Source organism: Clostridioides sp. LIBA-7602 (assembly GCF_056688945.1).
In genome coordinates this window covers 634,384-692,054 of record NZ_CP196991.1, presented here as the reverse complement: position 1 = coordinate 692,054, position 57,671 = coordinate 634,384, and the positions used below count along the sequence as shown (strand labels likewise).

At 27.8% G+C, this 57,671-nt stretch carries 56 protein-coding genes (2 of these 56 only partly in view); 30 read left to right on the top strand and 26 right to left on the bottom strand.

Going from position 1 to position 57,671, the window contains the following annotated elements; genetic code table 11:
* On the top strand, positions 1-819 hold the 3' portion of the coding sequence (locus ACTG45_RS03530) for an MATE family efflux transporter (protein ID WP_479919833.1). It extends 546 nt beyond the left edge of the window; 819 of the gene's 1,365 nt are visible here — the last part of the coding sequence; its start codon lies off the left edge, out of view; its stop codon occupies positions 817-819.
* 733 nt (positions 820-1,552) lie between these two features.
* The gene (locus tag ACTG45_RS03525) at positions 1,553-2,149 is read left to right on the top strand and encodes a Crp/Fnr family transcriptional regulator (RefSeq protein WP_479919832.1); all 597 of its coding nucleotides are present in this window, start codon (positions 1,553-1,555) and stop codon (positions 2,147-2,149) included.
* A gap of 379 nt (positions 2,150-2,528) precedes the next feature.
* Here the strand turns inward: ACTG45_RS03525 and ACTG45_RS03520 are convergent, their stop codons facing one another.
* The 3 genes from ACTG45_RS03520 to ACTG45_RS03510 are packed head-to-tail and all read right to left on the bottom strand — an operon-like array spanning position 2,529 to position 4,877.
* On the bottom strand, positions 2,529-3,443 hold the full coding sequence (locus ACTG45_RS03520; protein WP_479919831.1) for a type 2 periplasmic-binding domain-containing protein: 915 nt from the start codon (positions 3,441-3,443) through the stop codon (positions 2,529-2,531).
* Positions 3,430-4,185: an ATP-binding cassette domain-containing protein gene (locus ACTG45_RS03515; protein ID WP_479919830.1), complete on the bottom strand. Its 756-nt coding sequence runs from the start codon at positions 4,183-4,185 to the stop codon at positions 3,430-3,432. Before ACTG45_RS03515 ends, ACTG45_RS03520 begins: the two co-directional genes overlap by 14 nt.
* Positions 4,185-4,877 (bottom strand): GTP-binding protein, encoded by a 693-nt coding sequence (locus ACTG45_RS03510; protein WP_479919829.1) that lies wholly within the window; start codon positions 4,875-4,877, stop codon positions 4,185-4,187. Before ACTG45_RS03510 ends, ACTG45_RS03515 begins: the two co-directional genes overlap by 1 nt.
* Before the next feature lie 190 nt (positions 4,878-5,067).
* On the opposite strand from ACTG45_RS03510, the gene ACTG45_RS03505 reads away from it, so the two are divergent.
* The 4 genes from ACTG45_RS03505 to ACTG45_RS03490 are packed head-to-tail and all read left to right on the top strand — an operon-like array spanning position 5,068 to position 8,107.
* Positions 5,068-5,718 carry a Crp/Fnr family transcriptional regulator gene (locus tag ACTG45_RS03505; protein WP_479919828.1) on the top strand — a complete coding sequence of 217 codons (651 nt, stop codon included), beginning with the start codon at positions 5,068-5,070 and terminating at the stop codon, positions 5,716-5,718.
* Between the two features lie 26 nt (positions 5,719-5,744).
* Complete coding sequence (locus ACTG45_RS03500) at positions 5,745-6,752, top strand: ABC transporter substrate-binding protein (protein WP_479919827.1); 1,008 nt, start codon at positions 5,745-5,747, stop codon at positions 6,750-6,752.
* Positions 6,721-7,488, top strand: a complete 768-nt coding sequence (locus ACTG45_RS03495) for an ABC transporter permease (RefSeq protein ID WP_479919826.1) — start codon at positions 6,721-6,723, stop codon at positions 7,486-7,488. Before ACTG45_RS03500 ends, ACTG45_RS03495 begins: the two co-directional genes overlap by 32 nt.
* Positions 7,489-7,513: 25 nt before the next feature.
* Positions 7,514-8,107 carry an ATP-binding cassette domain-containing protein gene (locus ACTG45_RS03490; RefSeq protein WP_479918152.1) on the top strand — a complete coding sequence of 198 codons (594 nt, stop codon included), beginning with the start codon at positions 7,514-7,516 and terminating at the stop codon, positions 8,105-8,107.
* A gap of 133 nt (positions 8,108-8,240) precedes the next feature.
* Here the strand turns inward: ACTG45_RS03490 and ACTG45_RS03485 are convergent, their stop codons facing one another.
* From ACTG45_RS03485 to ACTG45_RS03450, 8 genes are all read right to left on the bottom strand, one after another.
* On the bottom strand, positions 8,241-9,926 hold the full coding sequence (locus ACTG45_RS03485) for an ABC transporter ATP-binding protein (protein WP_479918151.1): 1,686 nt from the start codon (positions 9,924-9,926) through the stop codon (positions 8,241-8,243).
* Positions 9,927-10,655: 729 nt separating this feature from the next.
* Entirely contained in the window at positions 10,656-10,811 is a 156-nt protein-coding gene (locus ACTG45_RS03480) for a hypothetical protein (protein WP_479918150.1), read from the bottom strand.
* Between the two features lie 199 nt (positions 10,812-11,010).
* On the bottom strand, positions 11,011-11,592 hold the full coding sequence (locus ACTG45_RS03475) for a 4Fe-4S binding protein (protein ID WP_021383294.1): 582 nt from the start codon (positions 11,590-11,592) through the stop codon (positions 11,011-11,013).
* Positions 11,585-11,815: a 4Fe-4S dicluster domain-containing protein gene (locus tag ACTG45_RS03470; RefSeq protein ID WP_167640312.1), complete on the bottom strand. Its 231-nt coding sequence runs from the start codon at positions 11,813-11,815 to the stop codon at positions 11,585-11,587. Before ACTG45_RS03470 ends, ACTG45_RS03475 begins: the two co-directional genes overlap by 8 nt.
* A gap of 843 nt (positions 11,816-12,658) precedes the next feature.
* Complete coding sequence (locus tag ACTG45_RS03465; RefSeq protein WP_021383291.1) at positions 12,659-12,934, bottom strand: Mor transcription activator family protein; 276 nt, start codon at positions 12,932-12,934, stop codon at positions 12,659-12,661.
* A 75-nt stretch (positions 12,935-13,009) separates the two neighbouring features.
* Positions 13,010-14,311, bottom strand: a complete 1,302-nt coding sequence (locus tag ACTG45_RS03460; RefSeq protein WP_021383295.1) for a replicative DNA helicase — start codon at positions 14,309-14,311, stop codon at positions 13,010-13,012.
* A gap of 700 nt (positions 14,312-15,011) precedes the next feature.
* Complete coding sequence (locus tag ACTG45_RS03455; RefSeq protein ID WP_479919825.1) at positions 15,012-16,265, bottom strand: conserved phage C-terminal domain-containing protein; 1,254 nt, start codon at positions 16,263-16,265, stop codon at positions 15,012-15,014.
* A 452-nt stretch (positions 16,266-16,717) separates the two neighbouring features.
* Complete coding sequence (locus ACTG45_RS03450) at positions 16,718-16,975, bottom strand: Mor transcription activator family protein (RefSeq protein ID WP_021383279.1); 258 nt, start codon at positions 16,973-16,975, stop codon at positions 16,718-16,720.
* A gap of 471 nt (positions 16,976-17,446) precedes the next feature.
* Here ACTG45_RS03450 and ACTG45_RS03445 point away from each other — a divergent pair, with 471 nt between their 5' ends.
* The 16 genes from ACTG45_RS03445 to ACTG45_RS03370 all read left to right on the top strand — a co-directional run bounded on the left by ACTG45_RS03445 (position 17,447) and on the right by ACTG45_RS03370 (position 33,211).
* The gene (locus ACTG45_RS03445; protein WP_021383264.1) at positions 17,447-17,668 is read left to right on the top strand and encodes a DUF1659 domain-containing protein; all 222 of its coding nucleotides are present in this window, start codon (positions 17,447-17,449) and stop codon (positions 17,666-17,668) included.
* Positions 17,669-17,943: 275 nt separating this feature from the next.
* Positions 17,944-18,174 carry a DUF2922 domain-containing protein gene (locus ACTG45_RS03440; RefSeq protein ID WP_021383274.1) on the top strand — a complete coding sequence of 77 codons (231 nt, stop codon included), beginning with the start codon at positions 17,944-17,946 and terminating at the stop codon, positions 18,172-18,174.
* 12 nt (positions 18,175-18,186) lie between these two features.
* On the top strand, positions 18,187-18,336 hold the full coding sequence (locus ACTG45_RS03435; RefSeq protein WP_044212660.1) for a YvrJ family protein: 150 nt from the start codon (positions 18,187-18,189) through the stop codon (positions 18,334-18,336).
* Positions 18,337-18,592: 256 nt separating this feature from the next.
* Complete coding sequence (locus tag ACTG45_RS03430) at positions 18,593-19,030, top strand: LytTR family DNA-binding domain-containing protein (protein WP_021383283.1); 438 nt, start codon at positions 18,593-18,595, stop codon at positions 19,028-19,030.
* 242 nt (positions 19,031-19,272) lie between these two features.
* The gene (locus ACTG45_RS03425) at positions 19,273-20,166 is read left to right on the top strand and encodes a CPBP family intramembrane glutamic endopeptidase (protein WP_479919824.1); all 894 of its coding nucleotides are present in this window, start codon (positions 19,273-19,275) and stop codon (positions 20,164-20,166) included.
* Positions 20,167-20,372: 206 nt separating this feature from the next.
* Complete coding sequence (locus ACTG45_RS03420; protein ID WP_479919823.1) at positions 20,373-21,200, top strand: MerR family transcriptional regulator; 828 nt, start codon at positions 20,373-20,375, stop codon at positions 21,198-21,200.
* Between the two features lie 121 nt (positions 21,201-21,321).
* On the top strand, positions 21,322-21,903 hold the full coding sequence (locus tag ACTG45_RS03415; protein ID WP_021383265.1) for a TetR/AcrR family transcriptional regulator: 582 nt from the start codon (positions 21,322-21,324) through the stop codon (positions 21,901-21,903).
* Between the two features lie 94 nt (positions 21,904-21,997).
* A complete protein-coding gene (locus ACTG45_RS03410; protein ID WP_021383287.1) occupies positions 21,998-22,174 on the top strand; it encodes a hypothetical protein in 177 nt (58 codons plus the stop codon).
* A gap of 1,100 nt (positions 22,175-23,274) precedes the next feature.
* Positions 23,275-24,027: an ABC transporter ATP-binding protein gene (locus tag ACTG45_RS03405; protein WP_479919822.1), complete on the top strand. Its 753-nt coding sequence runs from the start codon at positions 23,275-23,277 to the stop codon at positions 24,025-24,027.
* Positions 24,017-26,137 (top strand): FtsX-like permease family protein, encoded by a 2,121-nt coding sequence (locus ACTG45_RS03400; RefSeq protein ID WP_479919821.1) that lies wholly within the window; start codon positions 24,017-24,019, stop codon positions 26,135-26,137. The genes ACTG45_RS03405 and ACTG45_RS03400 overlap by 11 nt, the downstream gene beginning before the upstream one ends.
* A gap of 201 nt (positions 26,138-26,338) precedes the next feature.
* Positions 26,339-27,049 (top strand): LytR/AlgR family response regulator transcription factor, encoded by a 711-nt coding sequence (locus ACTG45_RS03395; RefSeq protein ID WP_479919820.1) that lies wholly within the window; start codon positions 26,339-26,341, stop codon positions 27,047-27,049.
* 599 nt (positions 27,050-27,648) lie between these two features.
* Entirely contained in the window at positions 27,649-28,485 is an 837-nt protein-coding gene (locus tag ACTG45_RS03390) for a sensor histidine kinase (RefSeq protein WP_234781090.1), read from the top strand.
* A gap of 780 nt (positions 28,486-29,265) precedes the next feature.
* Positions 29,266-29,640 (top strand): BlaI/MecI/CopY family transcriptional regulator, encoded by a 375-nt coding sequence (locus tag ACTG45_RS03385; RefSeq protein ID WP_021383268.1) that lies wholly within the window; start codon positions 29,266-29,268, stop codon positions 29,638-29,640.
* A complete protein-coding gene (locus tag ACTG45_RS03380) occupies positions 29,641-31,362 on the top strand; it encodes a M56 family metallopeptidase (protein WP_479918140.1) in 1,722 nt (573 codons plus the stop codon).
* Between the two features lie 668 nt (positions 31,363-32,030).
* A complete protein-coding gene (locus tag ACTG45_RS03375; RefSeq protein WP_479918139.1) occupies positions 32,031-32,660 on the top strand; it encodes a class I SAM-dependent methyltransferase in 630 nt (209 codons plus the stop codon).
* A 23-nt stretch (positions 32,661-32,683) separates the two neighbouring features.
* Positions 32,684-33,211 (top strand): ECF transporter S component, encoded by a 528-nt coding sequence (locus tag ACTG45_RS03370; protein WP_021383263.1) that lies wholly within the window; start codon positions 32,684-32,686, stop codon positions 33,209-33,211.
* 641 nt (positions 33,212-33,852) lie between these two features.
* Here the strand turns inward: ACTG45_RS03370 and ACTG45_RS03365 are convergent.
* The 11 genes from ACTG45_RS03365 to ACTG45_RS03315 form a co-directional block, all read right to left on the bottom strand.
* On the bottom strand, positions 33,853-35,094 hold the full coding sequence (locus ACTG45_RS03365; protein WP_479919819.1) for a M56 family metallopeptidase: 1,242 nt from the start codon (positions 35,092-35,094) through the stop codon (positions 33,853-33,855).
* A 12-nt stretch (positions 35,095-35,106) separates the two neighbouring features.
* Complete coding sequence (locus ACTG45_RS03360) at positions 35,107-35,484, bottom strand: BlaI/MecI/CopY family transcriptional regulator (protein WP_479919818.1); 378 nt, start codon at positions 35,482-35,484, stop codon at positions 35,107-35,109.
* Positions 35,485-35,997: 513 nt separating this feature from the next.
* On the bottom strand, positions 35,998-36,567 hold the full coding sequence (locus ACTG45_RS03355; protein ID WP_479919817.1) for a GrpB family protein: 570 nt from the start codon (positions 36,565-36,567) through the stop codon (positions 35,998-36,000).
* A 298-nt stretch (positions 36,568-36,865) separates the two neighbouring features.
* Positions 36,866-37,873 carry a M56 family metallopeptidase gene (locus ACTG45_RS03350; RefSeq protein WP_479918136.1) on the bottom strand — a complete coding sequence of 336 codons (1,008 nt, stop codon included), beginning with the start codon at positions 37,871-37,873 and terminating at the stop codon, positions 36,866-36,868.
* Positions 37,874-38,347: 474 nt separating this feature from the next.
* Positions 38,348-39,097 (bottom strand): GNAT family N-acetyltransferase, encoded by a 750-nt coding sequence (locus tag ACTG45_RS03345; RefSeq protein ID WP_479918135.1) that lies wholly within the window; start codon positions 39,095-39,097, stop codon positions 38,348-38,350.
* Positions 39,098-39,318: 221 nt separating this feature from the next.
* On the bottom strand, positions 39,319-40,896 hold the full coding sequence (locus ACTG45_RS03340; protein WP_479918134.1) for a ClC family H(+)/Cl(-) exchange transporter: 1,578 nt from the start codon (positions 40,894-40,896) through the stop codon (positions 39,319-39,321).
* Positions 40,897-41,721: 825 nt separating this feature from the next.
* Positions 41,722-42,294, bottom strand: coding sequence for a manganese catalase family protein (locus ACTG45_RS03335; RefSeq protein WP_021383276.1), 573 nt, complete (start codon positions 42,292-42,294; stop codon positions 41,722-41,724).
* Positions 42,295-42,353: 59 nt separating this feature from the next.
* Entirely contained in the window at positions 42,354-42,617 is a 264-nt protein-coding gene (locus tag ACTG45_RS03330) for a spore coat protein CotJB (protein WP_021383284.1), read from the bottom strand.
* Positions 42,617-42,838 (bottom strand): spore coat associated protein CotJA, encoded by a 222-nt coding sequence (locus tag ACTG45_RS03325; protein WP_479919816.1) that lies wholly within the window; start codon positions 42,836-42,838, stop codon positions 42,617-42,619. The genes ACTG45_RS03330 and ACTG45_RS03325 overlap by 1 nt, the downstream gene beginning before the upstream one ends.
* A 593-nt stretch (positions 42,839-43,431) precedes the next feature.
* Complete coding sequence (locus ACTG45_RS03320) at positions 43,432-43,968, bottom strand: IbrB-like domain-containing protein (RefSeq protein ID WP_021383256.1); 537 nt, start codon at positions 43,966-43,968, stop codon at positions 43,432-43,434.
* Positions 43,965-45,299: a phosphoadenosine phosphosulfate reductase gene (locus ACTG45_RS03315; RefSeq protein ID WP_479919815.1), complete on the bottom strand. Its 1,335-nt coding sequence runs from the start codon at positions 45,297-45,299 to the stop codon at positions 43,965-43,967. The genes ACTG45_RS03320 and ACTG45_RS03315 overlap by 4 nt, the downstream gene beginning before the upstream one ends.
* A gap of 770 nt (positions 45,300-46,069) precedes the next feature.
* On the opposite strand from ACTG45_RS03315, the gene ACTG45_RS03310 reads away from it, so the two are divergent.
* Positions 46,070-46,510, top strand: a complete 441-nt coding sequence (locus tag ACTG45_RS03310) for a DUF3788 domain-containing protein (protein ID WP_479919814.1) — start codon at positions 46,070-46,072, stop codon at positions 46,508-46,510.
* Positions 46,511-47,082: 572 nt separating this feature from the next.
* Here ACTG45_RS03310 and ACTG45_RS03305 read toward each other — a convergent pair.
* The 3 genes from ACTG45_RS03305 to ACTG45_RS03295 all read right to left on the bottom strand — a co-directional run bounded on the left by ACTG45_RS03305 (position 47,083) and on the right by ACTG45_RS03295 (position 49,750).
* Positions 47,083-47,526 carry a GNAT family N-acetyltransferase gene (locus ACTG45_RS03305; protein WP_021383260.1) on the bottom strand — a complete coding sequence of 148 codons (444 nt, stop codon included), beginning with the start codon at positions 47,524-47,526 and terminating at the stop codon, positions 47,083-47,085.
* Positions 47,527-48,347: 821 nt separating this feature from the next.
* Positions 48,348-48,839 carry a GNAT family N-acetyltransferase gene (locus ACTG45_RS03300; RefSeq protein WP_479919813.1) on the bottom strand — a complete coding sequence of 164 codons (492 nt, stop codon included), beginning with the start codon at positions 48,837-48,839 and terminating at the stop codon, positions 48,348-48,350.
* 446 nt (positions 48,840-49,285) lie between these two features.
* On the bottom strand, positions 49,286-49,750 hold the full coding sequence (locus ACTG45_RS03295; RefSeq protein WP_021383255.1) for a GyrI-like domain-containing protein: 465 nt from the start codon (positions 49,748-49,750) through the stop codon (positions 49,286-49,288).
* 190 nt (positions 49,751-49,940) lie between these two features.
* Here ACTG45_RS03295 and ACTG45_RS03290 point away from each other — a divergent pair, with 190 nt between their 5' ends.
* The 4 genes from ACTG45_RS03290 (at position 49,941) to ACTG45_RS03275 (ending at position 52,273) form a co-directional block, all read left to right on the top strand.
* Positions 49,941-50,084: a hypothetical protein gene (locus ACTG45_RS03290; RefSeq protein WP_479919812.1), complete on the top strand. Its 144-nt coding sequence runs from the start codon at positions 49,941-49,943 to the stop codon at positions 50,082-50,084.
* A 276-nt stretch (positions 50,085-50,360) separates the two neighbouring features.
* Complete coding sequence (locus ACTG45_RS03285) at positions 50,361-50,747, top strand: VOC family protein (protein WP_479919811.1); 387 nt, start codon at positions 50,361-50,363, stop codon at positions 50,745-50,747.
* 421 nt (positions 50,748-51,168) lie between these two features.
* Positions 51,169-51,909, top strand: a complete 741-nt coding sequence (locus tag ACTG45_RS03280; RefSeq protein ID WP_479919810.1) for a CPBP family intramembrane glutamic endopeptidase — start codon at positions 51,169-51,171, stop codon at positions 51,907-51,909.
* A gap of 208 nt (positions 51,910-52,117) precedes the next feature.
* Complete coding sequence (locus ACTG45_RS03275) at positions 52,118-52,273, top strand: hypothetical protein (RefSeq protein ID WP_021383241.1); 156 nt, start codon at positions 52,118-52,120, stop codon at positions 52,271-52,273.
* Between the two features lie 312 nt (positions 52,274-52,585).
* Here the strand turns inward: ACTG45_RS03275 and ACTG45_RS03270 are convergent, their stop codons facing one another.
* A complete protein-coding gene (locus tag ACTG45_RS03270) occupies positions 52,586-53,200 on the bottom strand; it encodes a TetR/AcrR family transcriptional regulator (RefSeq protein WP_479919809.1) in 615 nt (204 codons plus the stop codon).
* Between the two features lie 380 nt (positions 53,201-53,580).
* Here ACTG45_RS03270 and ACTG45_RS03265 point away from each other — a divergent pair, with 380 nt between their 5' ends.
* From ACTG45_RS03265 to ACTG45_RS03255, 3 genes are all read left to right on the top strand, one after another.
* Positions 53,581-54,183, top strand: a complete 603-nt coding sequence (locus ACTG45_RS03265) for a nitroreductase family protein (RefSeq protein WP_479919808.1) — start codon at positions 53,581-53,583, stop codon at positions 54,181-54,183.
* Positions 54,184-54,775: 592 nt separating this feature from the next.
* Complete coding sequence (locus ACTG45_RS03260) at positions 54,776-55,174, top strand: DUF6110 family protein (protein WP_479918117.1); 399 nt, start codon at positions 54,776-54,778, stop codon at positions 55,172-55,174.
* A gap of 535 nt (positions 55,175-55,709) precedes the next feature.
* A protein-coding gene (locus ACTG45_RS03255) for a heavy metal translocating P-type ATPase (protein ID WP_479919807.1) crosses the window boundary here: on the top strand, positions 55,710-57,671 show its 5' portion. Its footprint extends 138 nt past the window's final position; 1,962 of the gene's 2,100 nt are visible here — the first part of the coding sequence; its start codon is at positions 55,710-55,712; its stop codon lies off the right edge, out of view.

Below are 57,671 nucleotides of genomic sequence, written 5' to 3'. Positions count from 1 at the left end.
TTAGACCCGATATTCATTTATACTTTTGGTATGGGTGTAAAGGGGGCTGCCATTGCAACAGCTATCTCACAGATAATTTCAACACTTGTCTATATAAGATATATTTTCAGCAAGAAAAGTATGTTTAGTTTTAGAATTAGTGAATATTGTTTCTCAAAAGATGTTGTCTCAGAAATTTTAAAGATTGGTGTGCCTACTTTGATATTTCAATTATTAACTAGTCTTGCTATCACATTAACTAATATGGAAGCTGGAAAATATGGTGATTTTGCTATAGCTGGTATGGGTGCAGTGACACGAATAATGTCTCTGGGTAGTCTTATAGTATTTGGCTTTATAAAGGGATTCCAACCAATTGCTGGGTATAATTTTGGTTCAAAAAACTACGATAGATTGCATAGTGCAATAAAAACATCCATACTATGGACTACAATGTTTTGTGTGGTACTTGGTCTTGTGATGGTGTTCTTCCCAAAAGCTATAATCTCACAATTTACAAATGGTGATATGCTATTGATTGAATGTGGAAGTAAATCACTTAGGGCAAATGGACTTTCATTTATGCTATTTGGTTTTTATACAGTGTATTCTACATTATTCCTTGCACTAGGAAAAGCAAAGGAAGGTGGGTTTTTGGGTATGTGTAGACAGGGTGTATGTTTTATCCCTATAATTTTGATTTTTCCTGTATTTTATGGATTAAATGGTATTTTATATGCACAACCAATAGCTGATTTGGTAGCTGCAATAATTGCAGGTTTTATGTCAATAAAACTACATAAAGAACTTACACTTTTAAAAATAGATTCTATCTTTTAAAATATAAATAAATTTTAAAAGATATATTAACTGTTAAATCTATTGTATAGATTCTTCATATATATACTTTCATTCAATATCTATTATGTAGATTCTTCATATATATGCTTTCATTCAACATCTATTATGGAGATTCTTCATATATATGCTTTCATTCAATATCTATTATGTAGATTCCTCATATATATGCTTTCATTCAATATCTATTATGTAGATTCCTCATATATATACTTTCATTCAATATCTATTATGGAGATTCTTCATATATATGCTTTCATTCAACATCTATTGTATAGATTCTTCATATATATTTTTATTCAATAAGTAAAACTATTGTATATCTTTCATAAGCTCAAAGAATTATATGGTAAGTACACTATCATATAGTTCTTTCTGCTTACTAGATATACCTAAATTCATGTATTTCTTACTTCATATAATAACTGCAATCTATAATTATATTAATATATAAACCACTCACCTATTTATATAATTTACTCATTAATAGGCAAGAATATAGGTATTGTCATATTTTTTCCATACAAATCATACTATTAATATCCACTTAAACAATCATACTAATAAACTACTTGTTATTTTATCCATTCACTTGTATCATGGGATTATAAGATTTTAAGAAAGGAGCCATTACATGATTTCACAAAATGATATTGATATACTTACATACAGTTTGCCGTTTTGGGATAAACTCACTGATTTACAAAAAGAGTTATTGATTACTTCAGCAAACATCTCCCATTATAAAAAAGGAACTCCCATACATTGTGGTGATAGCGACTGTATTGGCGTTTTAATTATAAAGTCTGGAACAATACGTACATACATACTTTCAGATGAAGGTCGTGAGGTTACACTCTTCCGTCTTGATAATGGTGATGTATGTATTTTATCGGCTTCATGTATTTTAAAAACAATAACTTTTGATGTATATGTAGATGCAGAAACAGACTGCGATATTATACAGATTAGTTCATCTGTTTTTTCAAAATTATCTACTGAAAATATCCATGCAGAATTATTTTCACATAAATTAGCTACTGAACGTTTTTCTGATGTTATGTGGGCAATGCAACAAATTCTCTTTATGAGTTTTGATAAACGTTTGGCATCTTTTTTAATTGATGAAATAGTTAAGAACAACAGCAACACTATAAATCTAACTCATGAGCAAATTGCTAAGTATATGGGTAGTGCCAGAGAAGTTGTATCTAGAATGTTAAAGTATTTTGCTAGTGAAGGTATTGTGTCTTTATCTCGTGGCGGGATAAAAGTATTGGATAAGGATAAACTTCGTTCTTTGACATTATAAGCACAAGAGATTCTATCTTAGAATGTCTTGTGCTTATTTGATATTTACATTTAACTTTATACTATATTTTATTTATATTTAATTTTATACTTTCTCAATATTTGTATTTAACTTTATACTATATCTTCTCAATATTTGTATTTAACTTTATACTATATCTTCTCTATATTTAATTTTATACTTTCTCGATATTTGTATTTAACTTTATACTATATCTTCTCTATATTTAACCTTATACTACATTTTTTTGATATTTGTATTTAACTTTACTTTTATATAGTTTTATATTTTACTATTGTTCAAATATACTTCTATGTCAATAATACTAATATAAGTCACTTATCCCAATAACATTGAAAATACACATAGATTTACACAACTATATATACATATTATAAACCTCAAAAAATTCCTCAGATGTAATCGTGTCTAACCACTCTTTAGAAGGATATAGAAACTTATATTGATTGTTTTTAACAAGACTATAATCTACAGTATCATAAATACAAGATAATAAGGATGCAGACTTCACAAAAGAATTACAAAACTCTTTAGATAAAATTGCGTCCAATACTTCTATCATGGTTTTCTCATCTAAAGACTTATTTGCAGCAATGTAAGATGGTAACGCTATAGCTCCATCATCAGGATACGACATAAACAAATCTTTATCATTAGCACGTTTTGCATATATGCTAGGAGTTATAGCTAACCTATCAGAACCATTTTTTACATCATTAAATGATTGTATTGGCATATCTAATATAGTTGAATTAGATAAAAATCTTTCAACATACTCTTTTCCATACTTACTCCATATGGCTTTAACAATAGATTTTGCACCAGAATTGTTTATCCCACCAATGACAGTTTTTGTATTAGTATCAATTACAGTCTTTATAGAATCTGCTAAACCCTTATAGTTATTGTTATAAGAAAATACTAATGGTATAACTAAAAATGGAAGCAATCTCTCATCAAAATATATAGGTGATGATTTAATCTCACTTTTAATATTAAAATAATTTGACAATGGATATAATTCACTTGAAAACTTTGAATATATACTGTTATCTTCATATATTTCCAAATCTGTAGAAACTATAATATCAGGAATTACAGAGTCTGGCTTTTTCAGATACTCATTTAATTTATAAGGATAGCCTATACCAAAATACGTTACCTCTAGATTAATACCTTTTTCTTTTAAAGATACAATTAAGTTATCTAAATAGTTTTTCTCATATTTATGAAGTATACAAATGTTACTCCAATACAGTTTAACATTTCTCATAAAGAGTTTCTCCTTTTCTTAATTTATATTGACATTCTAGTTGAAATTCATATATATCTTTGAGTTTATCTAATATTTCTCTTTCTTCTTTAGTTTTATTGATTACCTTAAAGATTGAACCATTTTTCATTATTATCCTTTTTTCTCCAATCAATGCTGTATGTGGGTCATGTGTAACTATAAATATTAGCTTATCATTCTTCAATAAAATGTCTAAAGCAACATTTTTATTTATTCCAGCATTCTCTATTTCATCTATTAAAATAATAGGATTATTTGAAATAAGAGCAACATCTGCAATCATTAATGCACGAGTCTGTCCACCACTCAATGATGTAAGTTCCTGAGATAATGAAATAGGTTCTGCCGTTATTGAATTTGCTACATCCAACACTTCTTTTATTGAAACAGAAGTATTATTTTTACACTCTTTATGAATAACTAAAAACTCCTCAACCGTAGAATCAAGGACAAATCTCATATTTTGACTAAGATGAGAAATGAGCTTTGTAGAAAATTTATTGCGTTCTTCAATAGGGACTTCCATATTATCAATAACCACTTTTCTATTAGTTAAAGAATCTTTATTTACAAACTGCTCTATGTCTTTGATTAGCCTACTCTTACCAGAGCCTGTATTCCCCACAATAGAATAAATATGACCTCTGTAAAAAGTTAGAGATTCAAAGTCCTCTGTATCCCCAAACTTATTCTTTCCAGGATATATGGTTATACTTTTCATTAAAATTCACCCCTAAAATTCATTTTAGAAACTACCCCTTGTTGGAATTCATCACCAATCCTACACTCTCCAATGCAATAAGAACATACCCCACTTGGCATTGTGTGTCTTAATAAATGTTCGTCATTATTTGTAAGATTAGCATTTTTTATATAGTTTGAAATCAGCTCTACACCAAAACCAACTAACCCATCAATAAAAAATATATTCGAGTTAGGATTTATTTTTTTTATATTAAATGATATTATCTCTCTTTCTGCTTGTGATACCATATCTATTTTACTTAAGACTATAGCATCACTTTCACTCAACATAGGTCCTAGTTTTTGAGGAGTACTAAAACTAGATGTACAATCACAGACACATATATGTAGTGTTTTGTTGGTTGCAGGTGAACATCTATTGCAAAGTCCAGCAGTTTCTATTAGCAAAATATCACTATCTTTATTTTTAGCCCAAAGTATAAGTTCATTTATATTTGAAATAAGAAAATGGTCTGGACATATATCCTTACTAAGTCCAACAATATAAGGTATATTCAATTTTTTATATATTAAATCATCATCAGTGGCTAAGCAATCAATCTTGCAGATTGAAGGTTTAAGTCCAGTAGCTTTTAAATACGGAATTAAGTGCTTTATTAAAGCAGTCTTCCCTACAGAAGATGAACCAGAAATTAGTATTGTTTTCATGGTTTATATAAAATCTCCTTTCATATTTTGTTAAGAGATATAATAGCATTAGATACATATAAAAACTGTATCAAATGAGACAATTAATAAATAAACTCTATTGAAAATAATTATCAATATTGTTGTAATTTGATAAATACTATGATATTATTTCAATCAAAGTGAATATTTATCAGAAAAGGTGATGACTTTGAGTGAAAAAGAAGTATTAATAAATAGTAAATTATTTTCTGAAAGATACATTATAGAAGATAAGATAAAGACAAAACATTATAAGAAAGGTCAATTTATAAGCGATTTTTTTGATAAAGAGTACTATGTAGGTGTGATTAAAACAGGACAAGTATCTATATATTGTATATCAAGTGATGGAAGTGAAGTTAACATGTCTATTATACAGGAAGGCGATGTTTTTGGAATTTCCAATATATTTGATGAGGAATCTTTAGATACTGTACTAAAATGCAAAAGTAATGTTTCTGTAGTTTTTTATCCCAAAAAACACTTTATAGAAATGATGAAGTCTGATACTACTGTCGCTTTAGAATATTCAAGATACTGTAATAGAAAGATACAATTTTTACTGAGAAAGATAGAATTTTTAAATATACAATCTAGTAAAAAGAAGATTATCGAATACTTGCTAGAAAAAAACGGTAAAAATGGCATTGTTTTATTAGAATGTTCTAAAGAGGAATTAAGTAAAAGACTTCATGTCAGTCGAGCATCTTTATATAGGGAGTTGCAGTCATTACAAAGTGAAAATTGCTTAGAATTTAATAAAAGGAGTATAAAAATATTGAATAAAGAAAAATTAACACAGATTCTATATGAAATATAATATTAAATAATAAGGAGGAAAGTTTTATGAAAAAGAAATTATCAATATTATTACTAGTATCATTAATAACTGTTTCGTTGGCAGGATGTGCGTCAAAACCACAAGAGACACAGGAAAAAAAAGAACCTGAGGTGGTTGCTAAAGTAACAGCACTAAAGGGACCTACAGGAATGGGAATGGTTAAAATGATTAGTGACGAAAATGATAAAAAAGAAAATGGTTATGAATTTACAATAGCAAATTCTGTTGATGAAATTACACCTAAACTCATTAACAAGGAAATAGATATTGCTGCTATTCCAGCAAATCTATCATCTGTTTTGTATAATAATAGTAAAGGTGAAGTAGAAACTCTAGCAATTAACACATTAGGAGTCTTATACATAATTGAAAATGGAAATTCTATAAACAATGTAAATGATTTAAAAGGAAAAACGATTTACGCTAGTGGTAAGGGGTCAACTCCTGAGTATGCTTTGAATTACATATTGAAAGAAAATGGAATTAATCCATCTGAAGATGTCAACATAGAGTATAAATCAGAACATACAGAGTGTCTGGCAGCATTATTAAATAACAAAGATGGAATAGCGTTGCTCCCAGAACCATTTGTAACAACAGCATTGACTAAGAGCGACAACTTAAGAGTAGCTTTAGATTTGACAAAAGAATGGGATAATTTAAATAAAGATAAAGATATTGAAAGTGCTTTAACAACAGGAGTTGTTGTTGCACGAAAAGAGTTTGTTGAGAAATACCCAGAAAAAGTTAAGAGCTTCTTGGAAGAATACAAAAAGTCAGTTGATTTTACAAATAACAATATAGATGAAGCTTCAAAACTTATTGAGAAAAATGAAATAGTACCAGCAGAAGTAGCAAAAAAAGCAATACCAAAATGCAATATAACATTTATAGATGGTACTACAATGAAAACTACACTAAACAATTACTTAAAAGTACTTTATGAAGCTAATCCAGAGTCAATAGGAGGAAAGATGCCAGGTGAAGATTTCTACTACATCCAAGAAAATTAGTAAAGCCCATATACTAGCAATAATCTTTTGGCTTACAGTTTGGCAAATAGGTAGTATGATAATTGGTCAGGAGATACTTTTAGTATCTCCTTTTTCAGCTTTAAAAAGATTATTAGAATTATCTACAAGCTTTGAGTTTTGGGAATCCATACTCTTTTCTTTTATGAAAATAACAACAGGATTTATACTAGCTTTTATTGTAGGGATAATAGTTGCAATAATAGCATCGAGTAAAAAAAATTTTAGGATACTTGTTGAACCATTGATACTTACAATACAATCTATACCCGTAGCTTCATTTATAATACTCTCTCTAATATGGATATCTTCAAAGAACTTGTCCATTTTTATATCTTTCTTGATGGTGTTGCCAGTAGTATATAGTAATATTCTAAATGGGATAAATAGTATATCTAGAGAGCTAAATGATATGGCAAAAGTATTTAAAGTGAGTAAAATAAAAAAAGTAAGGTACATATATTTATCTGAGGTAGCGCCCTACATAAGAGCGGCATGTAGTGTTTCTTTAGGGTTATGTTGGAAATCCGGGATAGCAGCAGAGATAATAGGTATGCCAGCTAATTCTATAGGTGAAAAACTATATAAGGCTAAGGTATATTTGAATACTCCAGATTTATTTGCATGGACTATAGTTATAATTATAATAAGTATTTGCTTTCAAAAGGGATTTTTGTCATTGATAGACTATTTATTAAAAAGATTAGAGATAAACTAGATTAAAAAGATTGGAGATAAGCTAGATGGATATAGTAATTGAGAATCTAAGCAAAAAATATAATGATAAAATTATTTTAAATAACTTTAGTAATACTTTTAAAGATAATTCTATAACTTTTATAACTGGAACATCTGGAGTTGGCAAAACAACATTAATAAGAATATTGATGGGTCTAGAGAAAGCAGATAGTGGAAAAATTACAGGTATCAGTCATAAAAAGATTAGTGCAGTATTTCAAGATGATAGTTTATGTGAAAATCTAAGTGTGTTGTTAAATATAAAGTTAGTTTGTGAGAATTTGGGGAATTTAGAAATTGAAAATGCTTTAGAAGTATTGGATTTGAAGGGTTGTATCAATAAAAGGGTCAGAGAGTTAAGTGGAGGTATGAAAAGAAGGATAGCAATATTAAGAGCTTTGTTGTATGATTTTGACTTGCTTATAATGGATGAGCCTTTTAAAGGACTGGATATGGAAACTAAGTATAAGGTTATGGATTTTGTTATAGGTAGGCTGGAAAATAAAAGTGCTATAATAATTACTCATGATATGGATGATATAAAATATTTTAGAAGTCATAAGGAATCAATAATTGATTTTAAGATGCCTTCAATATAAATACTTTTTTCATTTTAAAACCCTTAAATATTTTATATAAACATTATTTCAAACCTACTAATTTCATATACTAAAAAGGCTGTAGGTAAATTTATTTTTACACAAATCTACTTACAGCTCTTCTACATAATAATTATGATATTGTATAGTATAACTCTCTAAAATATGAATTATCATTTAATAATTCTTTAAAACTTCCACTTCCTATTATACTACCATCTTTAAGAACAATTATATTTTCAAAACTCTTAATTGAATTTAATCTATGAGCAACCATAATAGTTGTTTTATCTTTTAAAAACTCCATAACATTTAACATAACCTTTTCTTCTGTAATATTATCTAAAGCTGATGTAGCTTCATCTAATATAATTATCTTAGCATCTGAAAACCAAATTCTTGCTAATGCTAGTCTCTGTTTTTCTCCACCCGACAATGTAGTTCCCTTTTCTCCCAATTTAGTATCCAAACCATATTCTAATTTTAAATATAATTTTTTTAAACCTACTTTTTCTAATACATCAATAATATCATTACTTTTTATAGGTTTTCCAAATACAATATTCTCACGTAAGGTTCCATCAAATATGGGTGAATCTTGTGATATATATGTAATATACTTATAGTAGTTATTTAAATTCATCTCAAGCAGATTGTAATTATCAATAAATATAGTTCCTTCATTTGGCTTTAATAACCCAATTAAAAGTTTAATTAAAGTAGATTTACCAGAACCACTTTCTCCAACAATTACTACCTTCTCTCCACTTTTAATACTTAAAGTAAGTCCATTGAATATCTTTCTTTTATTATCGTACAAAAATCTAATATTATTAAAATCAATGTTCCCATGCGTTAAATCAACTTTTTTACCAGACAACAATTGACTATCATTATTAAGTTCTAAAATATCAGTATAACGTTTATATGCTGCTTTATCTAGTTTAAATTGAATATACAATACATTAAAAATAGCTATAGGAGTATATGCATTATCTAGTAATGTTATCAAGGCAATTATAGAACCTATACTTATTGTTTTAGTTTTCCAGCCATAAACTATTATTAATATTTTTATAAAAGTCACTATTAATGAAAAAATCGTGAAGAAAGCTTCATGAATCAGTGTCATTTTAACCTTAGAATCAATGATTTCCTTTTTTGCAGATTTTGACTGACAAATTTCATACTTAAATCTTTTGTTTACTCGAAATACAATCATTTCTATAAATCCACGAACTAAAAAATGATTCATCTTCTCTTCATTAATTAATATATGCTCTTTAATTTGATACAGAGCTTTGATTAATAAATTTGTAATAATAAAAACTATAAAATATCCAATTAATATAGTAAACATAACTTTTTTATCAATCCTACAAATAAAAACCATACTGAATAAAATTGATGGAATTATTTTTCTAATAACAGCTAATAAAAAGTCAAAAAATATATTTCTACCCGCATTAACTCCATTTTCAATTTTTTGAATCAATTTTCCTGTACCTAACTTTTGATATTCTAAGTAATCTATTTTACTCATTTTTTCCAAAGCTTTTAATTTCAAATCTAAAAAAAAGGTATGCTCTAGTTTCCTACCTGGATATTCATCAATATACCTTAAAAGAGACAAGGTAATTAATACAGCACCATAAATAAAAATTATTTGAAAATTTATAGTCCCATTATTAAATCTATCTATTAGATTCTGATAATAATTGGCACTAAAACTATTTAAAAGTTCTATACTTATTCCCAATGCTAAATATATAAAAACTAATAACCTCTCTTGTTTTGCTATCTCTAGTAAATATTTCATAACTGTACACCTATCCTTATTTATTTTACTTGTTAACTTAGAATAAATTTTATATATAAAATGTTTCTTTATTTTTAAAATTTAGTGTGATTATTAATCACTTTAAGTTAACAAAATCTAAAATTTTTAGCAGTACAGTTCTATTTGTTAGCAATTTAATATTTTACTCAGTACATTATGCTAACATATAATCTAACTGTACTGAGTAAATATCTCGTTTTATCATATAAATCCCCTTTTTATAGTCTAATATTTATAGTTAAACTTTAAAGTGTACTATATAAAATGATTATACAATATTTACATAGATATATTAAGATAGAAAAAATTTATATCAAAATTTATTATTAATACACTCCAATACTTTATTTACTAATGGTTGTCCATACTCATTTGGACTTGGTGACTTATTTTTAAGCACCTTATTAATTGCTTTTAGAACTTATTTTTTTGAGAGTTGTCTAACTTTAATAAATCTTTCTTTAAATCCTTTGTATAAAATATACATTCTATAACATTACTCAAAATCTACCTCAATATTTTCAAGGTATTTTTCGCTGATATTCAAATCTTCCACAAGTTTATAAGTTCATTTCTTGATATTCAAATCTTACATAAGTTCATAAGTTCATTTCTTGATATTCAAATCTTACACAAGTTCATAAGTTCATTTCTTGATATTCAAATCTTACATAAGTTCATAAGTTCATTTCTTGATATTCAAATCTTCTACAAGTTCATAAGTTCATTTCGTGGTATCAATTCTGATTCTGTTAGACTCTTCATTCTATTTTCTGTCTCAAGTAGAAGCTTATAATCAAATCTAGATTTTTGAACTATTGTATTAAGCATATTAGCCATTAGTAACTCTCTATTGTTTAACATATTATACCTCCTTAAGTCTATCTATGTATATTATAGGGTCTTACTAAATCAAAAAGAAGCATAAACAAGTTTGTTTTATACAAACTCTATCTATGCTCCCTACACTTATACACTCATCACATCTATTCAAAGCTATCACTCATCTTACACATATTCAACTTTAAACATTAAACCTCTTAAGTCTTCACAAAAACTCTTTCTATACAGACTTACTCTTCGCCTTACATACCATCTGAGTCATAGTACCCATAGGACAATAAACGCACCATGAACGAGGCTTAAACAATACCATCGTAATCAAACCAAGGACAGTTGACGTAAGCATAACACTATAAAAACCGAAAGCAAACTGCACCACCCAAGGTGAAACCAAAGTCCCATGGTACGCCCACTGCCAAGGCATCTTTATAGTCCACAACAGAGTCACTACCTCTTTAAGATTTCTACTCCCTTCAAATACTAAATAAGTTGAAAAAAGCATATTAATAAACATCACCATAAAAAATGTCAAAAATCCATATCTAAACCACTTACTTCTAATAAATTTAGGAATATCTTTATTTCTTGACAGCTTTAATTTATTTCCAAGTAAATTAAACAATTGTCCTCTTCCACAATACTTATTACAATACGCTTTATTTCCTTTAACAATAGAAATAATTAGTGGCACAAAGAAACAAATTAGTCCAATCCAAGCGAAAATAATATTTACAAATCCCAATATCAAATATATTGAAGAAAAAATCCATAAATAATCATACCAATGTTTTTTATTATTCATGACACTTACCTTCTTCCTCTTTTAATATTGTTATAATCTCAATCACAGATGCTGGACATGTCTTTTCACAGATACCACACCCAACACATAAGTCTCTATCAATTTTTGCACTAATACCATGTGGAACTGATATAGCACCTCTTGGACATACTTTTATACAGCTTCCACAAGCTACGCACTCATTTTCTAAAATATTTGCATACTTCTTTTTTTTATTAGACATAATAACCTCCCTATATTATTAATCTATAAGAATTATATCAATATGTTTGCTTTTTATCTGTGACTTAATCACATAAAATGCCAATATTAAAGATTGCATCCTAGTTATAGAAGAACTTTAAATGAAAAAACGATATGAATTTATCTAATTTAACTTCATATCGCTTCTTCTTCTGTTTATTTATATAAATATTTATTATATAATCTTTGACATAGTTATAATATTTTCTTATATGTTTCTATAACTTTATACACAATCTTATCCTATTAATTACAGTCTAAATCTCTCTATTAGTTCTAACCTTACACACATTTTTACTCTATTACCCACAGTTTAACCTATCTATAAGATATAACTTTATACACAATCCTACTATATTATTCACAGTTTAAACCTGTCTATACTCGTAACTTTATACACATATTACTTCATAAATCACACATCATATTCTTATATAAACTTTCACTACAAACGCTACTTTACCTTATTAATATAGTTTAATATCTTAAAATATTACATATTCTTAACTATCCATCCCACTTTACCTTACTAATCAAATCCTTCTCTTTTACATACTCATAATCTTATACACAACTTTGCCTTGTTGACCATACATTTAACTCACATATAACTCCAACTTTATTCACAAAATCATGATATTAATCACACTTAGATTCATCTATAACCTTAAACTTATACACAATTTTAATCTGTTAATCACAATTTCACCCCAACTATATTAGCCTATATTTTATGAAATATCTGAAGCTCCCATGAATAAAGTCACAGGGTTCCTGCTTTATAAAATTTTGCATAATCAAAATTGCCTTCTCCAAATCAACTCTATTTTTTTCTTACAATATACCTGACATTAATAACGCTCATATCAAACATTCTCGCTAATTCCATATAATTTTTTCCATTAAACAACTTAATCATAAGCTCATTTCTAGCATTTTTTAAAGCACCTTCCATTGTCTTAATATAAAAATATGTTCCCCCACTTTGTTGACACAACTTAAGATACTCCAGCAAATTATACTTATGTAATTCTTTTGGAATACTCACTTCTATCTTGTGTTCTTCAAGTAATTCTATAATCTTCTCTAATTCTAGCATATTTTCACCTCATATTTTATATTATGTTTCATGTTCCTCGACTTTCAATAAGCTTATTATCGCTATCCTATCGACCTAATACTTTAGCTCCTGAAAATGTAACTTATCCCCAAAGTAACAAAAATGCTTATGCTTCGTCTGTCCATCTCTACACTTTGCAACTATTAAATCAACCATCTTGATTCCCCTGTATTCTGACTCCCTGACTGCTTCCTCACTTTCTCCTATATCCTTAACTGCTTCTTCATAATCACTCCCTTTTAATTGATGTATATAAACCACATTGTTGCTATCGTGGTAGATAGCTTTACTATCCCTCATGGGTCTATCCCCATAAGGTCTTGAATCTTTCATTTCATCATTTAACTGACTTAATTGAATTATTGGTATATCAAAATCCAAAGTCATATTTTTAAGCTCTCTAGAAAATGTAGCTACTTCTCTTTCCCTTTTATCCATACTTTTCTGAGATGTAAGGAGTTGCACGTAATCCACTATTAATAAATCTGGCTTTACCTGCCTTATCCTCTTTCTAATTGAACTAATTGTATCTATCTTGTCATTTATATAAATTAAGTTATTCTCACTCAAATCCCCTATTGCATGTACAATAAGCTTCCAATCATTTTCATTTATCTCCTTAGATTTCATATCCCTTGTACTTACACCTGTTACCCTACATATATTTCTCATAAATACTTGCTCACTAGTCATCTCTCTACTTATAAACAAAGTCTTTTTTCCTTGCTTAAATGAATTTAGCATTATTTGAAGTGCTAAAGCAGTCTTTCCAACTCCAGATTTAGCTGCTATAGTAGTTAATTCCCCTTTAAAAAGCCCACCTATAGTAGCATCAAGTAATTTTATACCAAATTTAAAACCAACTTCTTTATCATTTTCCAAGAAATCTAGTACCTTTTCTGCAATACTATGTACATCGTCATTTTCATGGGTATCTTTATCTAAAATTTCTTTCATATTATTTTCAAACTTGTATATACAGGTATCTATGTTTTCTCCAAGGTTTAGACTATGCAAAAGGTTTTGACAGTTTTGATTTATACTTCTTCTTGCCAAGTTTTCTTTTAAAATCTTAATATGACTATCAAGCCCAAAACTCTTCCCCCAAGTGATTAGATTAGTTAAGTCACTTGTTTTTATTGCTAGAGATTTTTTATCTATCTTAGATTTTACAGTAGCCACATCAATCACTATATTTTCTTTTTTAAGCTCTTTCATAATTTTAAATATCTCAAGACATATATTTTCCATAAACATGTCCTCACTTAATTCATCTAGCTTATAGTTTAATTTATTATCTAAAAGAATTGTGCCTAAAATAGACTGTTCTATTTCAACATCTTTTGATTTACCCATATAAATTAATCTCACTTTCTTCATAAGTTTTTATATTTTAATTTTTAAGTACATTATCAGTTATAAATACATTATTCATTATGATATGATACGCTGTTTGTCATGAATATATGGTTAGTTATAATACTATTGTTAGTTATGAATACATTATTAGAATAAAAATACATTGCTAGTTATAAATACATTGCTAGTTATAAATACATTATTCATTATGATATGATACGCTGTTTGTTATGAATATATTGTTAGTTACAATACTATTGTTAGTTATGAATACATTATTAGAATAAAAATACATTGCTAGTTATAAATACATTGCTAGTTATAAATACATTATTCATTATGATATGATACGCTGTTTGTTATGAATATATTGTTAGTTACAATACTATTGTTAGTTATGAATACATTATTAGAATAAAAATACATTTCTAGTTATAGATACATTATTCATTATGATATGATACGCTGTTTGTTATGAATATATTGTTAGTTACAATACTATTGTTAGTTATGAATACATCATTAGAATAAAAATACATTGCTAGTTATAGATATATTATTCATTATGATATGATACGCTGTTTGTTATGAATATATTGTTAGTTACAATACTATTAGTTATGAATACATTATTAGAATAAAGATACATTACTAGTTATAAATATATCAATTAACTACGAATACATTATTAGACTAATTAAATTTCACATATAGGATTCCAGTATCTTACATTTTCATGTTTTTTCCTCTCACGACTACTGTTATCATAAGTTGTATAATTAGAATATCCATAACTCCAATTGTCATGATTACTGCCTTCTTTACACTGATAAATATTGTTTTGACTTTTTATAGATATGTTTTCATTCACATATGATTCAAACTTATAGCTAAATAAAGTTTCTGGTCTTATATACATTTCCATTATGGTATTTTTCCACTTAGCTACTTTTACCTCAATAACTCTGTAGAAATCTTCTAAGACATAACCTTCTTTTAGCCTTTCATTGATAAGTTTTATGCTTGTTGGAGAATTGAATTTAAAGTTCTTTCCTGATTTTTTATTTAGCATATTTATAATGCTTTGCTGTATATTTTTTTTATTAAATTTATTTAAAGACTCTTTTTTATTTGTTACAGATTTAGTTTCTTTTTGTATATCATGAGTGTTATTAAAGGAATTGTTTTTACTCATCATACCTACATCACTGGAAACTTTACTATTACTAGGTTTTATAACATTTTTATTCTGATTATTTCCTGTAGTATTACCAATTCTTTTACATGTGTCATTGTATGTATCATTAAGGTCTAGATTTATTGACTCTGATAGTGGGTTAGAATTTTTCCCTTTTGATTTTTTTATATTAGAATGTTCATTGATATAATTTTTGATAGTGTTAATATTAGAAATGGATTTATTAATTATAGTATCTTTGTTATGGAAATTATTATGACTATATTCTGTATTGCCAGTATCATTAGACAAATCCTTATTATTGTTATACTCAAGCCCTACATTCACATCACTGTTAAACTCATCATTAAACTCATCACATCTTACATCACAATCAAATTCTATATTACTGTCAACAAAATCGCCATTAACATTACTATCTATGTCATTGCCCTCAGATAGGTTTCCATCAAATTCTATACTGATATAGCTATATATAGAATGAGATTTACCTTTTACACCTTTAGATACCAACTTTATTATTCCTAAATCCAAAAACTCTCTTACAAGCCTACTTATGGTAGAAATAGAAAGGTGTAAATCTGTAGCAGTTCTTCTCACTGTCATATAAAATTGACCCATTGGTAAAGTACCTTGAAGCCTTTGTATATTTTCCTTTCTCATTATATAATGATTGAATCTTATTTTGTTAATATCATTCTTTATATCAAAACCCAATACCACTGAATTCAATTTGTAAAATCCATTACTCATCTCTGTTTCCCCCATTTCTATTAATAAGTGCTTGTGATATGATAATTATTATTTTATATAAATAACATAATATTTTAAATATAAATATATATTTATTTTAATATTTTTTTAATTACACAATTAATTCCTTAAAATATCTATTTATATCCTTAAATATACAATATATTATGTCATATTAATTTATATTTTTTTATTTATATAGCTTATTTATTGTTTTTTCCCCTTTGTACAAGCAATTGTATCATTTTATCTATTTTTTAGCCAACAAATATTTTCGACTATTTTCTTTATATTCTCAATATATCTCCAGTATCTAACAAATTCTTTTACAGAATATACAATGTATTTAAATTAAAAAGTAATAAATTTGCTTAATTTGTCTAAAAAAAACTTTGCAAAATGTCTTTTCTATCTTTTACCCTTAGACTTTATAAGACACTTTGTATTATATTTTATATACCATTTTCATTCAGTATTCGCTTAATATTACCTACACACATATTATACTTAGCAGCCAATTCATTGTAATTTACTCCATTAAACTGTCTTACTATCTCCCTATCTCTTGCATATCTAAAAATCCCTTTGCATGTAGGTATATAGGTATTTGTCCCTCCATACAGCTTAGTAATCTCTATAAACTTATCAATTCCAACTATTTCTATCATTGCATGGAACTGAACTGGTATATCTTCCAATTTTACTTTCATAAACTACACTCCCCTTTAAAATGTTTTTGTAGCCTTAACAAAGTTTAGTACTTTTAACAAAATTTTTCATAATCTAATAACTTTGCTGGCTTTAATAAAGATTTTACTGGTTTAAAGGTAAAATGTTAATATTGGACTTTTAACTTTTTTATTTAAAGATTAAATTTAATAATTTTTTTAACATAATATCTAACCCTTATTACTTAACTTTAAACACCTAGAATTTTATACAATAATAGCTCAACCCATAGAAAAATACACAAATTCTATATCAAAACCATTAAAAACTTATCTCCAAACATAACATATAAATTAACCAAATATACATATATCAAAAATTTTCCAATAAAAATTTACACAAATAATCTTAAGAAATTACTGTTTAACTCCGATATTATCTTAGATGATAGTATTATAGTTACCAAAGAAAGTCGACAAATCTTTGAAATTAAATTTTTAGGAGGTAATTTTATGGCAGTTGTTTCAACAAAAAATTTATCTAGTATAAAATTAAAATTGGATGCTGGTTTTGATGATAAGGGTAAGGCGGTTATTAAAAGCAAGTCATTTGCAAACGTAAAAGCACAAGCATTAGATGATGATGTTTATGCTGTTGCAGAAGCAATAGCAAGTCTTCAGGAAAATCCTATTGTAGATATTTTAAAATTAGACAGTACATCACTATCTAAATAATATTTTTTAAATATAATCTAATTCGCAAATTAAAACACCGAAACTTTATAAAATGATAAATTATATGATGCACTCAATGTTCTATATATTTTGTAGGTTGTATCTTTAATCTATTTATACTTTAAAGATTAATATATTAAACATGTTAACTATTTTTAAATGTTTTCGCGATTCAATTTAAGTAATACCAAAACATTTTCTATACTAGCAAAAATTAAAATCAACCATTAATATTAACAATTAAAAATATAAATTATTATAACGGAGGTAACTGTATGGAGATTAAGAAAAAATTAGTCATGAGTTTTAAAAATGTAAAGGATAAACAAGTTTCTTTTTCTATAGAAAACCCAAAAGATAGCTTAACTGAAGAAAACATAAAATCTGTTATGGATTTGATAATATCTAAAAATATTTTTTTAGTTGGAGGATTTGACCTTGCTTCTGCTGTTGAAGCTAAGGTTGTAGAAACAAATACCACTCCTTATGACTTAGTTATAGAGTAGGAGGATGATTTCATGGACGATAGTTTGCAACTGTTAATAACCAATGTTGGTTTCCCTATAGCTCTATCCATGTATTTATTGGTTAGAATTGAGGGTAAATTAAATGCTTTATCAAACAGTATTGATACGCTATCTAAAAACATTTTGGTATTTAAGAAGTAATTTTGACAATATATTAAATCATAAAATAGGTCTATTTGTAAAATAATTAGATATATTCTATGAAAAATACTATGATATTTGGAAATTTATTCCAAATATCTATAGTATTTTTTTGAATTTTACCACCTCAAATTTGAATTTCACTATTTTATTTTTGAATTTTACCATACTCAATTTGAAATTTAGAACGCATCTAGTTGGACTAAATAAAATATAATGCTATTCTAATGACAGTAATAAAATGAGGTGATGATTAATGAAAATCCATGTCGAACAAGCTACTAATTGTGATGATATTGAAATAACTATAAAATGCTCTACATTAGATAATAACATCGAAAAAATAATTTCATTATTAAGTACACCACTACTTGATATAAAAGGAAAAAAGTCAGGAGAAATTTATAAACTTAATGTCTGTGACATTTTATATTTTGAGACAGTTGGAAACAAGACATTTGCTTATTATAAAGATGATGTGTTTGAAGTTGATTTGAAAATATATAAACTATCAAAACTATTAGTTAATACATCTTTCTCACGTATATCTAAATCCATGATTTTAAATATGGACTACATAGAGAGCACAAAAATAATATCGCATAATCGTATGCAAGCTACTTTAACAAATAATGAAAAAGTTATTATCAATCGCCGTTACATAAAAAATATTAGAGAAAAGCTAAATATTTAAATAAAATCTAAAATACTTTATTAATATCACTAATCGTATATTTATTGACCTATTTTGTAATCAAAATAATACAATATATTTAGTATTAAATACTAACTGATTGTATTTAGTGTAGAAATAATTAGCCAAAATATAAGAAATAATATATTATCATAACTGAGATATACTATTAAATTACATTTTAGTATATAAAAAAACAAATAAATTAAAACACTATTATAAAACGAAAGGATAGTGAAAAAATGCAAATATATAATACCCCCTTTAATACAAATAAACACTTAACCTATTTCTTTACACTTACTTTATTATTAAATTGGATATTCAGTCTTACACCTGTATTATTTGGAATTACAGACACGATACTTGGAGAAATCATTTTTTATCTTGGATATACGTCACCAGCTATTGTAGGTCTATTTTTTATCTCTACAATATATCCAGATAACGCAAAAAAAGATTTCATTTATAGATGTTTTAGCTTAAAAAAAATGAGTATAAAATGGCCCTTATTGACAATATTATTCTTTGCTTTAATGTTTATTGTTTCTTTAATAATCGGAAATTACTTTAATGTGAAGACTTCTAATATAAATTGGAAATACATAGCAATATATGAACCTTCTAAAATAACATTTATGCTATTATCAAGCTTTATATTAAGCATACTTAGTCAAGAAGCAGGATGGAGAGGATATGCTATTGACAAACTATTGGTCAGATTTGGATTTACAACCTCTTCAATTATTTTAGGTATTATTTGTGGAATTTGGTATCTAGGGTCGTACTTTACTCCTGGTCAAATGCCATATACTCTAGCACAATCTTCTTTATTTGATGCAGTTTTATTTATACCAAATATTATACTTTTAACCTTTATAATTAATTTTGTATATATAAATACAAATAGAAGTATTCTAGCTGCTGGACTTGTTCATATGATGAACAATTTCTTTAATGTTCAATTACTACTACATTGCCCTATTAAATTGTGTGCAATATCTCAATATGTACAAATACTATTTGAGCTAATATTTGTTGTATATATAGTTTCTTCTAATAAGTTTAAACAGAAAGTAGATTCTGAAATTGAACAAATAAAATCAGATGATTTTGAATTTGAGCTAGATTGGTAATTTTAATATTAACTATAAAATATTAGCTATAAAATATTAACCATAAAGTGTAAGATAACTTGTAATTTGATATAACTATAATCCAATGGTGTTTTACTCCATGTAATTATACCTAAAACTGTAAAATAAATGTATTTCCCTAAACGCTTGAAGTATATAAAAACAAAATATATACTAATTATAAGTGAAAAGGAGGTCATATTTTCATGTTTAAAATTGGAGAAGTTTCAAAATTAACACAGGTATCTATTCGTATGTTACGTTATTATGATGAGCTTGGTATTCTAAAACCAGCAAAAATAGATAAATATACAGGTTATCGCCTCTACTCAGTTGAACAGATTTCAACTTTACAAAAAATAGTCTTATTAAGAGATTCAAAATTTAGTGTTGCAGAAATATCAAATATAGTACATAACTGGGACGATGAATTCGTAATTAAAGAATTAAATCGAAAAAAGAATGAAATAAAAAATGAAATAAAACAAGAGCAACAGAGAATAAATAAAATTGATAGGTTTATAGATGCTATAAACCATGATAAAGATGAGATTCATCACAATGTTGTCTTTAAGGAAATTCCAAGCTATAAAATCATATCGCTTAGAGAAATAATACCAGACTACTACTATGAAGGTATTCTCTGGAAGAAGTTATACGATTTTATTAAGGAAGAACATATAGAAGTATCACGTCAATCCGACAATAATATAGCATTTTATCACGATGAAGAACTTACAGGTAATGGTGTAGATGTCGAGGTTGGAATGGTCGTAAAGAAATTTGGTAAGAATAAGTCTGAATTTACATATCGTGAGACAGAAGAAGTTAATACAATGGCATGCACTATGGTGTATGGTCCATATGAAAACATAGCTGGTGCATATGAGTCCTTTTGTTATTGGTTGGACAAAAATAGTGATTATAAAATGTCAGGTATAAATAGACAAATTGGTCATAAAGGTGAGCATAATGAATCAAATCCTGAGAATTATCTTACAGAAGTTCAAATCCCACTTATAAAAGTCTATTAGATTTGCACTTAAACACATAAGCACTAGGCACCATTGACATCCCAAAATTTTCATGATAGTATCTAAACGTGTATTAAACACGTTTAATTTTTTTTATAGGGAAATTTTTGAGGGGAAAATTATGAAAATAGATTCGACAAAAGAACAGCTAATTAATGCTACAATTCAGTTACTATCTTTGAATAGAGATATTTCAAGCATTACAGCTAGAGAAATTGTAACTAAGGCAAATGTCAATTTAGCTATGATTAACTATTATTTTAAATCTAAAGAAGCATTAGTTAATACTGCTATTAAAAAAATTTTAAAACATCATATGGATGAATATAAAGATACACATGATACTAAAAATTTAGTACCTAAACAGCAATTAAGAGAAATACTAATTACATTTTTTGACTTTATAGGTGCGCATAGTCAATTTATAAAGGTTTCTGTACCCTACATATTGATACAAGAAGAAATTATTTATCCATTTGAGATACTTCCTTTAGTTAAGGTTCATTATGAAAGCCAGAACAATAAAAAAACTGAAGCTGAATACAGAACTATTGCATATCAAATAACTTCATTTATTCAGTTGCTTTGTCTTCGTTATGATGCTTTTTATAAATATAGTGGTATTGATATTATGAATGTTGAACAAAGAAATAGTCTAATAGACTTTCAATTAGATTTACTTCTAGTAGATATTATAAAATAATGATATATTAGCTTTTTAATTTATAATTCTGGTGATGGTTGAAAATATTCTCATTGACTAAAAGATACTTACATTAAATAGGGAGGAAGTTTTAATGTTTTTTACATTTATAGGAGTAATCTCAGCAGTTTTATTATTGTGTACAATTGTATATGGTTTATGGATAAAGCTTAATAACCGTAATAATGACTCAAATTCTCACTTTACTTTTTCGATACTTTCAATTGTTTTTTCGTTGTTGATTGTAGTAGCTTTTTTAGTAAGAAATTAATGTCTTTATTATATGATATGTTTATTAGATGGTATATTTATTATGATAGTTACTTTACTATGATAGCATTTTTATTAAATAGTTCATTTATTTGATAGTTACTTTACTATGATAGTATTTTTATTAAATAGTGCCTTTATTTGATAGTATATTTACTATGATAGTATTTTTATTAAATAGTTCATTTGTTAGATAGTATTTTTATTATAATAGCATTTTTATTAAATAGTTCATTTATTTGATAATCTATTTACTATTATAGTATTTTTATTAAATGGCTCATTTGTTAGATAGTATATTTACTATGGTAGCATTTTTATTAAATAGTTAACTTGTTAGATGCTATATTTACTATAATAGTATTTTTATTAAATAGTTCACTTGTTAGATGCTATATTTACTATAATAGCATTTTTATTAAATAGTGCCTTTATTTGATGGTATATTTACTATGATAGTTACTTTACTATGATGAGGTCTTTGTTATAATGATTTGCTATGATACAGAAATATTTGACTGACTTAAAATTATTTCTACAGCTTTTTACAATATCTTTAAATCTCTACTTATATTTTTATAAGATTCTTTATTGTTTTTGTACTACTAGTATTTTTATACTTTTAACTACAAACTTCAAATTCTTTTTAACGATTTATTTGGTTTAATACTACGATATACTTTTTCAATTCTATTGAATTTATATTTTTAAAATCCTTTTTCTATTACTTTATAATTCTTTTCAATAATATAACCTTACTATTTTAATATAACCTTACTATTTTATAACTTTTTTACTTTTACTTTATACATTTTTTCTTTAATCTAACTTCACTATTCCATAACTTCTTATTCTACATTACTGTTCTAAATACTGCCCAACTACTCTGTAACTTTTTTATTTATGCTCTACACCTTTAAGCTTTTCAACTATCACTATTCAATATAATCCATTTCGCTATGCTAATCTCTCATACTATCAATAATATATTTTCAAGTCTTACAAAAAAACACCCAATTCTTACAATAGAGCTAGTACTCCTCTAACCCCTTCAAATGCTATCATTGACTTACAAGATAAATGAAAGCGAGGATGATATATATGCTTAAAGTAAACAACTTATATAAATCGTACAAAACAGGTAATAAAACATATCCAGTATTAAAAAATATTTCTTTTGAAATCAATAAAGGGGAATTTGTAGCAATTATGGGTTCATCAGGAAGCGGAAAAACCACTCTCCTAAACTGTATCTCATGCTTTATCCCAATTGATGATGGTGAAATAACTCTTGGAAACAATAATATAAAAAATTTGCAGGAAAAAGAACTTTCTGAAGTCAGAAACCAACAATTAGGATTTGTATTCCAAGACTTCATGCTATTTGATGGGCTTAGCGTCTTTGAAAATATCTGCGTTCCACAAATTATCAAAGGTGGTCAAGTCTTACAAATGGAAAACCGTGCTGGCAGTCTATGTGAACTGTTTGGTATTGAACATATTAAGAAAAAATACCCTGCTGAAATATCTGGTGGAGAAAAACAACGTACAGCTGTGGCAAGAGCACTTATGAACAATCCAGATTTAATATTAGCAGATGAACCAACTGGTAACCTTGATAGTAAGTCTTGTCGTACAGTCATTGATTCATTTCTAAAGGCAAAGCAGGAGTTAGATGCTACTATACTTATGGTTACACATGATAGCTTTGCAGCAAGCTTCTGTGACCGAGTTATCGTACTTAAAGATGGAATAGTTTATAAGGAGGTTGTAAAATCAAGTTCAAGACGCGAATTCCTAGATGAATTACTAGAACTTTTAAAAGAAATGGGAGGCGGTCAAGATGACAATTAATAAATTATATGGAAGACTTCGAGCCTATAATTGGAAGAACTATACAACCTTATTCTTTTGTATAATACTTTCTGTGGTACTAGTTACTTCATATGCTCTAATTTATTTTAGCCCAACAGTACAAAACATCCTGCCAACTGGTGGAGATAGCAGAAAACAAGCTACAATGATATTCTCAGTTGCCATATTGGGATGTGCTGTATTTACTACATACGCTTCTTCTCTATTTTTAAAATTTAAAAGTAAAGAAATTGGTATTTTCATGGCTCTAGGAGCAAACAAGAAGAAATTAAAAAAACTTCTATTTTCAGAAATATTATTAATTTCTATAATATGCTGTTTTTTAGGTCTTATATTAAGTATTCCTGTATCCTTTGGTATATGGAAGATATTCCAATTAGTGATTATTGATACTAGAGAAATGACTTATCAATTTGGAACTCAGGGATTCATCTATGGATTTATATTCTGTATATTTGTGACATTGTGTATATTTATGCTTTCAGTAAAATTTATTAATCGTACAAATATAATTGATATACTAAATGACCAAAGAATATCTGAACCAATACATGATGTAAAGGAATGGTATGGTATATTAGGTATAGTTTTTACTATACTAGGTATTGTTTTAGGTTATGTTGTACCTTCAATAGTTATAGATAAATTAAATTATCTATTACCATCTATATGGAGCATTACCTATCTATTCTCTGCTGTTGGAATCTATATGATTATGACATATATAGTTGTACACGCAAAAAGAGGAAAACATCCTGAAAAATACTACAAAAATATCATATCAACTAGCATGATGAGATTTATGGGAAGACAGACAGTAAAAAATATGTGTGTTATTTCATTTTTAATTGCAGGAGCATTATTTGCTGTATTCTATGTTCCTAACATGGTTACAGGAATTTATGATAATCTTAAAAACAACCCTATAGATTACACTTTTACCTACAATCAAAGAGATAAACAGGTATCAAAAGAAGATATTGAACAATTAGCAGATAAATATAATATAGATATTCAAAACTATATGGAAATTCCTTCTATTGAATTGATTGTTGATGGTACAGAGTCAACACATCATAAAAATGGAACTATTGATAAGGTGTACCTAAAAAAAAGTTCATATGACATGTTCTTTAATTCCAAAGATTTTTCTAAATTAATTGGCAAACCCATAACTATAAAAAATGGGGAATATCTCGCTGTTGTAAATAAGGAAAATGAAAATAAAGGTTCTGATTATACCAAATTTATATCAAGTCCAGTAACAGAAAAAGAAATTCCTTTTAAACATGCTGGAAACCTAATCTTTAATGGTTCTTTTTTTCAAAATAGAAGTATGAATGTTTATGTTCTTAATGAAAATGATTATAAAGCATTTGCTAAGGATTTATCTATAAAAAATTACAATAATTCTGTACTATTTAATGTAGATAAGTCTAAAGATACTTATGCTTTTGCTAGTGATTTAAAGGCAGAGATTATAAAAAGAACATCTAAAGAATTGGGAATGTTCACTAGTTATGATGAGTATGTAAAAAAACGTTATGAATCAACTGGAGAAAAGTATTTTATGGATGAAAGTTATCCAAGTGGAGAAGGTCCTTTAAAACTAGAACCAGATAATAATCAATTGTATCTTAATTGGAAGTACTATCCTAATTTTAAAATTTTACAAAGTCAAGATATGATAAAAAATATGGCAGTCTTCTTGATGTTATTCATATATGTGGCAATCATCTGCTTTACAGCAGTTGGAATCATTGCATATACAAGAGGTGTTACTATAGCTGTAAATCATAAGCAGGTTTTTATGGATTTAAGTCGATTAGGAGCGAATAACGACTATATAAAATTCTGTATTAGAAACCAATTAAAAAAGGTGTTTTCATACCCTCTTATTGTAGGAAGCTTTGTAATCTATCTGTTTAACCTTATGATTATGCTTAACAATGATGGTAGAATTGTAAGTAGTGAGGTCAATGCTCTTTTGATAAATTTAGGTCTTATAGGGCTTTGTGGTATTTATATGTTCCTTATATATCTATTAACATATAAAAAATTCAAAAATATTATTGGGATTTCAAAATAAGAAAAATCACTGGAATCTTAAAATAAGTTTAATAAGATAGTTTTAAGTTTAATAAAATAGTTTTAGGTATAAACCCATACTAATATAGAAAACTTTATCTTGCTACCTGGATATATTTGTTATCTCATTTTATATATCTAGGTAGCAAAATATATTATATACTTAATTATATAAACAAAAAACTTGAAAGGAGATTAGACATTGATTTCGATTTGTATTTGTGATGATGAAAAACAACAAAGAAACATGTTAAATAAAATCATTACAAGAGAAATGGATTTGTGGGGTTACCCATGCCAAATAAAAGAATACTCAAATGGTGAAAGCCTACTATATAACCTAGAACACGAAAGCTATTATATGGATATTATTTTTTTAGATATTGAACTTGGAAAAAGTAACGGTGTTGATGTAGCAAAAACTATACGAACATATTCAAAAGACACTATAATCATCTTTGTCACAGGATTTTCTGATTATGTATTTCACGGATATGATGTAGGAGCTTTGAACTATATTTTAAAGCCTTATAAAAGTGAAAAAATATGTGAGGTATTAAAAGAAGCACTAAAAAAATTAGAACAATGGAAAGAAAATTTTATTACAGTTCAAATTGGAACTAACCTTTGTAAAATCAATATGAAAGATATTATCTATTTTAAAAGTGAGCTAAGAAAATTGACTGTAGTAACCTTTGAGAGAACATTAGAATATTATGGAAAGTTAAACGATATGGAAAGTATTCTTCCCTCTAACTTTATACGTACACATCAAAGGTATATTGTTAATCTAAACCATGTAGATAGTATAAGTCAAACTTATGCTAAAGTTCAGAATGAAAAAATACCTATAAGCCGTAAAAAATATCAGGAGGTCGTAGGAAAATTTACAAGGTATATGTTAGAATCTTAATTTCAAAAATCATGTTAGAAATTTAAGTTCAAGGACGATATTAGAATATTAGTTTTAAAATACATATTAAAATATTATTTTTTAGAAAGGTATCTTAAATGAATTCTTATTCTTTAATTAATAATGGTACAACTTTTATCATAGTTTTAATTCATATTTATATAGCCTTTTTTCTTTATAAGTTGACTTCTTATTTTATAGACTTTAGAAATCATTGGATTTTTAAAGTCATATTAATTTTTGGCTACTCAATTATTAGTCAAATGATAATATGGGTTTCTGACCCTGTAAATATTCTATTTACACTACTTGGGTATTTTATAATGCTTATAATCTGTAGTAAAAGTAAATTAATTCCCATAGTATCAATTATCATGATACTCTACCCTATTATAGTTGGTATTAATTTTCTTTTTATAAACAATCCTCTGTATAGTGGGCTTATCTGTTCAAGGGATTATCTTTTTATACTTTCAATTGTCAAGATAATTTCCGCTCTGATTAAACTATTGTTTTGGTTTTTAATACATATTTTCTTAAAAAATAGATTAATCAATATAAAACAATACCTATCAAATAAGATATGGATTTTTATCGACATGGTATGTATGGCTTCATTTTTATCAATATTAATTGCTATTATTCTGCCACCAACTAATTTAATTCCTATGGGTAGTGTAAATAATATTTTCTTAGGCGACTTGCCTTATGGAACTTATATAATCATTTTATCAGCAATTATAGCAAATATTGGTGTAATACTTCTTTTACAACCACTAATTGAAAATGTAAAGATGAAGATAGAAAAACAAGCAAATCATATAAAAGAAAAATACTACGATTTGCTAGAAAATCAACAAATTCAGATACGTAAAATACGACATGATATGAATAACCACTTTCAAATGATTGAATCGTATTTAGAGGTTAACGATACTGATGGTGCTAAAGAATATTTTAATCAGTTGAAAATAAGCCTTGGTACTCTTAGTGGAAAGCAATTTTGTAAAAATCAAGCTCTTAATTCAATTTTAAATCTTCGCCATACAAAATTAGAAGAAAATGGAGTTGATGTCCACTTTAATATAGACATAGACAATCACTTAGGTATAGAGCCTATAGATTTATGTACTATTTTTTCAAATTCTTTGGATAATGCTATAGAAGCTTCTTTGAAGATACAAGATTTATCAAATAGAAAAGTGGTGTTAAAGGCACGTTGTGAAAAGGAGTATTTTAGCTATTTGTTGACAAACAACAAAGTAAATCCTATCAATAAAAAGCAAGATTTATTTGTTTCAGACAAAAAAGATAGTTATTCTCATGGATATGGTATTGAGAATATTAGAGGAATTGTTGATAAGTACAATGGAGAATTAAATATCTCTTATACAGATAATGAATTTTCTTTATTTCTTTATATTAGATTATTTTAACCAAAACTATATTAGGTATCTTAATATAAATCTAAGAATATTCCTATTATCCAATCTCATTACTAGAATCTTTATATAAAAAATTATATATATAAAAACTTGCATATACATGGAATCAATAACAATATTTGTATTTATATGTTATTGGTTCTTCCTTTTTGTCATTAATATTTACTCTTGTTATTTCTTTTGTAATTATCTCTTTTTTTATAATTAATCTTTTATTCTTGTTATTTCTTTTTGTAATTACTTCTTTATTCTTATTTTTTATCTTTGTAATTAATCTTTTCTTCTCGCTATCTCTACTTATTATTAATCTTTTCTATTATTAGACTTTATTCTTATTCTTTATCTTTGTAATTAATCTTTTCTTATCACTATCTCTACTTATTATTAATCTTTTCTATTATTAGACTTTATTCTTATTCTTTATCTTTGTAATTAATCTTTTCTTATCACTATCTCTACTTATTATTAATCTTTTCTATTATTAACCTTTATTCTTATTCTTTATCTTTGTAATTAATCTTTTCTTCTCACTATCTCTACTTATTATTAATCTTTTCTATTACTAGCTTTCCCATCTACCACTTATATTGATTTTTTCTATCTATCACTGACTTTCTTCTTTTAGCAACCATATTTTCTACCATTTCACCAAAAAATCCTCACTTCTAACTATCACTCCTTCTAAGTTAAATAAGTTTATTGACAAATGTATGACATGGCATTATACTAAAATAAAATGACATAATGTCATACAAAAGGAGGTAGATTCAAGTGGTTCAACAACTATCAGATGCTGAGCTTGAAATTATGAAAATCATTTGGGCAAATAATGAACCAGTACTTTTTGCATTTCTTTTAGACGAGTTAACATCATTAGGTAAAACATGGCAAAAAAATACACTAATAACACTTTTATCTCGACTTATGGATAAAGGGTATCTAAAAGCAAAAAAATTAGGACGCCGAAATGAATACACTCCCCTTATATCAGAAGCAGAATATCAGACAAGCCAAACAAAAAAACTACTTGATAAAGTCTATGAAGGGAATGTAAAAGGTCTTGTCTCCAATTTAATTCAAAGTGATTTGCTAACTGATGAAGAATACGATGAACTAAAGGAGCTTTTGGAGGGGGGAAAAAGATAAATGAATAATGTAATGAAAGTATTCTTGTCAATGTCCCTTTCTGGTTCACTGCTTATTCTAATTCTTTTTTCATTCAAGCAAATTTTTAAAGACAAAATAAGTAGGCAATGGCAATATTATATCTGGCTAATTGTCATTATGAGACTATTATTACCATTTACACCAGAAACAAACTTGATGGGAAGCATTTTTCAAATATTTGACAATGCTATATATCACACTGATGAAAATCACCCTACACAACAAAATCAATCTATTTTAAGTGATAATGAAAATACACAATCCATTAATAATGAACAAAACAATCAAAAAGATATAAATAAAACAGAGTCACCCACTAATAACCAGGCAGTGCAAGACATAATTACTTTATTAGTAAATAACACTTGGCTAATTTGGTTGGTAATTGCTCTTATCCTATTCATACGAAAGGTAACAATTTATCAAAGCTTTGTACGATATATACAAGCTGGACAAGTCCCTATTTCAGACATAGAGCTATTGGACAGACTTGCAATTATTGGAGGTCAAACAAAAATAAAAAGGGCTATAGAGCTTTGCATCAACCCACTTATTTCTTCTCCATTATTGATTGGATTTTTCCGTCCATGTATTGTACTACCAAGGGCAGATATTACAGAAAAAGATTTCCAGTATATCGTGCTACATGAACTTACACATTATCGTCGATTAGATATGTTCTATAAATGGCTAGTACAAATTACAGTTTGCTTACACTGGTTTAATCCCCTTGTATATCTTATGGGGAAAGAAATTAACAAAGCATGTGAGTTCTCTTGTGATGAAGCAATTATCAAAAAACTAGATTCAAGTAATGTACAAGACTATGGAAAGACTCTACTAGACTCTATAGCAACTGTTGGAAAATATAAAGAATCCCTTGCTTCTGTCACTCTAAGTGAAAGCAAGAAATTACTAAAAGAAAGGTTGGGGGCAATTATGAATTTTAGAAAAAAATCAAAATTAGTAGTCTTCTTTACACTTATGATAACGATTTTATTTACAGTTGGGGCAACGGCTATTGGAGCATATACAATACCACAAATTCAAGTTGATAACAATAAAAACAAAAAGATAAATTCTAATCCTTCTACTAAAAACAATTCAAATTCAGACACACATAAAAACAACAATAAATCAGCAGATAATACGCAAAAACTAGACGTTTCTAGTAGTGGCAAACTACCAGATAATATACAAAGTCTCGATATGTCTTTTGATATTTATAATGGAGGTTTGGAGATACTGCCTTCCTCTTCCAATGAAATAGAAGCTAGCTATGATGGTAAATACTATGATGTTCATATTACAAAAGAGAATGGTAAATGGATAGTTCGTATATCTGGAAAAGTTTCATCAATGGGTAACACAGACTTTGTTAAGCTTTATGTTCCAAATGTAAAACATGTTATGAATGTCAAAGTTCGTAATGGTGACTTTAGTTATGACTTGCCAAATAATTGTACTGATGTAATAAACATTGATGCTGCAAATGGAGGAATTCAATTTACTTCAAAGAATAAATATGATAATAGCAAGATTTCTTTAACAGCTACAGATAAAGACTTCTTAATATATGATTTACTTGTTTATCCTAATTATTTTACTAAGACAGATACTGGATTTAATTATAAGAAAGGTACTGAAGCCACTCAAATTGGTATTTCTCTAACTGGATATACTGATGTTGAATTTAAGTAAAGTTTTATGGCAGAAAGGGTTTATCAGTGACTGTTGTAATTTAAAGATATAAAATAAAGACAATATACTATGATTTTGTATGTTGTCTTTATCTATATCTTTTATATCTTTAAAAATTGTAATTAAGTTTTTTTAAAATTCATTATGACTATTAAGATACCTTTTATAAATTTTGAAGATACAAAAATATAGTAGGAATTAAAGGATTTATATTTCCTCAATTTTGGCAAAATGAATGAAAATGATTTGGTTAAAAAATAATACACTATCTAGAATATTCAAATAGATTTATTAGAATATTCTACCTCCTACATGATTCTATATCTCAAAAACATAGTTATACTTAAATATTATATTATAAATTATACATATAAAGCTAATTAAATGTGAACAGAATTGTTTTATATACAACAAATTAATTGCCTATTCCAATGAAAAGACACAACTAATATTTTATTTTCCTTGCCCCAAAAACAAAGTATTTCAAACTTTAATTATTAATAAAATTAAAGTTTATAAATATACTAAATATTCATTGACAAATATAGATAAGTGTTACTATAATTATACTAAAAATATAAATTTTAAAACCAAAACCATGAAGGTTTATAGAATCTTCATGGCTTTTTTTGTGTCCAATGGATTAAATATTTGCGACATGAAAAATAATGTATTATAGGGTTTTGGGTATAATGAAAGGGGGCTATATGATGAATCAAAAAGAGTTTTTTGACCAAATAGCAAAGGATTGGGACAATAGAATAGAAGTAAATGAAGGAAAGATAAATACTCTTTTGTCAAAGATAGGTATAAAAGATAAAGATAAGATACTTGATGTAGGTACAGGAACAGGAGTATTAATACCATTTTTGACAAATCTAAATCCTAATGGATATATAAAAGGAGTAGATATCTCAAAGGGAATGCTTGAAGTAGCAAGTGACAAATTTAAAAACTATAAAAATGTATCTTTTGAAATAACAGATGTAGAAAAAGACACAATAGATGATAGATATGACAAAATAATTTTATATTCAATGTTTCCACATCTTCAAAACAAAACTATGACTATAAAGTCGCTAGTAAAAAACAATTTAAAGAAAAATGGTAAGCTTATAATCGCTCATTCAAACAGCAGAGAGTTTTTAAACAATATGCATAAAGACGTTGATGAAAGTGTTAGTGAGGATAGACTCATACCTATAGATAAACAAAGAAAATTATTTGAGGAAATAGGCTTGGATGTTGAACAAGCTTTTGAAAATGATGAAATTTATTACATAGTAATAAAGAAATAAATAATTATATTAGGGGGATTTCCATGAAAACTAAAAAAATGATTTTATCTGGTATATTCATAGCATTTGGAATTATACTACCTATGTTTTTCCATACGTTTAATTTAGCAGGTCCTATATTTTTACCTATGCATATTCCTGTATTAATAGCTGGATTTTTATTAGGTCCAAGTTATGGGGCGATAGTGGGAATAATTACACCTATATTAAGTGGTGTTATGACAGGTATGCCACCTTTAGTTCCAGTAATGCCTATAATGGTTTTTGAGCTTTGTGGTTATGGATTAGTAACAGGGATTTTATTTTCTAAGAGTAATAAAATTTATTTAAGCCTTATAGGTGCAATGTTAGTTGGTAGGTTATTTGCAGTTGTAGGTGCATTTATAGTTTCGCTTACAATAGCACCTCAAGTAAGTCCTTTAATATTTGTTTTTGGAAACATAGTACAAGCTATTCCAGGTATGTTAGTTCAGTTGATATTTATACCAATACTAATCAAGTTTACGTCTAATAATGTTGAGATAAGAAAGGTATTAACTCAAGGAAAATAAAGTGAGTTTATAGGAAGTAAATTAATATGTTTGTAGAATATCCAATATAGATAAATTTATAGGTGTGTATTTTATGGAGTTATAAGTAATTGCCTTCCTCTACAATTTAAGAATATATCTAATAAATTAGGATTGAAAATGCTAAATGGCTATTTAAAAAGGTTTTGTGGTACATCATTGTACTTTACTACTTAAAAAGTGGCTTAATACTACCATTGACAATGTATTTATCAATATATTATTATACAACCTTAGATAGCTAAAATCCTAGATTTTGAAAAAGGAGATGATACAAATTTGTATTTTGAGACATCTCCTTTTTATTTTATATTTATAAATCAAAAACTACTAAATTAACTGCTTTTTTCATATTCATAACATCTTTTGATTTGTTAAGATATTTGTCAAACCGCTTTATATCCTATCCCCACATATAAATCTATTCACCCATTAAGTTCTAATATTAAATCTATAATATTTTTATTTGAAATAATTAACATCATAATCTATTTTTTATTTGAAATGTAGCCAATTATAAAGTATCCAAGTTCTTTAATTAACATATAAGTATTTCTTTCATATTCATATCCTATTTTAAAATTATTTTTATCAAAATTCATTTGAGCATACACTTTTTTCTTTTAATTAATTCTAAACCTTCCTATAATTTTTACACCTTCTTTATCATAAAGAGGTATGCTTCTTTTAAATATACTTAGATTTCTTTTTCTTGTATAAGCAACGGCTTCTTCTGGTGTTTTTGGTTGATTATCACAATCATACAAATCCCTTTTCTTTACATACCCTAATTTCTTTCCTAATCCTATTGCTGCTATAAGCTCTGGTTCAATTGAATTTCCATTTGAATCTATTATAGATGGACCATATGTTTCTCCATTTTTATTATAGCTAATATTAACATCAGTATCTCCTAATATATCCTCATTCTGTTCAGAATTAGCGTTAATAGAAAACATAGACCCGATTATTATAAAAGTTAATAAAAGTTTAAAACCTAAATTAATTTTCTTTTTATCTTTATTAAACATACAATTCAACCTCTTTTTTAAAGTAATATTTTTTTCATTTCGAAATTGAGATGCATATACTGAATACCTTAATGTTTTTTTATACTTTATTGTATCTAATATTAGATATGCATATTCCTCGATTTCACTTGAGTTATATTCATCAATCACAATTTCATCACAAGATAATTCACATAATTCATTAAATTGTTTCTTTAATAAATAACAAATTGGATTAAACCAGTGTATTGTACATACAAGACTAACCATAGCTCTAAACAAATTATCTTTCCTTTTATAATGAACCAGTTCATGTCTAAAGATAAAATTTAATTGCCTATTGCTATATTCTTTTTCTGGAATTATTATTTTATAATTTCTTAATCCTATAATAGCTGGGGAATAAATCCCTTTCACTCTATATACTTTAAATGTTCTATTTATATTTAATTTTTTTACTTGTTCATTTAAGACATTAATGATATTTTCATCTAAAACTTCTTCTTGCAAATTTTCTACATAACTATAAAATTTAAAATTAGCTTTTAAATAATGAAAAGCTATTAATACAATACCTAGCATCCAAATATACATAAATATATCTAGATTAATACTATAACCATATGATATATAACTATCAATACTATGTTTATAATTCTTAATTGTGTTACTATTGATAGTCAATATATTTAGATTTATTTTAGATATAAATAACAGTCTAAATATTATTAAGATACACATTAAGTAATAAAACTTACAAGCATATCTATTTACTTTTTTAGTAAATAAAATAAACAAAAGAATTGGTATACTCATATAAATATTTAATTTTACAATCTCGATAAAAAGTTCCATAAGATACTTCTCCTATTTTCTTTTTTTTATCCATTTCTCAAGCTCTTTTATATCGTCATCTGATATTTCATTTTCGCAACCTAATGATGAAATAAAGCTATGCATAGAATTCTTATGCATAAATTCAAAGAAATCTTTCGTTTCAAACTTCAAATACTCTTCACGCTTAATCTTAACAGTATATATGGTATTTCTACCATCTTTTTCAAATTCTAAAAATCCTTTGTCGCTCAATCTAGAAAGAACTTTGCCTGTAGTCCCTTTTGTCCATTCATGACATTCTTCCATAAAATGAGCTACTTCTCTCGCAGGTATCTTATCCATATCTTTATCCCAGATAAAATTCATAACTAACAATTCAGACTTTGGTATTTTCTTCAATATAATCACACACCTTTAACTTTATTTTATTAGACATTTGTCTAAAGGTCAATATATAAATATTATATTAATACAAATAAATAAAACAAAAATTGCTACTTTTTGTATTCTGTACTTTATGATATATTTAATTTTTCTTATTTCAATACTGATATACTATACCATATCCTTGCAATTCTAGAGCTTCTAATATATCAAAACTCATTTATAAAATGAAACAACTTTTCAGAACTTTTAATTTAAAAGCTGTTAATAAAAGAAAAAGGGCAATCAATCTGATTGCCCTTTTTAGTTTAAATTTATATAACTTAGTCAATCTCATTGCCCTTTTTTATTTAAGTTTATATAGTCTAATCAATCTCATTACCATTTTTGATTTAAATTCACATAATCTAAACAATATAACTTCCCTTTTTATGTAATCTTATACAATCTAATAAACTCTATTTCTATATCTTTATATAACTTAACACACATTAAAAATCAATAAATTACCTAATTAAAAAATATATAAATAAATTTCTAACTGTATCTATTAGAATACAATACTTTTGCCCTTTCAGTAATTTCTTTAATAAAATCCGACTTACTATCTGTATAAGCATCACGATTATGCTCATGCTTCTTCCATAGGTTTAACTTAAGTTCTTCATACTCTTTAGCAACACTTGGATTGTCAATTAAATAATCTCTAAAAAACAACTCATCATTATCACCTACATATCTTATATGCAAATGAAAAACTCTTTCTTCAAAACCATCTATTGTATAACCTTTATTAAGTGAAACCCTGCTACTACTCTCAGACATACAAATATATCCCATTGACTCAATTAATTCTTTAATCTGTTTCATACTACAATCTTTTATTATCTCAATCAGTATATCAACAATTGGTTTGGCATAGATTGTACTCACAGAAGTACTTCCAATATGACTTATTCTAACAATATTTTGCATAGGTAATACCTCATTTAACCTGAATTCTTCTTCCTTAAACCAATCTTTCCAACAATCCTTATGAGCAGTCAAGACGATTGGGAACAACTCCCATAATTCCTCTAAAGTCATATCTTCCAATTGCTTTTTCATAAGTCAATTTTTCTCCTTTAAACTAATTATTTTAAATACTATCTTTATCTATTCAATTACTATAACTAGCATACTTATATATAATAATTTATTATAGTAAGTGTATCCACTAAAATACTATAATCCAAAAGAATTCCCAAAAATATGATTTACATTATTACATATAAAAATAAAATCCTTTGCTCTTTACAATCAAATTTACTTAATTTATGTAATAGATTAATAAATACATCCTCTTCACTACTTAATGTATAAAAAACTGATTATAAATTTTTTCTACTATTATTTAAATTTTATATTACTCATCTGTATTAACAGTTCCTAAATACTTTAAGCTCTGATTATTATTCTCAATAGGCGACTGTTTATGTAGTGGATAATTTAATTGCGTGTAACTAATTATATCAAATTTAAAATATGTAATAGAAGATAACAAACATAAAATTACCACCATCAAAATACCACTTCTACACCTTTCATTAAACATACTAGATACTCTTTTTCTAATATCCGACTCCTTATGTAATCCAGCTACAAACTTATTTGAATGACTTGAACCTTTCCTCATTGCATTTATTATAGTTAATGCGTAATCCTGTCTCTCCTCTATAGTACGATTCTTTAAAACCCTTTCATCACAATAAAGCTCACAATCCAAATCTATAAACTTCTCCATTACATATATAAAAGGATTAAACCAATAAACACATTTTAAAAACAACACCAAATACTTAATATAAAGGTCTTTGCTCTTAAAATGCATAAGCTCATGTCTAAATATCCAATCCAACTCTTTTAAAGTATAATCATAAGGTGGTAAAATCACACTTGAATTAAAAAACACCGGAGTCTCAACTTCATAGGAGTATTTAAGCTGTATCTTTTTATTTATACTAAGTTCCTTTAATAAATTCTCATAAAGATTTTTTATCTCTTTATCCTCCACATCATAGGATAAATCATTTATTAAAATTTTAACCTTAACGTATTTCCAACTAATATAAACTAAATATATTATTATACTAGTAATCCAAATAAAAAATAAAATGCTATTTTTCGAAGTGAGAAGATTATTAATATTTTCTAAATATACCTTATTAATAGTATATTTGTATTCTTGTCTATTAAACGTAAAAGTATAGTATGTAAATGGCAGTAATAACTTAATAATTACAATCAACCAAATATAATAATTAAATCTTTTACTAAACCTTTTAAATATAGTCATTCTAAAACTCAATAGGATAACTATACATAAACCACTTAATACAACAGTCCTAAGAATGTCATTCAAAATTAAATTCATATAGCCACCTCTCTTCTTTTAAATCTAGAATAACTAAATATGTCAATATAAGTCAATCTTATATGTAAAATATTTGACTTCCCAAAAAATTATCTCTTATTTTAAGAGATTAAAAAAATGAATACTCTAAATTAAAATTATATGATTTTTAACACAACTCTTATTAATAGTATTGTTTTGAGTGATAACATAATCCAGGCATTTGCCTACACACAAACATAGCGGAAAATCTAAAGACTTCCGCAACCACAACAAAAAGAACATTACTTGGCTACAAACTTGTACCTGCACTATTTCTGTTTGTAGCCTTTTAGTTTCATTACTATTATTACAAAAATACCTAATAATAAATATACTTCCAAAATACAATATACTTCCTATAAAAACAATCTATTATATAAAATTAGAAATATAATATTTCTATCACTCACCATAACTTTCTTTCAAATCTTCAAATTTTTCTATGTAACTCCATCATTTCTTTAGTATTTTTTTCAAATGAGCAACATCTAATAAATTCACTGTTTCAAATTTTCCTTTATAAAATAATGCGAAGTTATTAAAAACACAAGGTAATTCCTTTGCTTTTTGTAATGTATCTATCTCAATAAATGAAGCTGGAACATCATGTGTCGTGCAATACTCTTTTAATATTTCAATATTTTGATAGATAAAAGGACATTGCATATCATAATAGATGGTTAGTTTCTCACTCTCAATTTCACACGATTTTGCATTTTGCTTGAACGCTGGTGTTGTTCCATCAAAAGAAAGTGCAAGTAGTTCATATCCGCTATCAGTACTATCAACTACCTCAAATCCAAATTTTTTCGCAAATGCTTGGTCTGAAAGCCATGCTTTTTGTTTTTTTGCTCCAAGCATACAAATACCAGATTTCCCATTCTCTTTAGCATCTGCCACACAATACTCCATTAACGATTTCGCATACCCTTTTCCTTTATAATCACCCAAGACCCACAAGCAATAGATATAGTAATAGTTATCACCAGTAATAGGAACCCATGCAGTCTCAACAGGTGCATACTCAATAAATACAGTACCTTTGACATTTAATTTTCTAAAGGTATGCCCTTCTCTTAATCGTTCAGAAATCCATTGCTTTTTGGCTTCAATACCTTGATGTGGCTTTCTGATACGGATAATACAACATAAATGTTCATTGGCAAGATTTTCTTCTGTTACGTTTACAAATTCATCACACATATTTAAATCTTCCTTTTTTCAAAATTTAATTTTTCCAGTTCAATAAATTGCATTATTGTAGCTTTTCACAGAATATAAATATACATTAGTCCATATAATTTCATTAATACACATATTCAATTAACTTATTTTTTCAAATTCTTCTACCTACATCTAAAACATTCACATTTTTATTTCTTATCAATCACTCATTGACACTTGCCTAAATCCAACATCATTACTTATCTATAAATATGTGACGTATTCTCTTTACACAAATTTTCCATCCTATCATACACAACACCACTGTCTCTCTCATCTGTCATAGTCACAATCACATCACTTGGCTTAAGAACAGTTTTTCCTCTAGGGATAATCTCTTCACCACCTCTTTGAATAGCTACCAAAAGACAATTCTCTGGCCATTGTATATCCTGAATCTTCTTGTTGGCAACAGGAGAGCCAAACATAACCGAAAACTGGTCTAATATCTTTTCTCCCCTCTCTTTAGAAGCAGGTTCTCCATTTTTCTCAAGTAATCGCTCTAAAAGACTTTCATAAATAGGTTTTGACTTCATAAGAGTAGCCACAATATATGCCACAATCGAAATTATAGAAAGTGAAAGCATTTGGCTAACAGAACCTGTCATTTCAAAAATCAATATGATACCAGTCAAAGGAGCACGTACAATAGCTGTAAAATATCCTGCCATAGCCAAAAGAACAAAGTTATTTATATAATCAGGGTCCATTCCAAAAACCTTCACACCTATCATTCCAAATATTCCACCTATAAATGCTCCTAACACAAGCAACGGAAAAAAGATACCCCCTGGTGCACCTGAGCCAAAACTTACAGCCGAAAATATAAAACGTACTACAAAAATCAAAACAACCATTCCAAAAAGATATTCATGACTTGTAAGTGCCTCCACCAAATTGTGCCCACTTCCCAGCACTTGAGGCATCATAAGTCCAAGAACACCAGCCATAGTGAATGGAATCAACAGTTTACCAAATGTACCGATTTTAGGAATCTTTTTATATAAAGACTGCACATATAGAGTAAACCAGTTATAAAATGCTCCCATAACTCCAAGAATAACACCTAGAATCACTATTAATCCATAATAATTCTGTGGCAATACATGCCCGATGTCAAACTGGAACACAGACTCCATACCTAGAAAATTAGCTGAGATATAGTCTGCTGTCAAAGATGCTGTCATAACAGAAATTAAAACAGATACTGAAAAGTTCTTATGCACTTCTTCCAGTGAAAACATAACCCCTGCCAGTGGTGCATGAAATGCTGCTGACAATCCAGCACTTGCCCCACAAGTCAGCAAAAACTTTTCCTCTGTCTTACCTCGGTCAAGTGCTCTAGAGATACCTTTCCCTGCCATAGCACCAAGTTGAATAGAAGGCCCTTCTCTACCTAATGCAAGACCACCCATAAGTGCCAAAAATCCTCCAATAAATTTTGTTGGCAACACACGCCACCATACTTGTTTGATTTTTCCTGTCATTTCTCCCTCAAGCTGAGGAATACCACTTCCAGAAATCATCGGTTCTAAGTCCACCAACTTTGATACAATCCAAGCAAGTAGTGCAAGCACTGCAAACCAAGCTATTATTTTTACTGTGGAACCTTCTACAAACTTTAAGATTTGACTGAGCCATATACCAGCCTGCCCCAAAAGTATCCTATATAAAAGTACAATCAAACCAGCCACAGCACCAACCATCAGTCCTTCTCCAATTAAAATTACCTGAAAGTTCTCTGCCCGTTTGATAACATGAGATGTATCCTTTTTCATGCTCTTCCTCCTTCTCCCAATAATTCTGTACAATATCAGCAAATATAGCTTTTAATTTACTAAATATAGATTACTTTATTACTTACTCATTATATTTAATAAATATAACTAATGATACTATAATGCAAACACTAAATGATTATTGATATATGATTTCATTGTATTTACTACTGAATAAATAATACAATACATTTTTGGAAAAATAAAGGAAAGAATGATATAAGACTTACATCTGTCAGCTATAATTTATGTTCTTTTTTGTCTTAATACTTTCTTTTTTGTTTTAATTCTTTCTTTTTTTGTCTTAACTCTTTCTTTTTTTGTCTTAACTCTTTCTTTTTTTGTTTTAATTCTTTCTTTTTTTGCTTTAACGCTTTCTTTTTTGTCTTAACTCTTTCTTCTTTCGTTTTAATTTTGCTTCTTTTATTTTAATTTTGACCTTTTTTACTCTAACTCTTCAATCTTTTATTTTAACTTCACTTCTTCTTACTACTATTCTTCAAACTTCTTTATACAAATGGTAGCATTATGACCCCCAAATCCTAATGAATTAGAAATAGTACATTTCACTTCTCTCTCAATTCCACCCTGAACCTCCCATGACTAAAGTACAGGGTTCCTGCTTCATAGAATTTTACATACTAAAATATGTCTCACCAACTCTCCACAGGCTATCCCCGTAGTTCCTACAGTTCTCACATAAGTTATTTATTTTAAAGTCTTATTAGCCCTAACCTTTCTTTTAGTATATTTAAATAATAAAAAATTAGAGATAAAGGCAATCAATTCAAGCCTTTATCTCTAATTTTTACTGTTTCTATTTTATTAAAACTGATGCTTACACTCTGTAAATTCGTAAACATCCATTAGTGCTTCACCAAATCTTTGATAATGTACTACTTCCCTTTGACCTAAAAATCTCAATATATCTTTTAAATCAGGGTCATCAGTTAAATTTATTAATTGATAGTACGTAGCCAATGCTTTTTGTTCAGCAGCCATATCCTCATGTAAATCAGTTACTGCATCGCCAAAGACATTGATATAGCTTGTAGTAAAGTTTACTCCGTTAGAATCTACTGGTTGAAGACCATGTCCAAAAGTAGCGTAATTAGTTCCAAGTCCAGCAGCCTTAAGTTCTTCTGGAGTACAACTACTTATTAATTGATATAACATTGAAGAAATTATTTCAACATGAGCCATTTCTTCTGTTCCTATATCAGTTAAAAGTGCACGAGATTTTCCAGTTGGCATAGTATATCTTTGCTGAAGATATCTAGTTGCAGCAGCTAGCTCACCATTAGGGCCTCCCAACTGAGTCATTATATATTTTGCCATTCTAGGGTCTGCTTGTCTTATGTTAACTGGATGTTCCAGTGTTTTTTGATAAATCCACATATTATATTACTCCTCCTTAATATATTTAATAATAAATCTAATTTTAATACTGTATAATTTTATTTATAAAATGACTTATCCCATGGCCAAGGTTCAGATATCCATGACCAAGGATATTCACTTGATTCATACCCAAAATTAGTTAATGCTCCATATCTAGACTCATAATCACATACAGCTTGTGTAAATTTATCGCAGTATCTACTGTATGAATCAAGAGCTTCCTCATCTCTCGGATTGTTATCCAAATATAAATTTAATTCTATACAAGCAAATTGATATTCTGAAATTCTCTCTAAAAGTTCTCTTCTATTTAATGGCATTAGTACATTTTACCCCCTTTTTTAGCTCTAACTCTATTTTTAGGATTTTCATATAGCCAATCATTATAGTTATTTGACTCTATCAAATCTAATTCAGGAAATAAAGTACCTCTTCTTAATGCTGTTTCTGGATTGTATGTCTTATCATAAATTTGACGATTGATATATGGTCTAGCAAATTCACAACAATAATCTTCTCTATCATCTTTTAAATATTCCACTAATTATCCTCCTTAATTTTTTAAATTTTAAAATAGTATTATTTTTAATAATTCTATACTTGTGCTATATTATAATCAGTAGTTTTAATAGACCTTTAATAAAAATAAATAGGTATCTTTTTGTTCTTATTTTATTTTTAAAAATTCACCTAATTAACTAATCTTTTATAAGTATCTATTTAAAATAATTAATATAGAATTTATATCTTCTTTACAATATAATTACTATTTACTATATAATATTATTTCGTCAGCAAAATGTGATTATTTATTCCTAAAAACAATATAAACATACATTTTAATACCATTTTCACTTTTTCATAAATTAATTATAAAATAATTATAATTTTATAATTTTATTTTAATCATATACAGTCTTAAAACTTCTATTTTAATATTTTTTTAACACTTCTACACATAAAAAAGTAGGGTCTCAAAATGAACTTTTTAGTTCATAAGGCACCCTTTTTTGTATGAAATCAAATATATTTTAATCATTGCAACAATGAAAAAAGAGACTTATCTCTATTTTGAGACAGCCTCTTTCTCTGTATTTATATATAGTTAAAACTCTTCATTTTTAATATGTATTTTTAATTTTCTTCTCTAGAATCAAAATCAGATGGAATCCACGAATTACTAAAATCTTTATCCTTAAACAAATAAGCTAATCCAGTTATTTGCTTCAATCTAAGAATTTCATCAATCTCCATGCCTAGATGCTTTGATATCCATTCATCAGATTTTCCAATTTCACAAAGTTCAGTTATAATAGTACTCATTAAATCCACATTATGTGAGCCCCTTGCACGATTATGTCGAATAGTACTTGCCATTCTCTCATCAAGAGACTTATCAATTATTGAAACAGGAAGAAGTCCATTTTCTCTATCATATATATCCTTATTTTCAAGCATTATCCTATAGCGATGAAAACCATCTACAATAATATACTTGTCTTTTTCCTGATTATAATAACAAACAATTGGCATTGTATACCCATCCTCTTTAATACTTTTATATAGCAACTTCATTTCTGGTGGGGCTACGGTGTTGGGATTATAGTCGTTAGATTCTATCTTTTCAATTGGTACTGAGATGATTCCATATACAGGACTTTTATATTTCATAGCATCTTAACTCCTATCTCATGAATTTTTTCATATTTTTTCTTAATATACTCTGTCCTAATTCTTTGTTCTTTTGTTGGGCTAAATCCCATAAACTTACACATATGGTCATTTTTTAAAATACAATAACACATTCTTTTCCAACTTGGTATATCTTTAGTAAACTTAATATCATCTGTATCATCAGGTATATCACCTAAAAATTTAACTCTAATTTTTTGGTCTTTTGTATAATTTGAAACTCCATTTAATTCTATTTCATATCCTTTCATTATCAATTCATGTATAACGACTTTTGGCAAACCTCCTCCTTTATTGTGCCAAAAATCAATAGATGTTGTAAATTTCTTAATATAACTATTTCTTATATTTTCAGGTAAGGTATCTAGTAAAAATTGAGTAAAACTTTTCCAAGTATGTCCATCTGGCAACGCAATACTACGATACCCCATGGCTTTTGTTTTTCCATAAATAGAAGTAAAATTAACTCCTTGCACTCTAGCAACCAATTTCATCCATACATCTGGGTCTAATACCCTGTATAAATTTAGGCTATCTTTCGCTGAATCATTAAAAGGAGATGCTACTCTCATTTTTCTTGGAGCTACTCCAGCTTTATAGAACAAATCATAAATTTTATTGTAATCATAGTTGAACTTATAGTGAGCTAGCCAAACATCTTCTAACTCCCAATCATATATAGGAGATGCTGTCCAGACATTTTTAAATTCCTTAGTTATCCAGCATTTTCCTTTATATCCATGTTGTTTATTTACAATAGCACAATAGCGTTGTAAAGATTCTGACGCTCTTGTTCCTAATAAACAAACAACTTTTGCACCTTTCTGCTTATCTCTCATCCACCTGCCAAATTGTTTTGCTAAACTTTCTTGCCTCATCTTATACTTATAATGGACAAATGGGTTATTTTCTTGATTTATTATGTATTCTTTGACTGGCATTTTTCTTACCCATAGCTCTTCTTTCTCATCATCCCACGGATACCAAAACATTTCATAATTTCCTACAGCTGTTCTTGTAGCCATTGGTAGACATACCCAATATGGTTCAATATCTTCAATATTCTCGTCAAACGTTTTTTCAACATATTCAGTTGTCATACTGTATTGAGCCTCAAAATCTTGATGAAATACTCCAATTTTGGAACTTATATTATGCTTTCTCTTATAATCCAAAATTAAATTCAATAATAAGCCACTATCTTTTCCTCCACTAAAAGATACATAGATATAATCAAATTCACTGAAAATATAAGAAAGTCTATCTTGAAAAGCTTCAAACACATTGGATTTTAAGTATCTTTTATCCATTTGGATTCTCCCCTTTCAATTAGAAGTTTATAAAACCTTACAACGTAGTATTATGCATTTTTAGCAATAATTAACATAAATTCTACAGTATTTAAATACACAGCTCCAATAAAATACATATAATTATAATATAATTTTCCTTTTATATTATAAACTATATTTTATCACTATTTTACATTATTTTCCAACATAGATAAATATCATATTTTTTCCGTCTTTTCTGTCCATTAATATTAACTGCTAACATTAACTACTTTGTATTTTATACATACTACATGTATAAGACTTACAAAACATGACAAACTGTTGTCATAATTACTTTGCTATACTAAAAGTAAAAATAAGATATTTTATGAAAATATATATAAAAATAGCCCTTGGCTTACTTATAAGCTTAACAAGGACTTAAATTTATACTATAAATATTATCATGAAAGATACTAGTTTTGATTACAAATTATATATTTAAGAAGATATTAGTTTTAATTGCAAATTATATGTCTAAGGAGATACTGGTTTCGATTACGAATTATGTGTCTAAGGAGATAATAGTTTTGATTGCGAATTATATATCTAAGGAGATACTAGTTTTAATTGCGAATTATATGTCTAAGGAGATACTAATTTTAATTACGAATTATATGTCTAAGAAGATAATAGTTTTAATTGCGAATTATATGTCTAAGGAGATACTAATTTTAATTACGAATTATATGTCTAAGAAGATAATAGTTTTAATTACAAATTATATGTTTAAGGAGTGAAATCTAATGTATGAACGTATGCTTGAAAAAAATAATAAACCTTGCTTATCTCAAATAATCGAATACATAGGTAAAGATGGGTATACACGCCTATGCAAGTTAGAAACTTATCTTGAAACTCAATACAGTTTATCAAAAGAACTTCGATTTCCTTTTGGAAACAATTATGGTTGGGGCTACAAATATAGTCATAAATCTTTTCATCTATGTTATGCATTCTTTGAAAAAGGTGCCTTTACTGTTATGATTCAGATAGGTGACAAGCAAGTTCCAGCAGTGGAAAAAATGCTAGTTGCCTTAACACCAAAAGCTAAAGAACTCTGGGTCAATCGTTATCCTTGTGGCAATAATGGTGGTTGGATTAAATATCGTATTTTAGAATATGCAGACTTACTCGACATTATTCAGTATATAAGAGCAAAAAAAACTCCACCTAAGCAAAGTTAATTTTAGGGTTTCTTTCAGATATATCACAATTCCATCTATTCCCTCTAGTTTATAAACTTGGAGTATAAAAAACTTTAGTAATATTGTCTACTAGTATATCTATATTTGATTTTTTTACAGTAAAATAATAAGTCTTATCATAACTAAAACATTGAAATCTAATTATCTAAACATCTTTTTATAGATATACTACACTTTTTATGACGATTTTATTTTTTATAGTAAACTCTCTGTATCTTACCATAAAATAGTTACATAACTTATCATAAGTCATTCCTCAAATCGGCATTGCATAAGGCTTTTTAGATAATTCAATTTTTTTGTCTCATAACTTCTCATAGGTTATTGTTGTAGGATTAGTGCCATTTAAGCAACACAAGCTATTCTTTTAATGTTGCAAATATGAATACCTAATATCTAGGAGCATAACCTCCCCTTCAAGTAGTATTCATATACTTTTGGTGCATATCTTCAACAAGCAAAATACACAAGTGTGTATACTCATGTACTGCTTGCTACTATTGAATTACCCGTATTCGTATCAGCTCCTTATACCAATAAGATTAACATAATTATAACTCTTTTTTTAAGTAAACCATATCCACAAGCTGTACCCCATTTTCAAATATAGGGTGGTCGTAATTGTCTATAAAAAAGTTATCAATCCTATGAGAAAGGTAAAAACCATTTTTTTCATAAAACTGTATAATTGAAGGAATATCGCCCGTTCCGACAAGCATTTCTTTATATTTATCTTTGTAAAATACTGAAATATATTGAATAAGCTTACTGCCATATCCCATACCGTGCCACTTTTCGTATGTTGCTATATTTTTAAGCTCGCACGTATCAGAGCCTTCACTTGTGACCACACATATGCTTTTCAACTCATTATCATACAAGGTAAACAGCTCTCCACGTTCAAGATATTTGTCTATCATAGATTCTTGCTCATCAGCAAGCAAAAGTAAATCAATAAACTGTTTTTTATCCTCATTTACAATTTTAATTTCCATTGAATACCCCCTAAACTAATTAGCTGTATTTGCCAAATATTCATTAACCACTTGACACTTGTTTCATTCTACGATTTTAATACAGTTTTGTAAAATGAAAATATATCACTTTAATGCTTCTCACAAGCTGTTATTTTATTCGGTCGCTAATTTGGCACTACTTTATTACTTTATCCGTTTTCTAATATTACAAGAACACCCATATTCATACTCATTCCTAGCGATATTAAAAACTATAACATACTAAAATAAACGCTATTTTTTATTCAGACAATCGTGAAAATCCGCCTTACAGACCTGCATAACTGCTTGTATGAGACGCTGTAAAGCCGCATGAAATGGGCGTTCTTGCTTATCACCTATGTTTTATCTCATAAGTGCCCACTGCATAGTTTTGTAAAGTTGGGCGGGAATTGGGCGGGATTTTTGTCTTACTCTCCAGCCGATAAATCATGTGGCTACGGAACGTTAAAAGCTTATTTTTGAGATGTTTTGTATATTACCATTCACTTTATCATTTTGAGCACAAAAACGCCCTCTTATGCTCCATTTTCAAGTGTCCAACTGTCCGCAATATATCAGCGCCCGCAAGGGCACGTAGCCACTCCACTTGTGGAGCATTCGCAGGGCAGCAGGGGCAGCCCTTGCTGGGGAGATTGGGGGACTCCCCAGCAAGCAGTTTGAACAGTTTCGCAAAGCGGAAAATAGGAAAACGCGCAACGGTGTGTACCTTTGTACCCTGCTTGCCACTATTGAAAACAGCAAATGAGATATGTGCCTTTTTCCAATAAAGCGTTCATATTTTCAAGTTTTTAATCAGCCTATTTGTTATACAGAATATAACGGCTACTTTCAGTGTCTAATAATACGAAGCCGCATGATAATAGCGTTTTTTCTGATGCCTTATTCTCTCTGTCAATGTCAGCAGTAATTCTTCTGGCATCTGGAAATGAAAACACTTTACGCACAAGTAGTGTCACCATTTCCTTACCCAAACCTTTTCTAAGATACTCTTCTTCTCCTATCAGGTAGTCAATTCCGTATGAACCCGATATGGGCATTGTTCCAAAATCCTCATCTTTACTATCTTCACATTTATAGTATTGGCATAACCCAATTGGGCACCCTTGAGACAGTACGATGAGATGTGTTAACCATTGAAATTCTCCATTGCGCTCTTTCAGTTCATATATCCAATCACGAATTGAAACACCCAGATGCGGTATTTCATACCACCTTTTCACATGTCCCCTATTCAGCCAATTTTCAACTAACGATATATCACCATCGTTTAGCAGTCTTAGTTCTAACATTCTATTCACCTACCCTCTTCTTCGTCTTACCCGCCAAAGGCGAACACTCTTCTTTCTTTTACTCTAAATTCAAACGTTGGATCTGTCAAGTTATCCTGCATATCCTTATATCGTATTTTAAGTCTTTATAAAATCTGGGCGGGAATTGGGCGGGATTCTGGATAGTTCATACCTTGCAAACGCCTCAAAAATACAAGCTGGGAAAATTTTAAAAGCCCTATTCATCAGTGTTACCAGCATTGTCACACCCATAATAAAGCCGAAAAAGAATTTGGACCCAATACTATTTTTTATAGTTATATTATATTTTTATTCAGATAACCGTGAAAGAGCGGATTATAAGCTCGGATTACTGTTCGTATAAAAATCTACAAATCTGCATAAAATGAATGTTTTACCGAATCAAAGTAAACGAAAGCACTCATTACTTTCATATATAAGTCTACTTATAATCTGCGTATCGGAAAAAACATATATCCTTTGCCAGTTACAGGACAATTAAAATCATGTACCGAGCCAGCAAGAGTAATATTGTTTTCATGTAGATACAAAATGACATTTTGGAAAGTATTATTACCCTCATTTTCTACATAGATATATTCATAGCTTGGTACAATCCACTTTGTCCAACCAATCGGTGGCTCTGCATCATCCAGACATTCTACTCCAGCAAGGTACAAACCCTGTGAAAATCCATTTTCCCATGGGTTGAACGAATGAGAAAAATCAGACATTGCACCCCATACTCCTAAAATATTCCCATCATCATCCTTTTTGGCTAGATGAGCTACTTCATTAAAATGGGAATTGGCATCTTCCCAAAGTCGCTGGATAAATCCCTTACCATCGGCAGTAGAACCTTCCTTCCCAATAACAGTAAAGGAAGCTTTTTCACATTTTTGAATATCCATTATAATCCCTCCATTTTTATAAACTGCATTATTGCTTTTTCTAAGTTTATTTTACCATTATCTACTTTTCGATTCAATTTGTATAAGAGTATATCCTCATATCTTCTTACTACTCATTATAAGTCTACAAACTTCCCCATTGTTTATACTACTAGTCTATTCTCCTCTTAAGCAAGGTGAATTTCAAATTATGACAGACGTTTCTCTTGTTGACAGTACGAAAGGCAGAACAAGAACTTCTTCCAAGATGTATAGCACAGTAAATAAACTTTTATCGGAATCAGTTAGTATGATTGTAGAAAAAGTCTTTGAGATACTGGAAGCAATCAAATAAAGTGAAGGCGAATGGATAGCAGAATCTTCAATAGTTTATGATAAATCAAGTCAAGCTGTTTATTATTGCGATAATCAAGGTTTTGCAAATATTCAAGACTTTCTTTTTCAGTAATATAAATTTCAATTTATCTGAAAAATATGAGTCATTAATATGGAAAATAACATACACTCTCTTCTTTGTTATCAGTATTTCTGATATACTAATGTTAGTTATTCTTAATTTGTAGAGTAATTGTAACTATAAATTATTTACATTTTGTACTAAGGGAAGGAGATGTTAACCATATTAACTCCATATTTAACATTTAATAATACTTGTGAAGAAGCTTTTAACTTTTATGCTGAGGCTTTTGGAGGTGGAAAAACTCGATTTGCAAGACTAAACAACAACCCAAACAACCCTGTTATGCATGCAAGTGTCACTTTCACAAAATATGATGGTTGTATAATGGGTGCAGACACAGAAGAACCTGTTGTAATTTCTGGCATGGCAATTTGTGTTGTGTTGCCATCTCGAGAAGTAATTGAAGAAATATCTGTAAAACTTGCCGAGGGTGGTATACTTGTACAAAACTTTTTACCTCACCCACCACCAGATGAAAATGATGGTGCTGCTGAAGTACTTGATAGGTATGGGTATACTTGGTATTTGAGTACATAGACAAAACAAAAAATCTACAACTAATAAATATAATGTAACTCAGACAAATTCAAATTTAATATTTTAATATAAGCCATTAATCTATCAATATTAATGGCTCTTTTCATATCCATAAAAGAAAAAACAGAATCTTTAAATACAAAAAAATCACCTAATTTCTAAAAATGTACTACTCTCTAAAAAATGGGATTATTCATATTAATGTAGACATACATGATATTTAAATATATCATTATATCATAGGTAAAATTTTTCACACATCAATAATTTTATGATAGCTATTCATCTTAAAATTAATCATTTTTTCACTATAGCCAACTATTTTAATACTACAGCTATTTATTTTAATACTATAACTATTTATTTTAATGTTAATCATTTTAAAATTAATCTTAAAATGATTACTTTTTTAGGAGGATTTATGAACCTTTCATACGTAAAAAAATATTTTATAAACTTTTGTATAGCGATATTAATATCTTTACTCATAGCTTTTGTGTATTTTATTACTTCAGCTTTTCAATCAATTAACAGTGCAATACAAAATCAGATGATTAAAACTATCTCAACTTTTATAATTTCTTTTATAATAGTAGTAATCTTAGCTAAAATGTATAATGAAAGCATAGTAGAAAATACTTATAAAAAACTTTCTTTAAAAAGCTTCTTTAAATATAACAAATATGACAAAAAACATATATCAACTATATTATCACTACTAATGGTATCAATAATATTTGCCATAGGAACATCAATCTTTATTTCTAAATTAACAGAGGGATATGGCTCTGATTCAAATTCTGGAATGATTACTTTTATAGCTGCTTTTACATATGTTCCATTTTTAGAAGAATTAATATTTAGAGGTCTATTTTTTAATATTGCCTCTAGCTTGCTAGATATGAAAAATCCTATTGTAAAAAACATTGCAGTTGTAGCCAATATTATACTTTTTTTAACTATGCACTATTCTAGTTGTGGTTTTCCTATATTTAATATACCTCTATCACTGTTAATATCAATTCTTCCAAGAATAGTTATTTCAGCATCAATGGTATATATTTATATTGAAACTAGAGATATTAAATACAATATTTTTTTACATATGATATATAATTTTACAGCTTATGTAATAAATTATATTTTGATGCCATACATGTAAATTACAATACTTTTTTGATAAATAATAAATGTTAAAATCATAGTATAAACTACTTTTTTATGATAAAATTATAAAGCTAGAATATGATTTTAGAGTCACCCTACAAACTACAACTTTATGCTAAATTTACAAATTATTCTTTATATTTTTATGGACACATATTTTTTTGACTAGATTGAAGGTAAAAAATAAAAGGATGGTGATTTAATTGAAACTCAATAAATTTATAGAATTTACAATAGGTCTATTTATAGATATAGAAATCAGTTTACTTTTAGACCTTGATTTTCTACTGACAACTTTATTTGCTGTATTATACATAACTCTATATATTCCAGATGTCTACAATAGCATAAAAAAATAAAAATTTATCCTTGATAAATTATATTTTATTGTTTAATATATTTATCTCATACTTCTAGCTATAAATGTACAAACAACGAGTTGAACCACTTCACCTTAACTCCCTTTGGTAACATTTGAAGGTGGAGATTCCTGTTCGATATTATTTTTGCACTAATAATTCATATGCTCTACGGGCTGTTCCATACCCACTAATCTTAATCCTTCTTTTAGTGTAATAACTAGCATTTATGTCTCTATCATACTCTGTATTACAGTCTAGACAAACCCATTTTATCAACTCCTTGTGTACTTACTTAATATCTAAAATTTATTATACATCTTTACGAATACCTACTGCCCTTAACGGACCAAATAACGACATTCTAGCAAGTATCAGTGCCATTTCCTCAGGAGATTCTTTCATGTTTTTTTCAAGCCAGTGTTGAATTACACCTAAGTCTGCTGAAAGTATATATTGTATAAAATATTCTTCTGAAATTACTGCCTCATCTATATTAAAATTTTTAATCTTTTGTTTCTCAAACAAATTACTTCCAATAAATCTTTTTATTTTTCTTTCAAAAGTAGGGTCACCCTTTGGACCTAAAATCGCTTTAATAATTACTGAATTTTCTCTAAAATATTCAAAAAGCTTTACCATAAATGGAAGAGGCTCATTCGAGGTATCTAGATTCATCATGTTGACTGAATCAAGATGTTTAGTCTCTTCTTCAATTTCCTGTATGATTTCATTTTCAATCTTCTCTAACAAGTCATACTTGTCAACATCGTGCAAATAGAAAGTTCCTCTATTTATATCTGCCCTCTGAGTTAAGTCAGTAACCGATATATTGTTAAATCCTTTCTCGTCTATTAACTCTGCTAAAGCAGACCTAATCATCTTTTTAGTACGTATTTTTCTTCTATCAATAGATGTTTTTTTCATGACTTATTTCCTCATTCTATATAAATTTTTTAACTTTAATTAACAATTCTCTAGTAAATGTCCATTACTTAACAGTTTAAATATTATTGTTTATTGCATAAAGCATTATAAATATTATAATATACATATAGATTATTAATCAACAATGTGTTCATAAAAAAAGCAAATTAATTTGAAGTAGATGTTTAACATGAGCGGAAAGTTTGCCTTTAATGGATACATTTTAGGATATCCTAAAAATAATATTAATGAAGATAAAAAATTAAATATAGATGAAATTGCGCAATAAATATAAATTTAATAATTTGGGTAGATGAATTGATTAATGGAGGATAAAAATGAACAATTTAGATAAAAACAATGTTAATGAAGTTTTAGATATGCTGTTAAGAACGCGAAGATCTGTAAGAAGTTTTACAAAAGAAGCACCCTCAAAAGAACTGGTTGAAGAAATAATTGAAACTGGAAGACTTGCACCTTATGCAATACTTGCAGTAGCAAAACAGACAGATTTCAGACATTTCTTTGTTATTTCAAATAACAGTTTACAAATGGATAAAATAAAAACTATTCTTGTTGATGTTATCAAAACTCAAATATCAAGCCTTGAGAAGGAGGCTGAGAACAACATTACTCTGCAATCCTTCATTGCTTCCTTAAAGATGCAAGTTAAAAAAGGTGTTCTCGGTATAGGGACATCACCTTATCTTATTATTGTAGCAGAACGTCGTGGAATACCAGCCATAGAACAAAAGTCATTATCTCATGTTATGCAGAATATGTGGCTTAAATCAACTGCTTTAGGATTAGGTTTTGAACTTGTTAGTGTAATAGGAAGATTGAGTAATAATAAAGATTTTTGCGATATTTTAGGATTACCAACAGGAGAATATGGATTTGATGCCTGTGCGATTGGCTTCCCTACAACATCTGTAACTAAGGAAGGCAGAACCGTTCCTCATCCATCAATAAAATGGATATAATAAAATAAATATAATAAGGGAGTGTCTCAAAAGGAACCTTTTAGTTCATGAGACGCTCCCTTTTGTATGAAATCAAATATATTTTTATCATTTCGCCAATAAAAGAGAATTCTACCTCCATTTTTAGATAATCCTTATTAAGCATAAAATTCCACTCTAGAAAACTTCTTAATCTCATAATATTAAATACACCTACTCTACTCTTTCATAAATCAACTAAAATAATTGATATAAATTATCATTTGCTGTTGAAAATACCACTCGCTCGTGCTATACTTAATTTCATAAATGGTAATAAATGTCATATGATTTTGCAAATCTATTAATAATAATTATTATTAAGTTTTAAATTTTTGAAATTAATATCAAGAATTTTCTAAAATATAAAATAAATATAGAAAAATTGTACCAGTTAGCTAAGAGTTACTGCAACTTTCCAAACTACTTTTGTAAAATTATAAATTTACTGACATAGCTCAAGTAAAGCTTCTACACTCTATAAATAGTTTTTGTAAAACATACTCTACTTCTAGCATTTATTACTCTACACACAAATAAAATAAAATCTAATTAAACGAAAGGATAAGGTAAAATGAATATTTTAAAAATGAAAAAAACAGGGATATTTTTAGGAGGAGTACTTTTTGGTACTTTAGGCGTTAAGATACTTTCAAGTGACTGTGCAAAAAAAACTTGTACTCGTGCAACAGCAGGAGCATTAAAGGTTAAAGATTCTGTACTTGAAACAACTACTAAAATTCAAGAAAATGTAGAAGATATTTTAGCTGAAGCAAAAGAAATCAACGAACAGGAAGAATTATCGACATCTAAGGCAAACTCTGTACAAGAGGTTTCTAAATGCGAGCAAGAAGCTCCTAAGACTGATGCCGTAAAAACTGTAGAAGAAGATACTAATTCTAATAGCGTTAAATGTGAAGAAATCAAGGAAAATGAAACTGAAGATAAAAATAGTACTTGCACAGCAGAATAAATTTAACGATTATTATAATTAATAATATAAGGTACTATAGTTGATTATACCAAGTATTATAATTAATAATATAAAGTACTATAGTTGATTATACCAAGTATTATAATTAATAATATAAAGTACTGTAGTTAATTATATCAAATATTATGATTAATAATATAAGGTACTATAGTTGATTATACCAAGTATTATAACTAATAATATAAAGTACTGTAGTTAATTATACCAAATATTATAATCAATAATATAAAGTACTATAGTTGATTACACCAAGTATTATGATTAATAAAAATATTAGATATCATAGTTGATTATACCAAGTATTATGATTAATAAAAATATTAGATATCATAGTTGATTATACCAAGTATTATGATTAATAAAAATATTAGGTATCATAGTTAATAGTTCCAAGTATTATAATCAATAATATCAAATATTATAATTAATTATACCAAGTATTACAATTAATAATATCAAGCATCATAGTTAATAGTGCCAAGTATTATGATTAATAATATCAGGAGGAAGTAAATTGAATTTTTATATAAAGCACGAAATAAGAGGTCGTATACGTTTTGATTTACAACTTGGTAAATTAAATAATAAGCAATCAGATACTCTCTTATATTATTTAACTTCTATAAATGGTGTTACTAAAGCAAAGGTTTACGATAGAACTGGTGACGCAGTTGTTTATTACACTGGAGAAAGAGAATACATAATAAGAGAAATCACCAAGTTTAGTTTTAATAATAGCGAAATAGAAAGCCTAGTCCCTGAACATACTAGCAGAGAATTAAATAATTACTATAGAGATAAATTAGTAAACAAACTACTAGTTAAAAGTGTATCTAAAATATTTTTTCCAAAGTCCTTAAGATTTTTCTTAATAGGATTTCACTCTATAAAATATTTTAAAAAAGGTATCTCTTCTCTACTAAATAAAAAAATAGAAATTTCTGTTTTAGATGCCACTGCTATAGGTATTTCTATTTTTAGAAAAGATGTCAATACAGCTGGGTCAGTCATGTTTCTTCTTGGTATAGGTGAATTACTAGAAGAATGGACTAGAAAAAAATCTATAGACGATTTGGCTCAAAGTATGTCATTAAACATTGAAAAAGTATGGTTAAAAAAAGATGATACTGAAATACTAGTTCCAATTTCAGAAATAAAGGAAGATGACTTAGTCAGTGTAAATATGGGAAACATGATTCCATTAGACGGAGTTATAGTGTCAGGAGAAGCAATGGTTAATCAAGCGTCACTTACAGGTGAATCTCTTGCAATCAATAAAAGAGAAGGTTCCTACATATATGCTGGAACTGTAATAGAACAAGGAAATATTGTTATGTGTGTCAAAGAAAAAGCTGGTACTACTAGATTTCAAAAAATAGTAACCATGATTGAGGATTCTGAGAAGTTAAAATCTTCTGTAGAGAGTAAATTTGAACATCTGGCAGATACATTAGTTCCATACAGTTTTTTAGGAAGCATATTAACCTATGCAATTACTAGAAACCCAATAAAAGCACTCTCTATATTGATGGTCGATTTCTCATGTGCATTAAAACTTTCCATCCCTATTTCTGTGCTATCAGCCATGAGAGAATGTAACAATCACAATATTACTGTAAAAGGTGGAAAATTCCTTGAAGGTGTTGCCTATGCAGATACTATTGTATTTGATAAGACGGGTACACTAACAAAAGCTCAACCAACTGTTTCAGATATAATTACATTCCAAGATTATAATAAGAAGGATATGTTAAGACTTGCAGCTTGCTTAGAAGAACACTTCCCACACTCTATAGCAAATGCAGTAGTCTATGAAGCTGAAAAGCAAGGGCTTAGTCACAAAGAAATGCATACAGAGGTAGAATACATTATTGCACATGGTATTTCAACAAAAGTTGATAATAAAAAAGTTATAATAGGTAGCAAACATTTTGTATTTGAAGATGAAAAATGTACTATTCCAGATGGCGAAGAGGATAAATACAATAATCTATCAGATGAATATTCACACTTATTTATGGCAATATCGGGTAAATTATCAGCAGTTATTTGCATCAATGACCCTTTGAGAGAAGAAGCAAAATATGTAATTTCAAATTTAAGAGAATACGGAATCAAAAAGATTGTGATGATGACTGGAGATAGTGAAAAAACAGCTAAATCTATAGCAAGTAAAATTGGTGTTGATGAATATTATTCAGAAGTCTTGCCAGAAGATAAAGCCAACTTTGTTAAAAATGAAAAACTAAATGGTCGCAAAGTAATTATGATTGGAGATGGAATCAACGATTCCCCTGCTATTTCAGAATCAGATGTCGGAATTGCAATGAGTGAAGGTGCTGAAATAGCAAGAGAGATTTCAGATATTACTATATCAGCAGATAATTTGAATAACTTAATCGTTTTAAAACATATTAGTAATAAGCTTATGAAGAGAATCGATTTAAGTTCTAAGTTTATTATTAGCTTTAATTTA

Excerpts from the sequence above, each read along its gene's own strand:
- ACTG45_RS03315 (WP_479919815.1), bottom strand. The coding sequence starts at position 45,299 with ATGGATAAAAGATACTTAAAATCCAATGTGTTTGAAGCTTTTCAAGAT.
- ACTG45_RS03515 (WP_479919830.1), bottom strand. The coding sequence starts at position 4,185 with ATGAAAAGTATAACCATATATCCTGGAAAGAATAAGTTTGGGGATACA.
- ACTG45_RS03295 (WP_021383255.1), bottom strand. The coding sequence starts at position 49,750 with ATGGATATTCAAAAATGTGAAAAAGCTTCCTTTACTGTTATTGGGAAG.
- ACTG45_RS03480 (WP_479918150.1), bottom strand. The coding sequence starts at position 10,811 with ATGTTAAACAATAGAGAGTTACTAATGGCTAATATGCTTAATACAATA.
- ACTG45_RS03415 (WP_021383265.1), top strand. The coding sequence starts at position 21,322 with ATGAAAATAGATTCGACAAAAGAACAGCTAATTAATGCTACAATTCAG.
- ACTG45_RS03375 (WP_479918139.1), top strand. The coding sequence starts at position 32,031 with ATGTATTATAGGGTTTTGGGTATAATGAAAGGGGGCTATATGATGAAT.
- ACTG45_RS03475 (WP_021383294.1), bottom strand. The coding sequence starts at position 11,592 with ATGAATAATAAAAAACATTGGTATGATTATTTATGGATTTTTTCTTCA.
- ACTG45_RS03340 (WP_479918134.1), bottom strand. The coding sequence starts at position 40,896 with ATGAAAAAGGATACATCTCATGTTATCAAACGGGCAGAGAACTTTCAG.
- ACTG45_RS03345 (WP_479918135.1), bottom strand. The coding sequence starts at position 39,097 with ATGTGTGATGAATTTGTAAACGTAACAGAAGAAAATCTTGCCAATGAA.
- ACTG45_RS03460 (WP_021383295.1), bottom strand. The coding sequence starts at position 14,311 with ATGGGTAAATCAAAAGATGTTGAAATAGAACAGTCTATTTTAGGCACA.
- ACTG45_RS03470 (WP_167640312.1), bottom strand. The coding sequence starts at position 11,815 with ATGTCTAATAAAAAAAAGAAGTATGCAAATATTTTAGAAAATGAGTGC.
- ACTG45_RS03500 (WP_479919827.1), top strand. The coding sequence starts at position 5,745 with ATGAAAAAGAAATTATCAATATTATTACTAGTATCATTAATAACTGTT.
- ACTG45_RS03265 (WP_479919808.1), top strand. The coding sequence starts at position 53,581 with ATGCTGTTAAGAACGCGAAGATCTGTAAGAAGTTTTACAAAAGAAGCA.
- ACTG45_RS03405 (WP_479919822.1), top strand. The coding sequence starts at position 23,275 with ATGCTTAAAGTAAACAACTTATATAAATCGTACAAAACAGGTAATAAA.
- ACTG45_RS03270 (WP_479919809.1), bottom strand. The coding sequence starts at position 53,200 with ATGAAAAAAACATCTATTGATAGAAGAAAAATACGTACTAAAAAGATG.
- ACTG45_RS03445 (WP_021383264.1), top strand. The coding sequence starts at position 17,447 with ATGGCAGTTGTTTCAACAAAAAATTTATCTAGTATAAAATTAAAATTG.
- ACTG45_RS03335 (WP_021383276.1), bottom strand. The coding sequence starts at position 42,294 with ATGTGGATTTATCAAAAAACACTGGAACATCCAGTTAACATAAGACAA.
- ACTG45_RS03280 (WP_479919810.1), top strand. The coding sequence starts at position 51,169 with ATGAACCTTTCATACGTAAAAAAATATTTTATAAACTTTTGTATAGCG.
- ACTG45_RS03310 (WP_479919814.1), top strand. The coding sequence starts at position 46,070 with ATGTATGAACGTATGCTTGAAAAAAATAATAAACCTTGCTTATCTCAA.
- ACTG45_RS03305 (WP_021383260.1), bottom strand. The coding sequence starts at position 47,526 with ATGGAAATTAAAATTGTAAATGAGGATAAAAAACAGTTTATTGATTTA.
- ACTG45_RS03520 (WP_479919831.1), bottom strand. The coding sequence starts at position 3,443 with ATGAGAAATGTTAAACTGTATTGGAGTAACATTTGTATACTTCATAAA.
- ACTG45_RS03390 (WP_234781090.1), top strand. The coding sequence starts at position 27,649 with ATGGTATGTATGGCTTCATTTTTATCAATATTAATTGCTATTATTCTG.
- ACTG45_RS03440 (WP_021383274.1), top strand. The coding sequence starts at position 17,944 with ATGGAGATTAAGAAAAAATTAGTCATGAGTTTTAAAAATGTAAAGGAT.
- ACTG45_RS03285 (WP_479919811.1), top strand. The coding sequence starts at position 50,361 with ATGTTAACCATATTAACTCCATATTTAACATTTAATAATACTTGTGAA.
- ACTG45_RS03365 (WP_479919819.1), bottom strand. The coding sequence starts at position 35,094 with ATGGAACTTTTTATCGAGATTGTAAAATTAAATATTTATATGAGTATA.
- ACTG45_RS03510 (WP_479919829.1), bottom strand. The coding sequence starts at position 4,877 with ATGAAAACAATACTAATTTCTGGTTCATCTTCTGTAGGGAAGACTGCT.
- ACTG45_RS03260 (WP_479918117.1), top strand. The coding sequence starts at position 54,776 with ATGAATATTTTAAAAATGAAAAAAACAGGGATATTTTTAGGAGGAGTA.
- ACTG45_RS03320 (WP_021383256.1), bottom strand. The coding sequence starts at position 43,968 with ATGAAATATAAAAGTCCTGTATATGGAATCATCTCAGTACCAATTGAA.
- ACTG45_RS03300 (WP_479919813.1), bottom strand. The coding sequence starts at position 48,839 with ATGTTAGAACTAAGACTGCTAAACGATGGTGATATATCGTTAGTTGAA.
- ACTG45_RS03330 (WP_021383284.1), bottom strand. The coding sequence starts at position 42,617 with ATGCCATTAAATAGAAGAGAACTTTTAGAGAGAATTTCAGAATATCAA.
- ACTG45_RS03485 (WP_479918151.1), bottom strand. The coding sequence starts at position 9,926 with ATGAAATATTTACTAGAGATAGCAAAACAAGAGAGGTTATTAGTTTTT.
- ACTG45_RS03350 (WP_479918136.1), bottom strand. The coding sequence starts at position 37,873 with ATGAATTTAATTTTGAATGACATTCTTAGGACTGTTGTATTAAGTGGT.
- ACTG45_RS03400 (WP_479919821.1), top strand. The coding sequence starts at position 24,017 with ATGACAATTAATAAATTATATGGAAGACTTCGAGCCTATAATTGGAAG.
- ACTG45_RS03465 (WP_021383291.1), bottom strand. The coding sequence starts at position 12,934 with ATGCTAGAATTAGAGAAGATTATAGAATTACTTGAAGAACACAAGATA.
- ACTG45_RS03450 (WP_021383279.1), bottom strand. The coding sequence starts at position 16,975 with ATGAAAGTAAAATTGGAAGATATACCAGTTCAGTTCCATGCAATGATA.
- ACTG45_RS03290 (WP_479919812.1), top strand. The coding sequence starts at position 49,941 with ATGACAGACGTTTCTCTTGTTGACAGTACGAAAGGCAGAACAAGAACT.
- ACTG45_RS03355 (WP_479919817.1), bottom strand. The coding sequence starts at position 36,567 with ATGAAAAAGCAATTGGAAGATATGACTTTAGAGGAATTATGGGAGTTG.
- ACTG45_RS03420 (WP_479919823.1), top strand. The coding sequence starts at position 20,373 with ATGTTTAAAATTGGAGAAGTTTCAAAATTAACACAGGTATCTATTCGT.
- ACTG45_RS03455 (WP_479919825.1), bottom strand. The coding sequence starts at position 16,265 with ATGAGTAATGGATTTTACAAATTGAATTCAGTGGTATTGGGTTTTGAT.
- ACTG45_RS03370 (WP_021383263.1), top strand. The coding sequence starts at position 32,684 with ATGAAAACTAAAAAAATGATTTTATCTGGTATATTCATAGCATTTGGA.
- ACTG45_RS03380 (WP_479918140.1), top strand. The coding sequence starts at position 29,641 with ATGAATAATGTAATGAAAGTATTCTTGTCAATGTCCCTTTCTGGTTCA.
- ACTG45_RS03410 (WP_021383287.1), top strand. The coding sequence starts at position 21,998 with ATGTTTTTTACATTTATAGGAGTAATCTCAGCAGTTTTATTATTGTGT.
- ACTG45_RS03490 (WP_479918152.1), top strand. The coding sequence starts at position 7,514 with ATGGATATAGTAATTGAGAATCTAAGCAAAAAATATAATGATAAAATT.
- ACTG45_RS03425 (WP_479919824.1), top strand. The coding sequence starts at position 19,273 with ATGCAAATATATAATACCCCCTTTAATACAAATAAACACTTAACCTAT.
- ACTG45_RS03430 (WP_021383283.1), top strand. The coding sequence starts at position 18,593 with ATGAAAATCCATGTCGAACAAGCTACTAATTGTGATGATATTGAAATA.
- ACTG45_RS03435 (WP_044212660.1), top strand. The coding sequence starts at position 18,187 with ATGGACGATAGTTTGCAACTGTTAATAACCAATGTTGGTTTCCCTATA.